The organism is Photorhabdus khanii NC19 (genome assembly GCF_000517265.1).
GTDB classification, from domain to species: domain Bacteria; phylum Pseudomonadota; class Gammaproteobacteria; order Enterobacterales; family Enterobacteriaceae; genus Photorhabdus; species Photorhabdus khanii.
In genome coordinates, this window is sequence record NZ_AYSJ01000002.1 from 919,459 (window position 1) to 967,504 (window position 48,046).

The 48,046-nt window shown below is 52.0% G+C and carries 13 protein-coding genes and 1 pseudogene; 11 read left to right on the forward strand and 3 right to left on the reverse strand.

Translation table 11 applies throughout. The annotated features are described in order from the left end of the window. From PTE_RS03970 to PTE_RS26805, 4 genes and pseudogenes are all read left to right on the forward strand, one after another. A partial coding sequence (locus PTE_RS03970) for a non-ribosomal peptide synthetase (RefSeq protein ID WP_131601411.1) occupies positions 1-9,239 on the forward strand: 9,239 nt, incomplete at its 5' end. After that, entirely contained in the window at positions 9,163-9,699 is a 537-nt protein-coding gene (locus tag PTE_RS26800; protein WP_425339422.1) for an AMP-binding protein, read from the forward strand. The genes PTE_RS03970 and PTE_RS26800, both read left to right, overlap by 77 nt. 22 nt (positions 9,700-9,721) lie before the next feature. After that, positions 9,722-13,681: pseudogene (locus PTE_RS27145) on the forward strand (amino acid adenylation domain-containing protein); the annotation flags it as partial. A 111-nt stretch (positions 13,682-13,792) separates the two neighbouring features. Further along, positions 13,793-40,222, forward strand: coding sequence for a non-ribosomal peptide synthase/polyketide synthase (locus tag PTE_RS26805; protein ID WP_425339424.1), 26,430 nt, complete (start codon positions 13,793-13,795; stop codon positions 40,220-40,222). Between the two features lie 72 nt (positions 40,223-40,294). Here the strand turns inward: PTE_RS26805 and PTE_RS25575 are convergent, their stop codons facing one another. Beyond that, positions 40,295-40,831: a hypothetical protein gene (locus PTE_RS25575; RefSeq protein WP_036843316.1), complete on the reverse strand. Its 537-nt coding sequence runs from the start codon at positions 40,829-40,831 to the stop codon at positions 40,295-40,297. A gap of 1,177 nt (positions 40,832-42,008) precedes the next feature. On the opposite strand from PTE_RS25575, the gene PTE_RS03995 reads away from it, so the two are divergent. The 3 genes from PTE_RS03995 (at position 42,009) to PTE_RS04005 (ending at position 43,123) form a co-directional block, all read left to right on the forward strand. Beyond that, positions 42,009-42,392 carry a hypothetical protein gene (locus PTE_RS03995; protein WP_036843317.1) on the forward strand — a complete coding sequence of 128 codons (384 nt, stop codon included), beginning with the start codon at positions 42,009-42,011 and terminating at the stop codon, positions 42,390-42,392. A 132-nt stretch (positions 42,393-42,524) separates the two neighbouring features. Further along, entirely contained in the window at positions 42,525-42,746 is a 222-nt protein-coding gene (locus PTE_RS04000; RefSeq protein ID WP_036843319.1) for a hypothetical protein, read from the forward strand. Continuing rightward, a complete protein-coding gene (locus PTE_RS04005; protein ID WP_036843320.1) occupies positions 42,743-43,123 on the forward strand; it encodes a hypothetical protein in 381 nt (126 codons plus the stop codon). Before PTE_RS04000 ends, PTE_RS04005 begins: the two co-directional genes overlap by 4 nt. 82 nt (positions 43,124-43,205) lie before the next feature. Here PTE_RS04005 and ybfF read toward each other — a convergent pair whose 3' ends face one another. Further along, positions 43,206-43,991: an esterase gene (ybfF, locus tag PTE_RS04010; protein ID WP_036843322.1), complete on the reverse strand. Its 786-nt coding sequence runs from the start codon at positions 43,989-43,991 to the stop codon at positions 43,206-43,208. 471 nt (positions 43,992-44,462) lie between these two features. Between ybfF and PTE_RS04015 the strand changes: the two genes are divergently transcribed. The 3 genes from PTE_RS04015 (at position 44,463) to PTE_RS26930 (ending at position 46,932) form a co-directional block, all read left to right on the forward strand. Next, positions 44,463-45,716, forward strand: coding sequence for a dicarboxylate/amino acid:cation symporter (locus PTE_RS04015; RefSeq protein ID WP_036843324.1), 1,254 nt, complete (start codon positions 44,463-44,465; stop codon positions 45,714-45,716). 562 nt (positions 45,717-46,278) lie between these two features. Further along, a complete protein-coding gene (locus PTE_RS04020) occupies positions 46,279-46,704 on the forward strand; it encodes a DcrB-related protein (RefSeq protein WP_036843326.1) in 426 nt (141 codons plus the stop codon). 12 nt (positions 46,705-46,716) lie between these two features. Next, positions 46,717-46,932, forward strand: coding sequence for a hypothetical protein (locus PTE_RS26930; protein WP_036843328.1), 216 nt, complete (start codon positions 46,717-46,719; stop codon positions 46,930-46,932). Positions 46,933-47,006: 74 nt separating this feature from the next. Here the strand turns inward: PTE_RS26930 and PTE_RS27150 are convergent, their stop codons facing one another. Continuing rightward, entirely contained in the window at positions 47,007-47,234 is a 228-nt protein-coding gene (locus tag PTE_RS27150) for a hypothetical protein (RefSeq protein WP_036843331.1), read from the reverse strand. Positions 47,235-47,427: 193 nt separating this feature from the next. Here PTE_RS27150 and PTE_RS26940 point away from each other — a divergent pair, with 193 nt between their 5' ends. After that, positions 47,428-48,024 (forward strand): RHS repeat domain-containing protein, encoded by a 597-nt coding sequence (locus PTE_RS26940; protein ID WP_339366706.1) that lies wholly within the window; start codon positions 47,428-47,430, stop codon positions 48,022-48,024. The last annotated feature ends 22 nt before the right edge of the window (positions 48,025-48,046 follow it).

Genomic DNA, 48,046 nt, shown 5'->3' on the forward strand with positions numbered 1-48,046 from the left:
AAGGGACCGATTTACCGGAAATAGCGATAAGACCGACGTTGATACTTGGTGGTGAAGCCCCCAGTGCAACATTGCTTCAAGCCCTGTGTCGTCGGACAACGGTATTTAATGCCTATGGCCCGACGGAAATCACGGTGTGTGCGGCCACCTGGCGTTGTCCATCAGACTACACTGAGGGCATCATTGCGATTGGGCGTCCGACAGCGAATACCCAGGTTTATTTATTGAATACTGACGGCCAGCCGGTGCCGTTAGGCGCAGCCGGTGAGCTGTATATTGGCGGTATGGGGGTGGCGCGAGGCTATCTCAACCGCTCTGATTTGACGGCGGAACGTTTTCTGGCCGATCCATTTAGTGATAAGCCAGATGCTCGGATGTATCGCACCGGGGATTTAGTCCGCTACCTGCCGGATGGCAATCTGGCGTTCCTGGGCCGTAATGACCAGCAGGTGAAAATCAGGGGTTTCCGCATTGAACCGGGGGAAATCAAAGCCCAATTGCTGGAACACCCGGCGGTGAGTGAAGCGCTGGTGCTGGCTTTGGGCGATGGTCAGGATAAACGGTTAGTGGCTTATGTGGTGGCAAAGGCGGATGACCGGTTGGTTAACAGCCTGCGTAGCCACCTGAGCGCCATTTTGCCGGATTATATGGTACCGGCGGCCTTTGTACGTCTGGAGACCTTCCCGTTGACGCCAAACGGTAAACTGGATCGCCGGGCGCTGCCCGCGCCGGGGGCGGAGGACTTTGCCCGGCAGGTTTATGCCGCGCCGCAAGGGGAGATAGAAACCCTGCTGGCCGCTGTCTGGGGTGAGTTGTTGGGTATTGAGCAAGTGAGTCGGCACGACAGCTTTTTTGCCTTGGGAGGACATTCGTTACTGGCGGTACGCATGATTGAACGTCTGCGTCATGCGGGGTTAACTCTGGCGGTGCGTGATTTATTCCAATCCCCGGTGTTGTCCGCATTAGCCCAAACAGTAGGGCAGTCACAAGCGGTGGTGGTGCCGGAGAATGTCATTTCCCCGGCAACCACGGCACTCACACCTGAGATGTTGCCGTTGATTGATCTGTCCCAGTCTGAGATTGACCGTATCATTGAACAAGTACCGGGTGGGATTACCAATATTCAGGATATTTATGGTTTGTCACCGTTGCAGGATGGCATCCTGTTCCACCATTTGCTGGCGAATAAAGGTGACCCGTATCTCTTGGTTAGCCAGATGGCTTTTGCTGATCGTGCTCTGTTGGATAGTTATCTGGCGGCGGTGCAACAGGTAGTTAATCGCCACGATATTCTGCGTACCGCCTTTGTTTGGCAAGGATTATCAGCACCGGTACAAGTGGTTTGGCGTCAGGCGCAATTATCAATCACAGAACTGACATTAGATCCGGTTGATGGGCCGGTCCGTGACCAGTTAGCTCAACATTTTGCCCCACATCACTATCGCCTCGACTTGAACCAAGCCCCCTTATTGCACTTTGCGGTAGCGCAGGAGGAGGATGGCCGTTGGGTTGTATTGCAATTGCTGCATCATCTGATTGGCGACCATACGACGCTGGAAGTGATGAACCGTGAAGTTCAGGCTTATCTTGCCGGACAGGAAGAGAACTTGCCTGTGCCGGTCCCTTTCCGCAATCTGGTGGCGCAGGCCCGGTTGGGGGTGAATCAGGCCGAGCATACCCGCTTTTTTACCGACATGTTGGCGGAAGTGGATGAACCGACACTGCCATTCGGGTTGACAGAGGTCCATCGGGATGGTTCGCAGGTGACGGAATCGTACAGGATGTTACCTGCTACGCTGAATGATCGTCTGCGCAGTCAGGCCCGGCGTTTGGGTGTCAGTTTGGCTGCGTTATGCCATTTGGCCTGGGCACAGGTGTTGTCACGTACCAATGGGCGGGCAAAAGTAGTGTTCGGCACCGTCTTGTTTGGGCGGATGCAGGCCGGGCAAGGCGCTGACAGCGGTATGGGGCTGTTTATCAATACCTTACCGTTACGGCTGGATATGGATGAGACCCCGGTGCAGGATAGTGTGAGGTTAGCCCATACCCGGTTAGCCGAATTGCTGGCCCATGAACATGCGTCACTGGCATTGGCCCAGCGTTGCAGTGGGGTGCCGGGGGAAACGCCGCTCTTCAGTGCTTTGATGAATTATCGACATAATGAGCAACCGACGATCTCAAATCAGATGGTGCCGGGTATTGAATTCCTTGGTGCACAGGAGCGAACTAACTATCCGTTTGTTTTGTCGGTAGAGGATTTTGGTCACGCTTTGGGATTGACGGCGCAAATTGTGCAACCGATTGATCCGGTGCGGATATGTGATTATCTGCAACAGGCGCTGGAAAGCCTGACAGAAGCGCTTGAACAGCGGCCAGAGACACCGGTACGGTTGTTGAATATTTTGCCGGCAGCGGAGAAGAGGCTGTTGCTGGAGACCTGGAACGCGACCCGGGCACCGTATCCCGACCAATATTGTATTCACCGGCTGTTTGAACAACAGGCTGAAAAAAAACCTGACGCGACAGCGCTGATATATGGAGAACATATTCTCAGCTATGCGGAATTAAATGCCCGTGCCAATCGACTGGCTCACCGGTTAATTGGGCAGGGGATTCAGCCGGACGATCGGATTGCGGTTTTATTAGAACGTTCTGTTGAGCTGGTAGTAGCTCAGTTGGCTATCCTCAAGGCCGGGGCGGTTTATGTGCCGATCGATCCCCGAGTGCCGGATGAGCGGAAACACTGGTTGATAAACGACTGTTCAGCCAAATTATTGCTTACTGATATCGATATCCCGGTTGACCTAGTGATCCCTCTGTTATGCCTTGCTAATGAGATGGACGCTATCAGGCAGGAAGATTACCGCAATCCTGACTTACCTCGCGCCAGTCCTGAACTGGCCTATATCATGTATACCTCCGGTTCGACTGGCACACCCAAAGGGGTGATGGTGCCACATCGTGCGGTGGTTCGGTTGGTCATCAATAATGGGTATGCCGAAATCGGGCCAGATGATCGGGTGGCGTTTGAGGCTAACCCGGCTTTTGATGCCAGTACCTTTGAAGTCTGGGCACCGTTGCTTAATGGTGGCACGTTGGTAGTGATTGATCACGCCACGTTGCTGACACCTAAAGAATTTGTTCAGGCGTTACAGATTTATCGCATTACCGTGCTGTGGCTCAGTGTCGGGCTATTTAACCGGTTAGCGACAGAGTTGTCTCCGGTGCTGCCACAAATCAAGATCTTGATTGTCGGCGGCGATGTGCTGGATCCGCATGTGATTAGGCAAGTTTTGCGTGATAACCCGCCGCAACAGTTATTAAATGCCTATGGGCCGAGTGAGAGCACCACCTTTACTACCACCTACCCTATCACGGCGTTACCATCGGGAGTGGCGAGGATCCCCATTGGTCGACCGATAGCCAATACGCGGGTTTATCTGTTGGATGCCAATGGTCAACCGGTGCCGTTGGGTGCAGAAGGCGAGATTTATATTGGCGGAGATGGCGTTGCCTGTGGTTATCTTAGTCGTCCTGAACTGACCGCGGAACGTTTTCTGCTGGATCCGTTTAGTGATACACCGGATGCTCGGATGTATCGAACAGGAGACTTCGGCCGCTACCTGCCGGACGGTAATCTGGAATTCCTGGGTCGCAATGACCAGCAGGTGAAAATCCGTGGTTTCCGGATTGAACCGGGGGAAATTGAGGCTCGATTGATGGAACACCCGGCAGTGCATGAAGCGGTGGTGTTGGCGCTGGACGACGGGCAGAACAAACGGTTGGTGGCTTATGTGGTGGCAGAAGCGAATGAGGCGTTGGTTAACCGTCTGCGTACTCACTTGAGTTCGGTTTTACCGGATTATATGGTGCCGGCGGCTTTTGTGCGTCTGGATGTCTTCCCGCTGACCCCGAACGGCAAACTGGATCGGCGGGCATTACCGGTACCGGGGGAAGAAGACTTTGCCCGGCAAATTTACGCTGCACCGTCAGGGGAGATGGAAACCACATTGGCGGCTATCTGGCGTGAATTACTCGGTGTTGACTGGATTAGTCGGTACGACAACTTTTTCGCTTTGGGCGGCCATTCGCTGTTGGCTGTGCGGATGATGAACCGAATAGCGGCGTTGGGGATTGAATTACCGCTGTCCACGCTGTTTACATTCCCGTCTTTGATGGCCTTTGCTGAAGCGATGTGTGCCCGGTCTGATGGGGCGGGTGAGGTATTGCCTGCTATCGTTCCGCTATCCCGTGAGGGCCAATTGCCGTTGTCATTTGCGCAACAACGCCTGTGGTTCCTGGCTCAGTTTGACGGGGTGAGTGAGACCTATCATATTCCGCTGGCTCTGCGTTTACAGGGTCAGCTGGATATCGCTGCCTGGCAGCAGGCGCTGGATACGCTGTTTGCTCGCCATGAAGCATTGCGCTCTGTTTTTGTCGCTGTTGACGGTCAGCCGCAGGTGGAGTTATTGCCGGCGGCATCAGGCTTGTTGATGAAAAAAGATGATCTGCGTAACACACCTGATGTGGAGGCGCAGCTTGCCTCTCTTTCTATTCAGGAAGCCGATACGCCGTTTGATCTTGCCCGTGGTCCATTAATTCGTTCCACTTTGGTACAACTGGCTAATGATGAACACGTTTTCCTGCTGACCCTGCATCATATTATTTTCGATGGCTGGTCTGTCAGCCTGTTGATGCGTGAATTGAACACCCTTTACACCGCGTTTCTGGCGGGGCAACCGGATCCGTTGTCTCCATTGACGATTCAGTATCCTGATTACGCCGCCTGGCAGCGTCAATGGCTGTCGGCTGAACGCATACAGTCCCAATCTGATTATTGGTGCGCGAGACTGGCTGACGCGCCAGTTCTACTGGATTTGCCGACTGACCGGCCACGTCCGCCTCAGCAGTCGTTTGCCGGGGCCCTATTGCCCGTCAGTCTGGATGCGGAGTTAACCCAATCCCTTAAACGTCTGAGTGAACAGCAAGGCGTCACGTTATTTATGACCCTGTTGGCGGCTTGGACGATGGTTCTGTCGCGTCTATCAAGTCAGGAAGATCTGGTTATCGGTACACCGAGTGCCGGCCGCAGTCGGCAGGAGGTGGAATCCCTGATGGGTTTCTTTGTTAATACGCTGGCGTTGCGGATGGACTTATCCGATGCGCCGAATGTGGCGGAGTTGCTAGCGCGTGTGCGACAAACTGCGCTGGCGGCGCAGGAACATCAGGACCTACCCTTTGAACAGGTGGTAGAAATCGTGCAACCGCTACGCCGATTGGATCATACTCCGTTGTTCCAGGTGATGTTTGCCTGGCAGAACAATGAGAATACGGAATGGCGGTTGCCGGGACTGACGGTTTCACCTGCCGATCAACTCATCGATATCGCTAAATTTGATCTTGAATTGAGCTTGTCTGAGGTGGACGGACGAATTGTTGGTTATCTGAATTATGCCACTGCGCTATTTGATCAAGCGACCATTGAGCGGCAGGTGGGTTATCTCCATACCGTACTGCGGGCGATGGCGGCTAACCCGCAACAGTCGATCGGGAAAATCGATATCCTGACTGTAGCTGAACGCAAGCTGTTATTGGAAACCTGGAACACGACCGAAACGTCGTATCCCGATCACGGTTGTATTCACCAACTGTTTGAGCAATGGGCAGAGAAAAACCCGGATGCCACGGCGCTGGTGTATGAAGAACACATTTTCAGCTATGCCGAACTCAATGCCCGTGCTAACCGTCTGGCGCATCAACTGATAGCATTGGGCGTTGCACCGGACCAACGAGTGGCGATTTGTGTGGCACGTTCACCCGCAATGATCGTCGGGTTGTTAGCGGTGCTGAAAGCCGGTGGCGCCTATGTGCCATTGGATCCGACTTATTCCGGCGAGCGTCTGGGGCATATTCTGGCTGATGCCGGGCCGGCTATTTTGTTGGCGGATAATACCGGGCGAGCTGCGTTGGGTGAGAAGGCACTTGTAGACTTGATTATGCTCGATCCGAATAGCCTGTTTGACCAGGCGGACAGTAACCCGCAGATACCTGCATTGATGGAACGACATTTGGCCTATGTGGTTTATACCTCTGGTTCGACTGGCACGCCGAAAGGGGTGATGGTTGAACATCGTGGGGTAGTTAACTTGGCTCTGGCTCAAATTACCCGGTTTAGCGTTGATGAAACCAGTCGGATATTGCAATTTGCCTCATCGGGTTTTGATGCCAGTGTCTCGGAAATCATGACCGCGTTAAGTGGCGGGGCCTGTTTGGTTATTCCTACCGATATCATCCGTCAGGACCCTCGTCGTCTTTGGTCTTATCTGGAAAAACAAGCAGTGACGCACGCTTTCCTGCCACCAGCTCTGTTCCGGGAAGAGAGCGATTTACCGGCAATAACGATAAAGCCTACATTAATATTTGCAGGAGAAGCGCCGGGTTCAACCCTGTTCCAGGCGTTGTGTGATCGGGTAAATCTGTTCAATGATTATGGCCCGACAGAAATCACGGTTTGCGCCACCTCTTGGTCTTGTCCCTCAGACTATACGGATGCATGGGTTCCCATTGGACGCCCAACGACCAACACACGGGTTTATCTGCTGGATGTTTATGGTCAGCCGGTACCATTGGGGACGGTGGGGGAATTGTATATCGGTGGCGTGGGTGTCGCGCGTGGTTATCTCAATCGTCCTGAGTTGACTGCTGAACGTTTCCTAACTGATCCGTTTAATAATGAACCTGATGCTCGCATGTATCGCACCGGGGATTTGGTCCGTTACCTGCCGGACGGCAATCTGGTATTCGTTGGCCGTAACGATCAGCAGGTTAAAATCAGGGGGTTCCGTATTGAGCCGGAAGAAATTGAAGCGCGGCTGACGGAACATCCTGCGGTAAATGGAGCATTGGTACTGGCGTTAAGTGGCGGGCAGGATAAACGGCTGGTGGCTTATGTGGTGGCAGAGCCAGATGACGGATTGACGGTGAGCTTGCGTGAATATCTGAGTGCCATTTTGCCTGATTATATGGTGCCGGCGGCTTTTGTACGTCTGGATACCTTCCCGTTGACCCCAAACGGCAAGCTGGATCGCCGAGCGCTGCCAGCACCGGGGACGGAAGCCTTTGCTCGTCAGGTTTATGCAGCGCCGCAGGGGGAAACAGAAATCCTATTGGCCGCTGTCTGGAGCGAGTTGTTGGGTATTGAACAGATCAGTCGGCACGACAGTTTCTTTGCCCTGGGCGGCCATTCTCTGCTGGCGGTGCGGATGATTGAACGTTTGCGTAACGTGGGATTAACGCTGGCAGTGCATGATCTATTCCAATCCCCGGTGTTGTCCGCATTAGCCCAAACAGTCGGGCAGTCACAAGCGGTGGTGGTGCCGGAGAACGTCATTTCCCCGGCAACCACGGCACTCACACCTGAGATGCTGCCGTTGATTGATCTCACTCAAGCTGAGATTGACCATATCATTGCACAAGTACCGGGTGGGGTGACTAATATTCAGGATATCTATGCCTTGTCACCGTTGCAGGATGGGATCCTGTTCCACCACTTATTAACCAATGAAGGCGACCCATATCTATTGGTTAGCCAGATGGCATTTGCTGATCGTTCGTTGCTGGATAGTTATCTGGCGGCGGTGCAACAGGTGGTTAATCGCCACGATACTCTGCGTACTGCTTTTATCTGGCAAGGATTATCCGCGTCGGTCCAGGTAGTCTGGCGTCAGGCACCGTTATCCGTTGTGGAACTGATGTTAGATCCTGCTGACGGGCCGGTTTATGAACAATTGGCTCAACGTTTTGATCCGCGTCAGCATCGTCTCGATCTGGGCCTGGCACCACTGTTGCGTTTTGTTATTGCACAGGAAACGGATAGTCGCTGGATTGCGCTGCAATTGCAGCATCATTTGATTGGTGACCATACGACGCTGGAAGTGATGAACCGTGAAGTTCAGGCGTACCTTGCCGGGCTGGGGGACAGTTTGCCTGTGCCGGTCCCTTTCCGCAATCTGGTGGCTCAGGTTCGTCTGGGGGAGAATCAGGCCGAGCATACCTGTTTCTTTACTGACATGTTGGCTGAGGTGGATCAACCGACGTTGCCGTTTGGATTGACGGAAGTCCATCGGGATGGTTCTCAGATGGCCCAATCATACCGAATATTGCCCGCTATATTGAACAACCGCTTGCGTAGTCAGGCTCGACGTCTGGGTGTCAGTCTGGCGGCGCTGTGCCATCTGGCTTGGGCACAGGTATTGTCGCGTACCAGCGGACAGGCGAAAGTGGTGTTTGGCACCGTCTTGTTTGGGCGGATGCAGACAGGGCAAGGGGCTGACAGCGGTATGGGGCTGTTTATCAATACCTTGCCGTTACGGCTGGATATGGATGATACCTCAGTACGGGAGAGTGTACAGGCAGCACATGCCCGGCTAGCCGAATTACTGAGGCATGAACACGCGTCACTGGCACTGGCTCAACGTTACAGTGGAGTGCAAGGTGAAGTTCCACTTTTTAGTGCTTTGTTGAACTATCGGCACAGTACGTTATCCGCGACTTCGAATGAAATCATGGATGGTGTTGAGTTTCTTGGCGCGCAGGAACGTACCAACTATCCGTTTACTCTATCGGTGGAGGATTTTGGTAGTGCGCTGGGGCTAACAGCGCAAATCGTCCAGCCATTTGATCCGGAACGGGTGTGCGGTTATATGCAGCAAGCGCTGGAAAGTCTGGCAGAAACACTCGAGCTGGCCCCGGAAACGTCAGTACGGACGTTAGAAATTTTGCCCGAGACTGAGCGCACATTGTTATTAAAAACCTGGAATGCGACGGAAACTGCCTACTCTGACCCGTTGTGTATCCATCAATTATTTGAACAACAAGTGGAGAAAAACCCGGATGCCACGGCACTGGTGTATCAAGGACAGACGTTCAGCTATGCGGAACTGAATACCCGTGCTAACCGATTGGCCCATCAATTGATTGCGCTGGGTGTTGTGCCAGACCAGCGAGTAGCGATTTGTGTTACACGTTCACCGACGATGATAGTGAGCTTGCTGGCCGCTCTGAAAGCGGGTGGAGCTTATGTTCCATTGGACCCGGCTTATCCGGGTGAACGTTTGGTACATATTTTGACCGATGCAGCTCCGGCTATTTTGCTGGCGGATAATGCCGTATGTATCGCATTGGGCGAAGAAGCCATTGCNGAAGACTCACTGTACTGGACCGAATACGCTGCTCGATAAGCCGGACAGTAATCCGCAAGTGCCTGCACTGACTGCCCAGCATCTGGCGTATGTGATTTACACCTCCGGTTCAACCGGCACACCAAAAGGCGTGATGGTTGAGCATTGTGGGCTAATCAATCTTATCCGGGATAAAATCGCCCAGTTTGACATTCACTCGGGTAGCCGGATGTTGCAGTTTGCCTCATTGAGTTTTGATGCCAGTGTTTGGGAAATCATGATGGCGTTGGGGAGTGGGGCCAGTCTGGTTATCGCTGTTGATATCGTCCGTCAGGACCCGCTTCGTCTCTGGCATTATCTGGAGCAGCAGGCAGTGACCCATGCCTGTCTGACCCCGGCTTTGCTTCGGGATGCGGGCGATTTACCGGCGCTAACGATAACACCGACAGTGATATTCGGTGGTGAAGCACCCCAGTGCCGCGCTATTTCAGGTACTTTGTCGTCNTGCGAAGCTGTTTAATGCCTATGGCCCGACAGAAATCACGGTGTGTGCGACCACCTGGCGTTGTCCGCCAGACTATACAGATACGTTAGTGCCTATCGGCCATCCGACAGCGAACACCCAGATTTATTTGTTGGATAGCGACGGCCAGCCAGTGCCGTTGGGAGCAATCGGTGAGTTGTATGTTGGCGGTATGGGGGTGGCGCGTGGCTACCTTAATCGTCCTGAACTGACGGCTGAACGCTTCTTAGCTGACCCGTTTAGTGAGATGCCGGATGCACGGATGTATCGGACCGGGGATTTGGTCCGTTATCTGCCCGATGGCAATTTAGTCTTTGTTGGCCGTAATGACCAGCAGATTAAAATTCGGGGTTTCCGGGTTGAACCGGGGGAAATTGAGACCCGGCTGATAGAGTACCCGGCGGTACGTGAAGCGGTGGTGTTAGCGCTGGGTGAAGAGCATGATAAGCGTCTGGTGGCCTGGGTGGTGGCGGAAGAAAACGATGAGTTGGTGAATAGCCTGCGTACTCATCTGAGCACAATTTTGCCAGATTATATGGTCCCGGCGGCTTTTGTCCGTTTGGATACCCTGCCGTTGACGCCGAATGGAAAACTGGACCGTCGAGCGTTGCCGGAACCGGACGAAGAAGCATTTTCCCGCCAGGTTTATGCAGCGCCACAAGGCGAAACAGAGATAGTGCTGGCGGCTATCTGGCGTGAGTTACTGGGGATTGAGCAGGTGGGGCGGTATGACAGTTTCTTTGCCCTGGGCGGCCATTCGTTATTGGCGGTGCGGATGATGAACCGAATAGCGTCGTTGGGGATTGAATTGCCGCTGTCCACGTTGTTTACATTCCCTGCTTTGGCCGATTTTGCGGAAGTGATGCATGCCCGGCTTGATGAGTCGGGTGAGGTATTGCCCGCTATCGTTCCGCTATCCCGTGAGGACCCATTGCCGTTATCATTTGCGCAACAGCGTCTGTGGTTCCTGACGCAGTTTGACGGGGTGAGTGAGATCTATCATATTCCGCTGGCTCTGCGTTTACGTGGTCAGCTGGATATCGCTGCCTGGCAGCAGGCGCTGGATACGCTGTTTGCCCGCCATGAAGCGTTGCGCTCTGTTTTTGTGGCTGTTGACGGCCAGCCGCAGATGGAGTTGTTGCCGGCGGCATTAGGCTTGCCGATAAAAAAATATGATCTGCGTGAAGTGCCTGATATAGATGACCAGCTTGAGTTTCTCTCTGCTCAGGAAGCCAGTGCGCCGTTTGATCTTGCCCGTGGCCCATTGATTCGTTCCAGTCTGGTGCAACTGGCTGACGATGAGCATGTTTTCTTGCTGACCCAGCATCATATTGTTTTCGATGGTTGGTCTGTCAGCATATTGATGCGTGAATTGAACACCCTTTACACCGCTTTTCTGACCGGGCAGTCAGATCCGTTACTACCGTTGACAATTCAGTACCCTGACTACGCTGCCTGGCAGCGTCAGTGGCTGTCGGCTGAACGCATACAGTCTCAATCTGACTATTGGCACACAAGGCTGGCTGACGCGCCAGTTCTATTGGATTTGCCCACTGACCGACCTCGTCCGCTTGAGCAGTCATTTGCCGGGGCCTTATTGCCTGTCAATCTGGATGCGGAGTTAACCCAATCTCTTAAACGTTTGAGTGAGCAACAGGGCGTCACGTTATTTATGACGTTGCTGGCGGCCTGGGCGACGGTTTTATCGCGCCTGTCAGGTCAGGAAGATCTGGTTATCGGTACGCCAAGTGCCGGCCGTAGTCGGCAGGAAGTGGAATCCCTGATCGGCTTTTTTGTCAATACGCTGGCGTTACGCATGGACTTATCCGGTGCCCCCAATGTGGCGGAATGGCTGGCGCGTGTGCGTCAAACTGCGCTGGTGGCACAGGAGCATCAGGATCTGCCGTTTGAACAGGTGGTGGAAATCGTGCAACCACCACGCCGGCTAGCATATACCCCATTGTTCCAGGTGATGTTTGCCTGGCAGAGCAATGAGAATATGGAATGGCGGTTACCGGGACTGACCATTTCACCTACCGATCAATCTATTGATATCGCTAAGTTTGATCTTGAATTGAGCCTGTCTGAGGTGGACGGCAGGATTGTCGGTTATCTGAATTATGCCACTGCCTTGTTTGATCAATCGACCATCAAGCGTTATGTAGAGTATCTCCATACCGTATTGCGGGCGATGGCGGCTAACCCGCAACAGCTGGTCGGGAAAATCGATATCCTGACGGTAGCTGAACGTAAGCTGTTACTGGAAATTTGGAATGCAACCCAGACGCCGTATCCTGACCAGACATGCATTCACTGGCTGTTTGAACAGCAGGTGGAGAAAACCCCTGACGCAGTAGCGCTGGTGTATGAAGAACACATTCTCAGCTATACCGAATTAAATGCTCGCGCCAACCGACTGGCCCGCCAGTTAATTAAGCGGGGGATACAGTCGGATGAGCGTATTGCGGTGCTGTTAGAACGATCTATTGAGTTGGTAGTGGCTGAATTGGCAATTCTCAAAGCTGGGGCCGTTTATGTACCAATCGATCCCCGTGTCCCGGACGAGCGGAAAAACTGGCTGATAAACGACTGTTCAGCCAAATTATTGCTTAGCGATGTCCCGGTTGATCTGGCGATCCGCCAGTTCTGCTTTGCTAATGAAATGGGCACTATCGGGGAAGAAGATCACCACAATCCTGACTTACCCCGCGCCAGTACCGAATTAGCCTATATTATGTATACCTCCGGCTCGACCGGCACACCCAAAGGGGTAATGGTGCCGCATCGTGCGGTGGTTCGGCTGGTCATTAATAACGGCTACGCTGAAATTGGGCCGGATGATCGGGTGGCGTTTGAGGCCAACCCGGCTTTCGATGCCAGTACCTTCGAAGTTTGGGCACCGTTGCTTAATGGCGGTACGCTGGTGGTGATCGATCATGCCACATTGCTGACGCCTAAAGAATTTGTTCAGGCATTACAGACTTATCGCATTACGGTGCTGTGGCTCAGTGTCGGGCTGTTTAATCGGCTGGCGGCAGCGTTATCCCCGGTGCTGCCACAAATCAAAATTTTGATTGTTGGTGGCGATATTCTTGATCCACATGTTATTGCTCAGGTTCTGCGTGATAGCCCTCCTCAACAGTTATTGAATGGTTATGGACCCAGTGAAGGGACAACCTTTACCGCTACCTACCGTATAGCAGAATTATCGCCGGAAGTGACCCGGATCCCGATTGGTCGGCCAATAGCCAATACGCGGGTTTATCTGTTGGATACCTATGGTCAGCCAGTGCCGCAAGGGGTAATCGGTGAGATTTATATTGGCGGGGATGGGGTGGCCTGTGGCTATCTCAATCGCCCCGAACTGACCGCAGAACGTTTTCTGTCGGATCCGTTTAGTGATAAGCCGGATGCCCGCCTGTACCGCACCGGCGATTTAGCCCGTTACCTGCCAGACGGCAATCTGGCGTTCCTGGGCCGTAATGACCAACAGGTGAAAATCCGTGGTTTCCGTATTGAGCCGGGGGAAATTGAAGCCCGATTGCTGGAACACCCGGCAGTGCATGAAGTGGTCGTGTTAGCGTTGGATGAGGGTCAGGACAAACGGTTGGTGGCTTATGTGGTGGCAGACGCGGATGATGAGTTAATTAACCATCTGCGTACTCACCTGAGTGCCATTTTGCCGGATTATATGGTGCCGGCGGCCTTTGTTCGTCTGGATACCTTCCCGTTGACGCCGAACGGCAAATTGGATCGTCGGGCATTACCGGCACCGGGGGAGGAAGCTTTTGCCCGTCAGGTTTATGAAGCGCCACAGGGGGAGATAGAAACCACACTGGCCGCTATTTGGAGCGAATTGTTGGGCGTTGAGCGGATTAGTCGGCACGACAGTTTCTTTGCCCTGGGCGGTCATTCGTTGCTGGCGGTGCGAATGATTGACCGTCTGCGCCGTGCTGGACTGACGTTGGCGGTACGTGACCTGTTCCACGCTCCGGTGTTATCGGCATTTGCCCAAACAGTCGGGCAATCACAAGCGGTGGTGGTGCCGACAAATGTCATTACCCCAGCGACTACGGTACTGACACCTGACATGTTGCCGTTGATTGATCTCACTCAAACTGAGATTGACCATATCATTGCACAAGTACCGGGTGGGGTGACTAATATTCAGGATATCTATGCCTTGTCGCCGTTGCAAGATGGCATTCTGTTCCACCATTTGCTGGCGAATAAAGGTGACCCGTATCTCTTGGTTAGCCAAATGGCTTTTGCTGACCGCGCCCTGTTGGATAGTTATCTGGCGGCGGTGCAACAGGTGGTTAATCGCCACGATATTCTGCGTACCGCCTTTGTTTGGCAAGGATTATCCGCGCCGGTACAAGTGGTTTGGCGTCAGGCGCAATTATCAGTCACTGAACTGACACTGGACCCGGTTGATGGGCCAATCCGTGACCAGTTAGCTCAACATTTTGATCCACGTCGCTATCGTATTGATCTGCAACTAGCCCCTTTGTTGCACTTTGTGGTAGCGCAGGAGGACGATGGCCGCTGGAGCGTTCTGCAATTGCTGCATCATCTGATTGGCGACCATACAACGATGGAAGTGATGAACGGTGAAGTTCAGGCTTATCTTGCCGGACAGGAAGAGAACTTGCCTGTGCCGGTCCCTTTCCGCAATCTGGTGGCTCAGGCTCGGTTGGGGGTGAGTCAGGCCGAACATACCCGCTTCTTTACTGATATGTTGGCGGAAGTGGATGAACCCACATTGCCGTTTGGGTTGATGGAGGTCCATCAGGATGGTTCACAGGTAACGGAATCGCACCGGATGTTACCCGTTACGTTAAATGATCGTCTGCGCAGTCAGGCCCGGCGTCTGGGTGTCAGTTTGGCTGCGTTATGCCATCTGGCCTGGGCACAGGTGTTGTCACGTATCAGTGGACAGCCGAAAGTGGTGTTCGGCACCGTGTTGTTTGGGCGAATGCAGGCAGGGCAAGGCGCTGACAGCGGTATGGGTCTGTTTATCAATACTTTGCCGTTGCGACTGGATATGGATGATACCCCGGTACAGGATAGTGTACGGGCAGCGCATAGCCGATTGGCTGGATTGCTGGAGCATGAGCACGCCTCACTGGCGCTGGCTCAACGTTGTAGTGGAGTGCCGGGAGAGGCTCCCCTGTTTAGTGCTTTGCTGAACTATCGGCATAGTGCACAGTGGGTTACCACGGATGCCATCATCAGCGGTATTGAATTTCTGGGCGGACAAGAACGCACTAACTATCCATTTGTGCTGTCGGTGGAGGATTTTGGTCACGCACTGGGGCTGACGGCGCAAATCGCTCAACCGATTGATCCGGAGCGGATATGCGGTTATATGCAACAGGCGCTGGAAAGCCTGGCAGAGGCGCTTGAACAGCGGCCAGAGACACCGGTACAAACATTGAATATCTTGCCGGCAGCGGAGAAAAAGCTGTTGCTGACAACCTGGAATGCAACCGAAACGTCGTATCCCGATCACGGTTGTATTCACCGACTGTTTGAGCAATGGGCAGAGAAAAGTCCAGATGCCACCGCACTGGTGTATGAAGAACAGACACTCAGCTATGCCGAGCTCAATGCCCGTGCTAACCGGCTGGCGCATCAACTGATAGCGTTGGGTGTCACCCCGGACCAACAGGTGGCAGTTTGCGTGTCACGCTCACCGGCAATGGTGGTGGGGGTATTAGCGGTGCTGAAAGCCGGGGGTGCCTACGTGCCGCTGGATCCGGTCTACACCGGTGAGCGTTTGGCACATATCCTGACCGATGCTGCTCCCACTATTTTGCTGGCGGATAATGTCGGGCGTGATGCGTTGGGAGAGGACGCGCTGGCTGGGCTGACGGTACTTGACCCGAATAGTCTGCCTGATCAGCCGAACAGTAACCCGCAGGTGCTAACATTGACGGCACAGCATCTGGCCTATGTGATTTACACTTCGGGTTCGACCGGCACGCCGAAAGGGGTGATGGTGGAACATCGTCATATCCTGCGTTTGTTTGACGCCACTGAATCCTGGTATCACTTTAACCGGCAAGATATTTGGTGCCTGTTTCATTCCATTGCGTTTGACTTCTCGGTGTGGGAATTATGGGGGGCGTTACGTTACGGCGCTAAACTGGTGTTGGTCCCGCACGCGATTGCCCGTTCACCTCAAGAGCTGCATCAATTCGTGTGTCAGCACGGTATCACGGTGTTGAATCAGACTCCCAGTGCCTTCAAAGCCTTTATTGCCAGTTATATCACCAATCCGTTACCGGACTGCTTGCGTTATATCATCTTTGGCGGGGAAGCACTCGATCCCGGTATTCTGAAACCGTGGTATGCCCTGCGTGAGGGGATGTTGCCTCAGTTGGTGAATATGTACGGTATCACCGAGACCACAGTTCACGTCACTTATCGGGCACTGGCTTGCCATGATGTAGAACAGACAACGAGCCCTATTGGCACGCGGCTTCCGGACTTAACCCTCTATCTGCTGGATAAGTATGGTCAGCCAGTCCCGTTGGGCGCGGTGGGTGAGCTGTATATTGGTGGGGCCGGTGTGGCACGGGGTTATCTCAATCGTCCTGAGCTGACGGCGGAACGTTTCCTGGCAGACCCGTTTAGTCATCTTCCCGATGCCCGGATGTACCGGACTGGGGATTTGGCCTGTTATCTGCCAGACGGCAATCTGGCGTTTCTGGGCCGTAATGACCAGCAGGTGAAAATCCGCGGTTTCCGTATTGAGCCGGGGGAAATCGAAGCTCGATTGCTGGAACACCCAGCAGTGCATGAAGCGGTTGTGCAGGTGATGGGCGGCGGTCAGGAAAAACGGTTGGTGGCTTATGTGGTGGCAGACGTGGATGAGGCGTTGATTAACCATCTGCATACTCACTTAAGTTCGGTTTTACCGGATTATATGGTGCCGGCGGCGTTTGTGTGTATGGATGCCTTCCCGTTGACCCCGAACGGCAAACTGGATCGCCGGGCGCTACCGGCACCGGGGGAAGATGCCTTTGCCCGGCAGGTTTATGCAGCACCACAGGGAGAAGCTGAAACCCTATTGGCCGCTATCTGGTGTGAATTACTCGGTATTGAGCGAATTAGCCGGTATGACAACTTTTTTGCCCTAGGTGGCCATTCGCTGCTGGCAGTGCGGATGATTGAACGCCTGCGTAACGCGGGATTAACGCTAACGGTGCGTGATTTATTCCAATCCCCGGTGTTGTCCACATTTGCCCAAACAGCAGGGCAGTTACAAGCGGTGGTGGTGCCGGAGAATGTCATTACCCCGGCGACCACGGCACTCACACCCGAGATGTTGCCGTTGACTGATCTGACTCAATCTGAGATTGACCATATCATTGCACAACTACCGGGTGGGGTTGCCAATATTCAGGATATCTATGCCCTGTCGCCGTTGCAGGATGGCATTCTGTTCCACCATTTGCTAGCGAATGAAGGAGACCCGTATCTGTTGGCCGGTCAGATGGTCTTTGCTGACCGCGCCCTGTTGGACAGCTATTTAGTCGCAGTGCAACAAGTGATTAATCGCCACGATATTCTGCGTACCGCCTTTATTTGGAGAGGATTGTCAGCGCCGGTTCAGGTGGTTTCGCGTCAGGTACAATTGTCAGTCACTGAACTGACACTGGACCCGGTTGATGGACCGGTCCGTGACCAGTTAGCTCAACATTTTGACCCACGTCGCTATCGTATTGATCTGCAACGAGCACCACTGTTGCACTTTGCGGTAGCGCAGGAAGACGATGGCGGTTGGAGCGTACTGCAATTGCAGCATCATCTGATGGGTGACCATACCACAATGGAAGTGATGAATGGTGAGATTCAGGCCTATCTTGCCGGACAGGAAGAGAGCTTGCCTGCGCCGGTCCCTTTCCGCAATCTGGTGGCGCAGGCTCGGTTGGGGGTGAGTCAGGCCGAACATACCCGTTTCTTTACTGATATGTTGGCGGAAGTGGATGAACCGACGCTGCCGTTCGGATTGACGGAGATCCATCGAGATGGTTCACAGGTGACGGAATCGCACCAGATGTTAACGCCTGAACTGAATGATCGTTTGCGCAGTCAGGCCCGGCGTCTGGGTGTCAGTTTAGCAACTTTATGCCATCTGGCTTGGGCACAGGTATTGTCACGTATCAGCGGACAGACGAAAGTGGTCTTCGGCACCGTGCTGTTTGGACGGATGCAAGCCGGAGAAGGGGCTGACAGAGGTATAGGGCTGTTTATTAATACCTTGCCGTTACGACTGGATATGGATGATACCCCGGTGCAAGACAGTGTACGATTAACCCATACCCGGTTAGCCGAATTGCTGGCGCATGAACATGCGTCATTGGCGCTGGCCCAACGTTGCAGTGAGGTGCCGGGGGAAACACCCCTCTTTAGTGCTTTGCTGAACTACCGGCATAGCGCGCAGCCGGCCACTACGGATGCAGCCATCAGCGGTATTGAATTCCTTAGCGGACAAGAACGCACTAATTATCCGTTTGTCTTGTCGGTGGAGGATCTTGGTCACGCACTGGGGCTGACAGCGCAAATTATTCAACCGATTGATCCGAAACGCGTGTGCGGTTATATGCAGCAGGCGCTGGAAAGTCTGGCAGAAGCGCTTGAGCAACGGCCAGAGACACCGGTACGGGTATTGAATATCTTGCCGGTAGCGGAAAAAAGGCTGTTGCTGGAAACCTGGAACGCGACTCAGGTGCCGTATCCTGACCAATATTGTATTCACCGGCTGTTTGAACAACAGGCAGAAAACACCCCTGATGCGATAGCGCTAGTGTATGGAGAGCACATTCTCAACTATGCCGAATTAAATGCTCGCGCCAATCGACTGGCCTGCCGGTTAATTGGGCAAGGGATCCAGCCGGATAACCGGGTCGCGGTGTTGTTAGAGCGTTCTATTGAGCTAGTGGTGGCTCAATTGGCTATCCTCAAGGCCGGGGCCGTTTATGTGCCGATTGATCCCCGGGTGCCGGACGAGCGGAAGCATTGGCTGATAAACGACTGTTCAGCCAAGTTATTACTTACCGATATCCCGATTGACCTAGCGATCCCCCGGTTTTGCCTGTCCGATGAGATGGGCGCTATCAGTGAAGAAGATAACCACAATCCTGACTTACCCCGCGCCAGTACTGAACTGGCCTATATCATGTATACCTCTGGCTCAACTGGCACGCCCAAAGGGGTGATGGTGCCACATCGTGCGGTGGTTCGGTTGGTCATCAATAACGGGTACGCCGAAATCGGGCCGGATGATCGGGTGGCGTTTGGGGCTAACCCGGCTTTCGATGCCAGCACCTTTGAAGTCTGGGCACCGTTGCTCAATGGCAGCACGCTGGTGGTGATTGATCATGCCACGTTGCTGACGCCTAAAGAATTTGCTCAGGCATTACAGGCTTATCGCATTACCGTGCTGTGGCTCAGTGTCGGGCTATTTAACCGGTTAGCAACAGAGTTGTCTCCGGTGCTGCCACAAATCAAGATCTTGATTGTCGGCGGCGATGTGCTGGATCCGCACGTGATTAGGCAAGTTTTGCGTGATAACCCGCCGCAACAGTTATTGAATGGCTATGGACCGAGTGAAGGAATCACCTTTACCACCATCTACCGTATCACGGCGTTATCGTCAGGCGTGGCGAGGATCCCGATTGGTCGACCGATAGCCAATACGCGGGTTTATCTGTTGGATGCTTATGGTCAGCCGGTGCCGCAGGGGGCAACCGGTGAGATTTATATCGGTGGAGATGGCGTTGCTTGTGGCTATCTTAATCGTTCTGAACTGACGACTGAACGTTTCCTGCCGGATCTGTTTAGTGATGAACCCGATGCCCGCCTATACCGCACCGGGGATTTAGCCCGCTACCTGCCGGATGGCAATCTGGAATTCCTGGGCCGTAATGACCAGCAGGTGAAAATCCGCGGTTTCCGCATTGAACCGGGGGAAATCGAAGCCCGATTGCTGGAACACCCGGCAGTGCAGGAAGCGGTGGTGCTGGCGCAGGATGAGGGGCAGGGTAAACGGTTGGTGGCTTATGTGGCAGCAGAAGCGGATGAGGGATTGGTCAATCGTCTGCGTACTTACTTAAGTGCGATTTTACCGGATTATATGGTGCCAGCCGCTTTTGTGCGTCTGGATACCTTTCCGTTGACGCCAAACGGCAAATTGGACCGTCGGGCATTACCGGTACCGGGGGAAGAAGATTTTGCCCGGCAGATTTACGCCGCGCCGTCAGGGGAGATGGAAACCACATTGGCCGCTATCTGGCGTGAATTACTCGGTATTGAGCGGATTAGCCGGTATGACAACTTTTTCGCTTTAGGCGGCCATTCATTGTTAGCAGTGCGAATGATGAACCGGATAGCCACGTTGGGGATTGAATTACCGCTGTCCACGCTGTTTACATTCCCTGCTTTGGCCGATTTTGCAGAAGCGATAAGCGCCCAGTTTGATGAATCGGACAGGATATTACCCGCTATCGTTCCGCTATCCCGTGAAGGCCAATTACCGTTGTCATTTGCGCAACAGCGTCTGTGGTTCCTGGCCCAGTTTGAGGGGGTGAGTGCGACCTATCATATTCCGCTGGCCCTGCGTTTACGTGGTCAGCTGGATATCGCCGCCTGGCAACAGACGCTTGATACTCTATTTGCCCGCCATGAAGCGTTGCGCTCTGTCTTCGTTGCTGTCGATGGTCAACCGCAGGTGGAGTTGTTACCGGCGGCATCAGGCTTGCCGATAAAAAAATATGATCTGCGTGACATGCTTGATGTGGATGCGCAACTTGCGTCTCTCTCTGCTCAGGAAGCTGGTGCGCCGTTTGATCTTGCCGGTGGCCCATTAATTCGTTCTGCTCTGGTACAACTGGATAATGATGAACACGTTTTCTTGCTGACCCTGCATCATATTGTTTTCGATGGCTGGTCTGTCAGCGTGTTGATGCGTGAATTGAGTGCCCTTTATACCGCTTTTCTGACCGGGCAGTCAGATCCGTTGCCACCGTTGACGATTCAATATCCTGATTACGCCGCCTGGCAGCGTCAATGGTTGTCGGCTGAACGCATACAGTCCCAATCTGATTATTGGCGCACGAGACTGACTGACGCGCCAGTGTTGTTGGATTTACCTACTGACCGGCTACGTCCGCCTCAGCAGTCATTTGCCGGGAATATCTTACCCGTCAGTCTGGATGCAGAGTTAACCCAATCCCTTAAACACCTGAGTGAGCAACAGGGCGTCACGTTATTTATGACGTTGCTGGCAGCTTGGGCGACAGTCCTGTCGCGCCTGTCAGGTCAGGAAGATCTGGTTATCGGCACACCGAGTGCCGGTCGCGGGCGTCAGGAAGTGGAATCTTTAATCGGCTTCTTTGTGAATACACTGGCATTGCGTATGGATTTATCCGGTACGCCGAATGTGGCGGAATTGCTGGCGCGTGTACGGCAAACCGCGCTGATGGCACAGGAGCATCAGGACCTGCCACTTGAGCAGGTGGTGGAAATCGTACAACCGCCGCGCCGACTGGCGCATACCCCGCTGTTTCAGGTGATGTTTGCCTGGCAGAACAATGAGAACACGGAATGGAGGCTGCCGGGACTGGCAGTTTCACCGGTCGAGCGCGCTTTGGAGGTGGTTAAGTTCGATCTTGAGCTGAATTTGTTTGAGGTAGAAGGCCGGATTGCCGGTTATCTGAATTATGCCACCGCCCTGTTTGATCAAGCGACCATTGAGCGGCAGGTGGGCTATCTCCATACCGTACTGCGCGAGATGGCGGCGAATTCTCAACAGACAGTCGGGAAAATCGATATCTTGAGCGTAGTGGAGCGCAGGCTGTTATTGGAAACCTGGAATGCGACCGAAATGTCGTATCCCGATCACGGTTGTATTCACCGGTTGTTTGAACAACAGGCAGAGAAAAGCCCGGATGCCCCGGCGCTGGTGTATGAAGAGCAAGTCCTCAGTTATGCCGAATTGAATGCCCGTGCTAATCGGCTGGCGCATCAACTGATAGCGTTAGGCGTCGCACCGGATCAGCGGGTAGCCATTTGCGTCGCAAGTTCGCCGGCGCGGATAGTGGGGCTGCTGGCGGTATTGAAAGCGGGTGGCGCTTATGTACCGTTAGATCCGGCTTATCCGGGGGAACGTCTGGCCCATATTTTAATCGATGCTGCGCCGGCGATTGTACTGGCAGATAATCCGGGACGTACCGCGTTAGGCGAAGAAGTGCTGGCCGGGTTGACTGTACTGGATCCGAATGCATTGCCCAACCAACCCGATAGCAACCCGCAAGTTCCGGCATTAACCCCACGCCATCTGGCGTATGTGATTTACACCTCCGGTTCGACCGGCATACCAAAAGGCGTGATGGTCGAACATCGTGGGCTGGTTAACCTGATCCAGGAAAAAATCGTTCAGTTTGATATTCATTCGGGTAGCCGGATGTTGCAGTTTGCTTCATTTGGCTTTGATGCGGGCGTCTGGGAAACCATGATGGCATTGTGCAGTGGGGCCACGTTGGCGATCCCGGCCGATACGGTTCGTCAGGACTCGCGTCATCTCTGGTGTTATCTGGAAGAGCAGGCGATAACCCATGCCTGCCTGACCCCGGCCCTGCTCCGGGAGGGAACCGATTTACCGGAAATAGCGATAAGACCGACGTTGATACTCGGTGGGGAGGCCCCCAGTGCAACATTGCTTCAAGCCCTGTGTCGTCAGGCAACGGTATTAAATGCCTATGGCCCGACGGAAATCACAGTGTGTGCGGCCACCTGGCGTTGTCCGTCAGACTACACTGAGGGCATCATTGCGATTGGGCGTCCGACAGCGAACACCCAGGTTTATTTATTGAATACTGACGGCCAGCCGGTGCCGTTAGGCGCAACCGGTGAGTTGTATATTGGCGGTGTGGGGGTGGCGCGAGGCTATCTCAATCGCCCTGATTTGACGGCGGAACGTTTTCTGGCCGATCCATTTAGTGATAAGCCAGATGCTCGGATGTACCGGACTGGGGATTTAGTCCGCTACCTGCCGGACGGCAATCTGGAATTCCTGGGCCGCAATGACCAGCAAGTTAAAATCCGCGGTTTCCGTATCGAACCGGGAGAAATCGAAGCCCGATTGCTGGAACACCCGGCGGTGAGCGAAGCGCTGGTGCGGGCCCTGGGCGACGGTCAGGATAAACAGCTGGTGGCTTATGTAGTCGCACCAGCGGGTGACGGATTGGTTAACAGCCTGCGTAGCCACCTGAGCGCTATTTTGCCGGATTATATGGTACCGGCGGCCTTTGTACGTCTGGAGACCTTCCCGTTGACGCCAAACGGTAAACTGGATCGCCGGGCGCTGCCCGCGCCGGGGGCGGAGGCCTTTGCCCGGCAGGTTTATGCCGCGCCGCAAGGGGAGACAGAAACCCTGCTGGCCGCTGTCTGGGGTGAGTTGTTGGGCATTGAACAGGTCAGCCGGCACGACAGTTTCTTTGCCCTAGGGGGGCATTCGTTACTGGCGGTACGCATGATTGAACGTCTGCGTCATGCGGGGTTAACACTGGCGGTGCGTGATTTATTCCAATCCCCAGTATTATCTGAATTTGCCCAAACAGTAGGGCAGTCACCGGCACTGATGGTGCCGGCGAATGTCATCACCCCGGCGACCACAGCACTCACACCTGAGATGTTGCCGTTGATTGATCTGTCCCAGTCTGAGATTGACCGTATCATTGAACAAGTACCGGGTGGGATTACCAATATTCAGGATATTTATGGTTTGTCACCGTTGCAGGATGGCATCCTGTTCCACCATTTGTTGGCGAATAAAGGTGATCCGTATCTCTTGGTTAGCATGATGGCCTTTGCTGACCGCGTTCTGTTGGACAGCTATTTAGTGGCAGTGCAACAGGTGATTAACCGTCACGATATTCTGCGTACCGCCTTTGCTTGGCAAGGATTATCAGTACCGGTACAAGTGGTTTGGCGTCAGGCGCAATTATCAATCACAGAACTGACACTAGACCCGGTTGATGGACTGGTCCGTGACCAGTTAGCTCAACATTTTGATCCACGTCATCATCGCCTCGACTTGAATCAAGCCCCCTTATTGCATTTTGCGGTAGCGCAGGAGGAGGATGGCCGCTGGGTTGTATTGCAGTTGCTGCATCATCTGATTGGCGACCATACGACGTTGGAAGTGATGAATACCGAGGTTCAAGCTTATCTTGTCGGACAGGAAGAGAACTTGCCTGTGCCGATCCCTTTCCGCAATTTGGTGGCACAGGCCCGGTTGGGGGTGAGTCAGGCCGAGCACACCCGCTTCTTTACTGACATGCTGGCTGAAGTGGATGAGCCGACACTGCCGTTCGGGTTGACGGAGGTCCATCGGGATGGTTCACAGGTGACGGAATCGCACCAAATGTTACCCGTTACGTTAAATGATCGTCTGCGCCGTCAGGCCCGGCGTCTGGGCGTCAGTTTGGCTGCGTTATGCCATCTGGCTTGGGCACAGGTGTTGTCGCGTATCAGCGGACAGACGAAAGTGGTGTTCGGCACCGTGCTGTTTGGACGGATGCAGGCCGGGCAGGGGGGGGATAGTGGCATGGGGCTGTTTATCAATACCTTGCCATTGCGGCTGGATATGGATGAGGCCCCGGTGCAGGACAGTGTACGGGCAACACATGCTCGGTTAGCCGAATTGCTGGCCCATGAACATGCGTCACTGGCATTGGCCCAGCGTTGCAGTGGGGTGCCGGGGGAAACGCCGCTCTTCAGTGCCTTGCTGAACTACCGGCATAGTGCGCAGCTGGTCACCGAGGATGAGAGCATCCGTGGTATTGAATTCCTTAGCGGGCAAGAGCGCACGAACTATCCGTTTGTCTTGTCGGTGGAGGATTTTGGTCACGCATTGGGGCTGACGGCGCAAATCGTGCAACCGATTGATCCGGCGCGGATATGTGGTTACCTGCAACAGGCGCTGGAAAGCCTGGCAGAAGCGCTTGAACAGCGGCCGGAGACACCGGTACGGTTGTTGAATATTTTGCCGGCAGCGGAAAAAAGGCTGTTGCTGGAGACTTGGAACGCGACCCAGGCGCCGTATCCCGACCAGGATTGTATTCACCAGCTATTTGAACAACAGGCAGAAAAGACGCCTGATGCGATAGCGCTGGTGTATGGAGAACACATTCTCAGCTATGCGGAATTAAATACCCGCGCCAATCGACTGGCTCACCGGTTAATTGAGCAGGGGATCCAGCCAGATAACCGGGTCGCTGTGCGGTTAGAGCGTTCTGTTGAACTGGTGGTGGCTCAGTTGGCTATCCTCAAGGCCGGGGCGGTTTATGTGCCGATTGATCCCCGAGTGCCAGATGAGCGGCAGCATTGGTTGATAAACGACTGTTCAGCCAAGTTATTGCTTACTGATATCCCGGTTGACTTGGCCGATGAGATGGGTGCTATCAGGCAGGAAGATTACCGCAATCCTGACTTACCCCGTGCCAGTCCTGAACTGGCCTATATCATGTATACCTCCGGCTCAACTGGCATGCCCAAAGGGGTAATGGTGCCGCATCGTGCGGTGGTTCGGCTGGTCATTAATAACGGGTACGCTGAAATTGGGCCAGATGATCGGGTGGCGTTTGAGGCTAACCCGGCTTTCGATGCCAGCACCTTTGAAGTCTGGGCACCGTTGCTCAATGGCGGTACGCTGGTGGTGATTGATCACGTCACATTGCTGACACCTAAAGAATTTGTTCAGGCGTTACAGACTTATCGCATTACCGTGCTGTGGCTCAGTGTCGGGCTGTTTAATCGGCTGGCGGCAGCGTTATCCCCGGTTCTCCCGCAGCTCAAAATCCTGATTGTCGGCGGCGATGTGTTGGATCCGCATGTGATTAGGCAAGTTCTGCGTGATAACCCGCCGCAGCAGTTATTGAATGGCTATGGACCGAGTGAGGGCACCACCTTTACCACCACCTACCGTATCACGGCGTTATCGCCAGGAGTGGCGAGGATCCCCATTGGTCGACCGATAGCCAATACGCGGGTTTATCTGTTGGATGCCAATGGTCAGTCGGTGCCGTTGGGTGCGGAAGGAGAAATCTATATCGGCGGAGATGGCGTTGCCTGTGGCTATCTCAATCGCCCTGAGCTGACTGCGGAACGTTTTCTGCCGGATCCGTTTAGTGATACACCGGATGCTCGGATGTATCGAACAGGAGACTTCGGCCGTTACCTGCCAGATGGCAATCTGGAATTCCTGGGTCGCAATGACCAGCAGGTCAAAATCCGCGGTTTCCGCATTGAGCCGGGGGAAATCGAAGCCCGATTGCTGGAACACCCGGCGGTGCATGAAGCGGTGGTGCTGGTGCTGGGTGACGGTCAAGATAAACGACTGGTGGCTTATGTGGTGGCAGACGCGGATGAGGAATTGGTCAATCGACTGCGCGTTCACTTAAGTGCGATTTTACCGGATTATATGGTGCCAGCGGCTTTTGTGCGTCTGGATACCTTTCCGCTGACCCCGAACGGTAAACTGGATCGCCGGGCGTTGCCGGCACCGGGGGAAGAGGCTGTTGCCCGGCAGATTTACGCCGCACCATCAGGGGAGATGGAAACCACATTAGCGACTATCTGGCGTGAATTACTGGGTGTTGAGCGGATTAGCCGGTATGACAACTTTTTCGCTTTGGGCGGCCATTCGCTGTTGGCGGTGCGGATGATGAACCGAATAGCGGCGTTGGGGATTGAATTACCGCTGTCCACGCTGTTTACATTCCCGTCTTTGATGGCCTTTGCTGAAGCGATGTGTGCCCGGTCTGATGGGGCGGGCGGGGCATTGCCTGCTATCGTTCCGCTATCCCGTGAGGGCCAATTGCCGTTGTCATTTGCGCAACAACGCCTGTGGTTCCTGGCCCAGTTTGACGGGGTGAGTGAGACCTATCATATTCCGCTGGCCCTGCGTTTACGTGGTCGGCTGGATATCGCTGCTTGGCAGCAGGCGCTGGATACGCTGTTTGCCCGCCATGAAGCGTTGCGCTCTGTTTTTGTCGCTGTTGACGGCCAGCCGCAGGTGGAGTTGTTGCCGGCGGAATCGGGCCTGCCAATAAGAAAATATGATTTACATGATACACCTGACGTGGAGGCGCAGCTTGCGTCTCTCTCTGCTCAGGAAATTGAGACATCGTTTGATCTTGCTCGTGGCCCATTAATTCGTTCCGCTCTGGTACAACTGGCTGACGATGAGCATGTTTTCTTGCTGACCCAGCATCATATTGTTTCCGATGGTTGGTCTTTAGGGATACTAAAATCAGAGCTGGAAGTGCTTTATTCGGCTTACTTGAACCAACAGCCGGATCCGTTGCCACCGTTGACGATTCAGTATCCTGATTACGCCGCCTGGCAGTGTCAATGGCTGTCGGCAGAACAGATACAGTCTCAATCTGACTACTGGCGAACCAAGCTGGCTGATGCACCGGTTCTCTTGGATTTGCCTATTGATCGGCCACGTCCGCCTCAGCAGTCATTTGTCGGGGCCCTGTTGCCCGTCAGTCTGGATGCGGAGTTAACCCAATCCCTTAAACGTCTGAGTGAACAGCAAGGCGTCACGTTATTTATGACCCTGTTGGCGGCTTGGGCGACGGTTTTATCGCGCCTGTCAGGTCAGGAAGATCTGGTTATCGGTACACCGAGTGCGGGCCGCGGTCGGCAGGAAGTGGAATCCCTGATTGGCTTCTTTGTGAATACGCTGGCCTTACGTATTGATTTGTCAGATGCGCCGAATGTGATGGAGTTGCTAGCGCATGTGCGGCAAACCGCGCTGGCGGCACAGGAACATCAGGATTTGCCGTTTGAGCAGGTAGTGGAAATCGTGCAACCGCCACGCCGATTGGATCATACTCCGTTGTTCCAGGTGATGTTTGCCTGGCAGAACAATGAGAATACGGAATGGCGGTTACCGGGACTGGCGGTTTCACCGGTCGAGCAAGCTTTTGATGTAGTTAAGTTTGATCTTGAGCTGAATTTGTTTGAAGTGGAGGGGCGGATTGTCGGTTATCTGAATTATGCCACCGCCCTGTTTGATCAAGCGACCATTGAACGGCAAGTGGGCTATCTCCATACCGTACTGCGGGCGATGGCGGCTAACCCGCAACAGTCAGTCGGGAAAATCGATACCCTGACTGTAGCCGAACGCAAGCTGTTATTGGAAACCTGGAACACGACCGAAGCGTCGTATCCCGATCACGGTTGTATTCACCAACTGTTTGAGCAATGGGCAGAGAAAAGTCCAGATGCTATCGCACTGGTGTATGAAGAACAGGCCCTCAGCTATGCCGAGCTCAATGCTCGTGCCAACCGGCTGGCGCATCAACTGATAGCGTTGGGCGTCACCCCAGACCAACGGGTGGCGGTTTGCGTGTCACGTTCACTGGCAATGGTGGTGGGAGTATTAGCCGTGCTGAAAGCCGGGGGAGCCTATGTGCCGCTGGATCCGGTCTACACCGGTGAGCGTTTGGCACATATCCTGACCGATGCTGCTCCCACTATTTTGTTGGTGGATAACATCGGGCGTGATGGACTGGGAGAGGACGCGCTGGCCGGGCTGACGGTACTTGACCCGAATAGCCTACCTGATCAGCCGGACAGTAACCCACAGGTGCCGACATTGACGGCACAGCATCTGGCCTATGTGATTTACACCTCGGGCTCGACCGGCACGCCGAAAGGGGTGATGGTGGAACATCGTCATATCCTGCGTTTATTTGATGCGACCGAATCCTGGTATCACTTTAACCGGCAAGATATTTGGTGCCTGTTTCATTCCATTGCGTTTGACTTCTCGGTATGGGAATTATGGGGAGCCTTACGCTACGGCGCTAAACTGGTACTGGTTCCGCACGCGATTGCCCGTTCACCTCAAGAACTGCATCAATTCGTGTGTCAGCACGGCATCACGGTGTTGAATCAGACCCCCAGTGCCTTCAAAGCCTTTATTGCCAGTTATATTGCCAATCCATTACCGGACTGCTTGCGCTATATCATCTTTGGCGGGGAAGCACTCGATCCGGGTATTTTGAAGCCGTGGTATGCCCTGCGTGAAGAGACATTGCCTCAATTGGTGAATATGTACGGCATCACCGAGACCACAGTTCACGTCACTTACCGGGCACTGACTCGCCATGATGCAGAACAGACAACGAGCCCTATTGGCACGCGGCTCCCGGACTTAACCCTCTATCTGCTGGATAAGTATGGTCAGCCAGTCCCGTTAGGCGCGGTGGGTGAGTTACATATTGGTGGGGCCGGTGTGGCACGGGGTTATCTTAATCGTCCTGAACTGACGGCGGAACGTTTCCTGGCAAACCCGTTTAGTCATCTTCCCGATGCCCGGATGTACCGGACCGGAGATTTGGCCCGCTACCTGCCGGATGGTAATCTGGCGTTCCTGGGCCGTAATGACCAGCAGGTGAAAATCCGCGGTTTCCGCATTGAACCGGGGGAAATCGAAGCCCGATTGCTGGAACACCCAGCAGTGCATGAAGCGGTTGTGTTGGCGCTGGATGAGGGTCAGGGTAAACGGTTGGTGGCTTATGTGGTGGCGGAAGCGGATGAGGCGTTGGCTAACCCTCTGCGTACTCATCTGAGTGAGATTTTACCGGATTATATGGTGCCGGCGGCTTTTGTGCGTCTGGATACCTTCCCGTTGACTCCGAACGGCAAGCTGGACCGCCGGGCGTTACCGGTTCCGGGTGAGGAAGCATTTGCCCGTCAGGTTTATGCAGCACCGCAAGGGGAGACAGAAACCCTATTGGCCGCTATCTGGGGCGAGTTGTTAGGCATTGAACAGATCAGTCGCCACGACAGTTTCTTTGCCCTGGGCGGCCATTCTCTGCTGGCGGTGCGGATGATTGAACGTCTGCGTAATGTGGGGTTAACACTGGCGGTGCGTGACCTGTTCCAATCCCCGGTGTTGTCCGCATTTGCCGAAACAGCAGGGCAGTCACAAGCGGTGGTGGTGCCGGCGAATGTCATCACCCCGGTGACCACGGCGATCACACCTGAGATGTTGTCGTTGATTGATCTCACTCAGTCTGAGATTGATCATATCGTTGCACAAGTGCCGGGTGGAATAGCTAATATTCAGGATATTTATGCCCTGTCGCCATTACAGGACGGTATTCTGTTCCATCATCTGCTGGCGAATAAAGGTGATCCGTATCTATTGGTCAGTCAAATGGCCTTCTCTGACCGATCTCTGTTGCACAGTTATTTGACGGCAGTGCAACAGGTAATTAACCGTCATGACATTTTACGTACTGCTTTTATCTGGCAAGGATTATCAACATCAGTTCAGGTGGTCTGGCGTCAGGCACCGTTATCAGTGACTGAATTGACGTTGGATCCTGTTGATGGACCGGTTTATGAACAACTAATTCAACGCTTTGACCCGCGTCATTATCGCCTCGACTTGAGTCAAGCCCCCTTGCTGCGCTTTATGGTGGCGCAAGAAACGAATGGTCGCTGGATTGTACTGCAATTGCAGCATCATCTGATTGGCGATCATACGACACTGGACGTGATGAATCGCGAAGTTCATGCGTATCTTACCGAGCGGGAAGAGAACTTGCCTGCACCGGTCCCTTTCCGCAATCTGGTGGCGCAGGTTCGGTTGGGGGGGAGCCAGGCCGAACATATCCGCTTCTTTACTGACATGTTGGCGGAAGTGGATGAGCCGACGCTGCCATTCGGGTTGAAGGAGGTCCATCGGGATGGTTCGCAGGTGACAGAGTTGCACCGGATGTTGCCCACCATATTGAATAACCGTTTGCGTAGTCAAGCCCGGCGTTTGGGCGTCAGTTTGGCTGCGTTGTGTCATCTGGCCTGGGCACAGGTATTGTCGCGTATCAGCGGACAGGCGAAAGTGGTCTTCGGCACCGTGCTGTTTGGGCGGATGCAGGCCGGGGAAGGGGCGGACAGTGGCATGGGGTTGTTTGTCAACACCTTGCCGTTACGGCTGGATATGGATGATACCCCGGTACGGGGGAGTATACAGGCAGCACATGCCCGGCTAGCCGAATTACTGGCGCATGAACACGCTTCACTGGTACTGGCTCAACGTTGCAGTGGAGTGCCGGGGGAAACGCCGCTCTTTAGTGCTTTGCTGAACTACCGGCATAGTGCGCAGCCGGTCACTGTAGATGAAACCATCAGCGGTATAGAATCCTTTAGCGGGCAGGAGCGTACTAACTATCCGTTTGTGCTGTCGGTAGAGGATTTTGGTCACGCTTTGGGATTGACCGCCCAGGTGGTGCAGCCGTTTGATCCGGCACGGATATGTGGCTATATGCAACAGGCGCTGGAGAGTTTGATGGAGGCACTTGAACAGTCGCCGGAAACACCAGTACGGACATTGAATATTCTGCCAGAAGCAGAACGCAGGCTGTTACTGAAAACCTGGAATGCGACGGAAACTGTCTATCCTGAGCCGTTATGCATCCATCAATTATTTGAACAACAAGTGGAGAAAAACCCGGATGCCACGGCACTGGTGTATCAAGGACAGACATTCAGTTATACGGAACTGAATACCCGTGCTAACCGACTGGCCCATCAACTGATTGCGCGGGGTGTTGTGCCAGACCAGCGAGTAGCGATTTGTGTTACACGTTCACCGACGATGATAGTGAGCTTGCTGGCGGTATTGAAAGCGGGTGGTGCCTATGTTCCATTGGACCCGGCTTATCCGGGTGAACGTTTGGTACATATTTTGACCGATGCAGCTCCGGTTATTTTGCTGGCGGATAATGCCGGATGTATCGCACTGGGTGAGGAAGCATTGGCCGGACTCACTGTACTGGATCCGAATACGCTGCCTGATAATGATAAGCCGCGCNGGAGCACTGCAGTACCAGCATTAACCCCACGCCACCTGGCGTATGTAATTTATACTTCCGGTTCGACCGGCATACCAAAGGGGGTGATGGTCGAACATCGTGGGCTGGTTAACCTGATCCAAGAAAAAATCGTTCAGTTTGATATTCATTCGGGTAGCCGGATGTTGCAGTTTGCCTCGTTTGGTTTTGATGCCAGCGTCTGGGAAACCATGATGGCGTTATGCAGTGGGGCTACTTTGGCGATCCCGGCCGATACGGTTCGTCAGGAGCCCCGCTATCTCTGGCATTATCTGGAAGAGCAGGCGATAACCCATGCCTGCCTGACCCCGGCCCTGCTCCGGGAAGGGACCGATTTACCGGAAATAGCGATAAGACCGACGTTGATACTCGGTGGTGAAGCCCCCAGTGCAACATTGCTTCAAGCCCTGTGTCGTCGGGCAACGGTGTTTAATGCTTATGGCCCGACAGAAATCACGGTGTGTGCGACCACCTGGCGTTGTCCACCAGACTACACAGAGACATTAGTGCAAATCGGCCATCCGACAGCGAACACCCAGATTTATTTGTTGGATAGCGACGGCCAGCCAGTGCCGTTGGGGGCAATCGGTGAGTTGTATGTTGGTGGTGCGGGGGTAGCGCGTGGCTACCTTAATCGTCCTGAACTGACGGCTGAACGCTTCTTAGCTGACCCGTTTAGTGAGATGCCGGATGCGCGGATGTATCGGACCGGGGATTTGGTCCGTTATCTGTCCGATGGCAATTTAGTCTTTGTTGGCCGTAATGACCAGCAGGTTAAGATCCGAGGTTTCCGCATTGAACCGGGGGAAATCGAAGCCCGACTGATGGAACATCCAACTGTGCAAGAGGCTGTTGTGTTGGTGCTGGGTGATGAGCAGGACAAACGGTTGGTGGCTTATGTGGTGGCAGAAGAAGATGAAGAGTTGGTTAATTGTCTGCGTATTCACCTGAGCACCATTTTACCGGACTATATGGTACCGGCGGCGTTTGTTTGTATGGGATCATTCCCGCTGACCCCGAATGGTAAATTAGACCGTCGGGCGCTGCCGGCACCGGGGGAAGAGGCTTTTGCCCGGCAGATTTACGCCGCGCCGTCAGGAGAGATGGAAACCACATTAGCCGCTATCTGGCGAGAATTACTCGGTGTTGAGCGGATTAGCCGGTATGACAACTTTTTCGCTTTGGGGGGGCATTCGTTACTGGCGGTGCGGATGATGAACCGGATAGCCACGTTAGGGATTGAATTACCGCTGTCCACGCTGTTTACATTCCCTGCTTTGGCCGATTTTGCGGAAGTGATGAGTACGCGATTTGATGAGCAGAGTAGCAGATTACCGGTCATTATACCGCTATCCCGTGAGGATAAATTGCCGTTGTCATTCGCTCAACAGCGTCTGTGGTTCCTGGCGCAGTTTGACGGGGTAAGTGAGACCTATCATATTCCAGTAGCCCTGCGTTTGCGTGGTCGGCTGGATATTGCTGCCTGGCAGCAGGCGCTGGATACGCTGTTTGCCCGCCATGAAGCGTTGCGTTCGGTCTTTGTGGCTGTTGACGGCCAGCCGCAGGTGGAATTGTTATCGGCGGAATGGGGCCTGCCGATGAAAAAATATGATCTGCGTGAAGTGTCTGATGTGGATGCCCAGCTTGAGTCTTTGACTGTTCAGGAAGCTGAGACACCGTTTGATCTTGCCCGTGGCCCATTAATTCGTTCTAGTCTGGTACAGTTGGCTGACGATGAGCACGTTTTCTTGCTGACCCAGCATCATATTGTTTTCGATGGTTGGTCTGTCAGCATATTGATGCATGAATTGAGCACTCTTTACACCGCTTTTCTGACCGGGCAGCCGGATCCGTTGTCACCGTTGACGATTCAATATCCTGATTATGCCGCCTGGCAGCGTCAGTGGTTGTCGGCTGAACGCATACAGTCTCAATCTGATTATTGGCGTACGAGGCTGGCTGACGCGCCAGTACTGTTGGATTTGCCTACTGATCGGCCACGTCCGCTTGAGCAGTCGTTTGCCGGGGCCTTATTGCTTGTCAATCTGGATGCGGAGTTAACCCAATCCCTTAAACGTCTGAGTGAGCAGCAGGGAGTCACGTTATTTATGACGCTGTTGGCGGCTTGGGCGACGGTTTTATCGCGTCTGTCAGGTCAGGAAGATCTAATTATTGGTACACCGAGTGCGGGGCGTGGACGGCAGGAAGTGGAATCTCTGATCGGTTTCTTTGTCAATACATTAGCTTTGCGGATGGATTTATCCGGTGCCCCCAACGTGACGGAATGGCTTGCGCGTATACGGCAAACCGCGCTGGCAGCACAGGAACATCAGGACCTACCCTTTGAACAGGTAGTAGAAATCGTGCAACCGCTGCGTCGACTGGGACATACCCCGCTGTTTCAGGTGATGTTTGCCTGGCAGAGCAATGAAAATAAAGATTGGACATTACCGGGACTCGCTGTTTCACCTGTTGAGCAAGCGTTTGATGCGGTTAAGTTTGATCTTGAGCTGAATTTGTCTGAGGTGGATGGCCGAATTGTCGGTTATCTGAATTATGCCACCGCTCTGTTTGATCAAGCGACCATCGAGCGGCAGGTGGGCTATCTCCATACCGTATTGCGGGAAATGGCGGCTAACCCGCTACAGTCGGTCGGGAAAATTAATATCCTGACATTGGCGGAACGTCAGCTGTTGCTGGAAACCTGGAATGCAACCCAGACGCCGTATCCTGACCAGTCATGCATTCACCGGCTGTTTGAACAACAGGCAGAGAAAACCCCTGACGCAGTAGCGTTGGTGTATGAAGAATGCATTCTTAGCTATGCCGAATTAAATGGCCGTGCTAACCAGCTGGCTCGCCGGTTAATCGAACAGGGGATCCGGTCGGATGATCGGGTGGCGGTGCTGTTAGAACGATCTATTGAGTTGGTCGTGGCTCAGTTGGCTATCCTCAAGGCCGGGGCCGTTTATGTGCCGATTGATCCCCGCGTGCCGGATGAGCGGAAACATTGGCTGATCAACGATTGTTCAGCCAAATTGTTACTGACGGATATCCCGGTTGATCTGGTGATCCCCCAGTTTTACCTGACCAATGAGATGGGCACTCTCAGGGAGGAAGATCACTACAATCCTGACTTACCCCAGTCCAGTACCGCGCTGGCTTATATCATGTACACCTCCGGCTCGACCGGCATGCCAAAAGGGGTCATGGTGCCGCATCGTGCTGTGGTTCGGCTGGTGATGAATAATGGGTACACAGACATTGGGCCGGATGATCGGGTGGCGTTTGAAGCTAACCCGGCTTTCGATGCCAGTACCTTTGAAGTCTGGGCGCCGTTGCTCAATGGGGGCGCGCTGGTGGTGATTGATCATGCCACGTTGCTGACGCCTAAAGAATTTGCTCAGGCATTACAGGCTCATCGCATTACGGTGCTGTGGCTCAGTGTCGGGTTATTTAACCGGTTGGCGGCAGAATTAGCTCCGGCTCTCCCGCAGCTAAAAATTCTGATTGTCGGCGGCGATGTGCTGGATCCGCATGTTATTGCGCAGGTTCTGCGTGATAGCCCGCCGCAACAATTATTGAATGGTTATGGACCGAGCGAAGGTACCACCTTTACCACCACCTACCGTATCACGGAATTATCACCGGAAGTGAGCCGGATCCCCATTGGCCGGCCGATAGCCAATACGCAGGTTTATCTGCTGGATGTTTATGGTCAGCCGGTGCCTCTGGGGGTGACCGGTGAGATTTATATCGCTGGAGCTGGGGTTGCCTGTGGTTACCTTAATCGTCCTGAATTGACCGCTGAACGTTTTCTGGCTGACCCGTTTAGCGGTGAACCCGATGCCCGTATGTATCGAACCGGCGATTTGGCCCGCTACCTGCCGGACGGCAATCTGGAATTCCTGGGCCGTAATGACCAACAGGTTAAAATCCGCGGTTTCCGTATTGAGCCGGGGGAAATCGAAGCCCGGCTGATGGAACACTCTGAGGTGAGTGAAGCCGTTGTGCTGGTGCTGGGTGAGGGTCAGGACAAACGGTTGGTGGCTTATGTGGTAGCAGAAGCGGATGAAGCGTTGGTTAACCACCTGCGTACTCACCTGAGTGCCATTTTGCCGGATTATATGGTACCGGCGGCCTTTGTGCGTCTGGATACCTTCCCGTTGACGCCAAACGGTAAATTGGACCGTCTGGCGTTACCGGCACCGGGGGAGACGGCCTTTGACAAGCAGGTTTATGAAGCGCCGCAGGGGGAGACAGAAACTCTGCTGGCTGCTATCTGGGGCGAGTTGTTGGGGATTGAACAAGTCAGCCGGCACGATAGCTTCTTTGCCTTGGGTGGTCATTCATTGCTGGCGGTGCGGATGATTGACCGCCTGCGTAACGCGGGGTTAACACTGGCGGTACGTGACCTGTTCCAATCCCCAGTGTTGTCTGCATTTGCTCAAACAGTAGGGCAGTCACCGGCACTGGTGGTGCCGGCGAATGTCATCACCCCGGCGACCACGGCACTGACACCTGAGATGTTGCCGTTGATTGATCTGACTCAGACTGAGATTGACCATATTGTGGAGCACGTGCCGGGTGGGGTTGCCAATATTCAGGATATCTATGCTTTATCACCGTTGCAGGACGGCATCTTGTTCCACCATTTATTGGCGAACAAGGGCGATCCGTATCTGTTGGCTTATCCTATGGTCTTTGCTGATCGATCGTTGCTGGATTGTTATCTGGCAGCGGTGCAACAGGTAGTTGATCGCCACGATATTCTGCGGACCGCTTTTATCTGGCAAGGATTATCCGCGCCGGCCCAGGTAGTTTGGCGTCAGGCGCCGTTATCAGTGACTGAGCGGGTATTAGCTCCCGCTGACGGGCCGGTTTATGAGCAATTGGCTCAACGTTTTGATCCACGTCAGCATCGTCTCGATCTGGGTCAGGCTCCCCTGTTACGTTTTGTTATTGCACAGGAAACGGAGGGTCGCTGGATCGTACTGCAATTGCAGCACCATTTGATTGGCGACCATACTGCAATGGAGGTGATGAATCGCGAAGTTCAGGCATACTTTGCCGGGCTGGGGGCCAGTCTGCCCGCGCCGGTGCCTTTCCGTAATCTGGTGGCGCAGGCTCGGCTGGGAATAGGTCAGGCAGAGCATACTCGCTTCTTTACCGAGATGTTGTCTGAGCTGGATGAACCGACGCTGCCGTTCGGATTGACGGAGGTCCATCGAGATGGCTCGCAGGTGATCCAATCGCACCGGATGTTGCCCGCCAGGCTGAATGACCGTCTGCGTAGTCAGGCCCGGCGTCTGGGTGTCAGTCTGGCCGCGTTGTGCCATCTGGCCTGGGCACAGGTTTTGTCGCGTACCAGTGGACAGGAGAAAGTGGTCTTCGGTACCGTCTTGTTTGGGCGTATGCAGGCCGGGCAAGGCGCTGACAGTGGCATGGGGCTGTTTATCAATACCTTGCCGTTGCGGCTGGATATGGATGATACCCCAGTGCAGGACAGTGTACGGTTAGCCCATACCCGGTTAGCCGGGTTGTTGGATCATGAACACGCCTCATTAGCGCTGGCTCAACGTTGTAGTGGGGTGCAAAATGAAATTCCACTCTTTAGTGCCTTGTTGAATTACCGGCATAATGCGCCGGCGGTAATTTCGGATAGTGTCATCGGCGGCATTGAATTTCTGGGCGGGCAAGAGCGCACCAACTATCCGTTTGTCTTGTCGGTGGAGGATTTTGGTGAGGCGTTAGGGCTGACCGCTCAAATCGTTCAACCGATTGATCCGGAGCGGATATGTGGTTATATGCAACAGACCTTAGAAAGTCTGGTGGACGCACTTGAGCAGACTCCGGCAAAACCAGTCCGGGCGCTGGAAATCCTGCCTGAAACGGAACGCGCGCTGCTACTGACAACCTGGAACGCCACTGAAACAGTCTATCCTGATCTGCATTGTATCCATCAGTTGTTTGAACAACAGGTGAAGAAAGCTCCAGAGTCTACAGCGGTGATACAGGGTGATCAGATCCTTAGTTATGCGGAGCTGAATGCCTGCGCTAACCGGCTGGCTTATCAACTGATTGAACGAGGGATTAGCCCGAATGACCACGTGGCTACCTTGTTAGAACGGTCCATTGAGTTGGTGGTGGCTCAGTTGGCTATCCTTAAAGCGGGTGCGGTTTATGTGCCGATAGATCCGAATATGCCGGATGAGCGGAAAAACTGGCTGATAGACGATTGTTCAGCCAAATTGCTGCTCATCAATGTGCAGACTGCTATCCCAGTTGGTCTGACTGCACCGTTATTCCATCTTGCCGCTGAAACAGACACGAGCAGGGAAGAAAAGAGCATTAATCCTGACTTAACCCGTTCCAGTACTGAATCGGCGTATATCATGTATACCTCCGGCTCGACCGGCGTACCAAAAGGGGTGATGGTGCCGCATCGGGCTGTGGTTCGGTTGGTGATTAATAATGGGTACGCTGAAATCGGGCCGGATGATCGGGTGGCTTTTGAGGCTAACCCGGCGTTTGATGCCGGTACCTTTGAAGTTTGGGCACCGTTGCTGAATGGCGGTACGCTGGTGGTGATTGATCACGCGACTGTGTTGACACCGAAGGCGTTTGTGCAAGCATTACAGGCTTATCGAATCACGGTTATGTGGTTGAGTGTCGGGTTGTTTAACCGGCTGGTGGCAGAGTTATCCCCGGCGCTTTCACAGCTCAAAATCCTGATTGTTGGTGGCGATGTGCTGGATCCGCATGTTATTGAGCAGGTTCTGCGTGATAGCCCGCCTCAACAGTTCTTGAATGGCTATGGTCCGAGCGAAGGTACCACCTTTACCACCACCTACCGTATCACGTCATTATCACCGGAGATGAACCAGATCCCCATTGGTCGACCGATAGCTAACACGCGGGTTTATCTGCTGGATGTCTATGGTCAGCCGGTACCTCTGGGGGTGGTCGGGGAGTTGTATATTGGAGGGGCGGGTGTCGCGTGTGGTTATCTCAATCGTCCTGAGCTGACGGCTGAACGCTTCCTCGTTGATCCGTTTAGTGATTCACCTGATGCCCGCCTGTATCGAACCGGGGATTTGGCCCGTTACCTGCCGGACGGTAATTTGGAATTTATTGGCCGTAACGATCAGCAAGTTAAAATCCGTGGTTTCCGGATTGAGCCGGGTGAAATTGAGGCCCGGTTGGTGGAATACCCAACGGTGCAAGAGGCGGTTGTGTTGGTGTTGGGTGACGGTCAGGATAAACGCTTGGTCGCTTATGTCCTGGCACCAGAGGATGAGAGACTGGCTAATAGCTTGCGTGCTCATCTGAGTGCCATTTTACCGGATTATATGGTGCCGGCGGCGTTTGTGCGTCTGGATGTCTTCCCGCTGACCCCGAACGGTAAGTTGGATCGTCGTGCGCTACCGGCCCCGGATAATGAAGCTTTTGCCCGGCAGGTTTACGAAGCGCCGCGAGGGGAAACGGAAATTGCACTGGCGGCTATTTGGCGCAAATTGCTGGGGATTGAGCAGGTCAGTCGGTATGATAATTTCTTCGCCTTGGGGGGTCACTCACTGTTGGCTATGCGGATGATAAATCTTGCAGCTAATTATGGTCTTGTTTGCACATTGAATGATCTGTTTCAATTCCCGGTGCTGGCTGAACTGGCAGCGAAAATAACATCAGATAGGCTGTCTCAACCGCGAAACAGCGCAATATTGGTGCGATCTGGCGGAACAGGTCTGCCGTTATTCTTTGTGCCCAGTGGGCTGGGTGATTATTCCTATGTTTTCGGGTTGTCTCAACAGATTCAGCCAGGCTACCCGATTTATGCATTGTCTTGGCCATCCATCAGTGAAGAGCCGATGTTGACGATGGAAGAACAGGCGGCAAGAATGATCCGCTTTATGAAAGCGGTGCAACCGGAAGGCCCATATCGGATATGCGGTTACTCTTCGGGTGGCATATTGGCTTATGCCATTGCCCAGCAACTGTTGGATTCCGGTGAGATGGTCAGCTTCCTCGGTCTGATAGACACGCCTGTTCCTCATTATTACAGGCAGCAGATAACGCCACCGAAACTGCAATTCTTTATTGAGTTGGCGAGGCAAACAGAGGACGGACATATTGAAGAAATTACGGCACTGTACCGGCGAATTGATGCGTTGAATCTGGTGCAGTTTATCGAAGCGGCGCAGAAATTGGCGTTATATCCGGCAAATCTGCGTGCTGATTTAATCGCAAAACGTTGGGAGCAGATAGCAAATTATGCGCAAATAGTCAGAGATTATGAGCCGCAAATATTGGCGATAACGCTGCATCAGTTCTATGCAACGCAACCTTCTCCACCTGTTCCCGTTGTTATGAATACTGGGGTTATGGATGCCGAAGTTGTGAATGTCGAACCACAGCCTTTAAATAGGGATCCGTCGTTAGGTTGGTCGCAGGTATTGCCTGATTCTTCGCTGCAGTTAATTCCAATTTCGGGTAACCATTTTAGTCTGTTAGAGAATAATGCGGATAAAGTCGTTTTAGGTCGGGTTTTAAATATGGCGTTGGCAGAGGGGGGTGACGAGGAAGTTCAGTAATGGTTTAAAAGAGCTTAAACATCCTGAATGGCTGTGATCTCTCACAGCCATTAGCTGTTGGCCGCTAAGCGGTCAGTTTGCCGCGCTGCCTGCAAGTTTCTTTAGCTCTGCAAGGATCGCGTTATACAACTGCTCGACGGTAACAATATTAATCAGTGCAGCGTCGACAGGGGAAGCGATCTCCCTGTCTTCCGGCTCACCTTTTCTCTGTCCATAAGAGATTGTCGCCACAGTTGTACTGTCCGGTGCAAGGCGGTTGCATTTGCGAAACGTATATTTATCACCTCGTGCAGCCTCATTATTGAACAGGTACCGTTCAGCGGTGGGTGGCGCTTTCGTCACGAGGAGCACTGTACCCGAGGCGCTCAATCCGACGATCACTCCACATGAGTTCCACAGTCGGTTGTGCCAACGGGGCTCAAAAGCGGGCTGGTCAGGATTTCTGAGCCACTCAAAGAGTGTCTGTGTTGACGGGATCAGCGCACCTCCATTTTGGCCTTCCCCTTGAATGTCCATGAAGGCGTAGGCAGCTCCCCCAGTTGTAGTACCGTAGCGGCACCCGAGATTATTATTAGATATGTATTGAGCTTCTGCGCGTGTTAGTGACATAACTGTTTCCTGATTGTGTCTGTTTTGCCCATAAAATGGACCTCTGCTGTGTTAGTGGTTTGAATATTAATTATTATTAATGCTGTGTGTCGTCGACATCTCTTTTTCGGCTTGTTCCCCTCCCCGTTTGCTGTTGGTGTTAGGCTGATGAATGCCCATAAAGAAAGGTTTGGTCACTCAGAAAGGGAATGGCAGCGCCCTATTTCAGGTCTCGTATAACATTACAAAAGGTATAGGCTTAAAGATAAAATACGTCAATATTTATAATGTATTTATTTGACGAAAGCATACCGGCCGCGCCGTATTGGTGATGATTAAGCGGTGAGAGCCATGTCCTGTGGCAGACGTTATGGCCGGGTGACCAGAGCCTGTAGAATGTTGACAGCAGAACTGGCACTGGGAGCTTCACCCTGATCAGCGCTGAATCAGGCACTTAGTTCCTTTCTTAAGTAAATCTCAGGTTAAAAATATGAAATCTTGCCCTGATTCATTAGATGCGTTTTTAATTAAAAAATAAGAAAAACCTTTGGAACTAAAATCGCTTTTCAGGCTTATCATCTTTTTAACATGATTCACTTTTTACTTGTTTTCTCTTTTTTTAGCGATCGCAAGCTGATTTTTTTCAGTGATTAATCAGCTGAGGGTAAAAAAACAGGTACTCCGTTAATACCTAAGTGCTTTCTCACCTTGATTTTACGAAGTAAGCGATAAAACTAATACCATAAAAAATGGTTAATTTGGCAGGATTTAAGCCCTGAAAAAAGGGTTTTATCGAGAGTTTTGGCAGTAAGGCGAAAATCGCTATTACGGCGGAGTGGCATATTTTGCAAATACTTCTTGGTTTTATTTATTAATATCAACTGTGCCTTCAGTGTGGGGGTCTAGGAAGTCTGTGGGGGAGTAAACAGACTTTTTTGTATGAATATTGCTTTTGAATTTTTGCAATATATGATTCGACGCTATTATCCAAATTATTCATTAAAAAATATTATAATTAAATTCAGTGTTTCTCTGAGTTTAATTTTTTTACTGTTGTGTTTTTATTATTAATAAATTTTTTTTTAGGTAAAAACATGTTTGGAAAATCTGAACAAGCTATCTCTAATATCAATTAAAACTAAAGAATTTTCTCTTTTTATTTCATTTGACTGGGAAAAATTAATCTAAAGGATTTCTTATGGGTAAATCATCAAGCCGTAGTGCGCAATACTTTTTTACCGGGAATTATATTGCTGATAACGATAATAATAATATCGACGCGATTGGGATTGGGGGTCGCATTTATGCCCGTGGCGGGGATGATCACATCACCCTTGGTTCGATTGCAGCGAAAGTCTATACCGGTGAAGGGGATGATACGGTGGTCGGTGGGGCTGCATATTTAGAGATAGAAGATACTCTTGGCGATCTGTCGATAAAAGGCGGTGCGGGTTACGCAGAGATTAATAAAAGTGAGAGTGGTCATGTTTCATTTTCTGGTGCTGCGGGAGGGATTTCCGTGGCGCATTCGGGTGACCGTGGTAACCTTGGTTTTACTGGAGTTGCGGCTTATAACAGTTGAATTCAAAGGTAAAATATGTGACATCAAGATACTCTTGGCGATCTGTCGATAAAAGGCGGTGCGGGTTACGCAGAGATTAATAAAAGTGAGAGTGGTCATGTTTCATTTTCTGGTGCTGCGGGAGGGATTTCCGTGGCGCATTCGGGTGACCGTGGTAACCTTGGTTTTACTGGAGTTGCGGCTTATAACAGTTTGAATTTCAAAGGTTTAAAAGGTGACATCAATTTCAAAGGCGCGGGTGGCTACAACAAATTATGGCATGAAACGGATCGGGGTAATTTGTATTTTACTGGGGCAGGTGCGAGTAACAAAATCGACCGCACCTGGTTAACGATATCAGTGCAGAAGATATGATCCTCTTTAACGGCATTGACTGGCAAAACTTATGGTTTCAGCGTAGCGGATATGATTTAGTGCTGTCGGTGAATCGCTCTATTCAGGACGACACCGCTCAGAGCATATTTGAATCGGTAGGCTCAGTCACCTTTAATGATTACTTTGATGGCAATCGTGCCAAATTGGTGACACAAATGGATAATAATAATGAATCAGGGGAGCGTGGATTGACTGCACTGTCAGACAATGTGGTTGATTTATTGATTCAGACAATGAGCAGTTTTGCTCCCAGCGCAGGCGATAATGGTTTTATCGAAAGTCTGGACAGTAAGGCAAAAATGGCTATTACAACGGCGTGGACAGATACAATGATTGGAAAAGGAAAATTTGCTTAATTAACGCTTTATAATAAAATTATAAAATAATATGGGCTCACAGAAAGGTGAGCCCATATTTATCGCGAGTTAACTGCCTGCATTATTCCGCATCAATATTGAGAAAACGATGAATTGCCCTTAAAACGGCATCTGGTTTTTCTGCGTGAACCCAGTGACCGCAATCGGCGACAACCCAGGCTTTAGCTTGTGGAAATTGTCTGGCGATATCATTTCGATACTCTTCCTGAATATAAGAAGAAAGACCGCCGCGAATAAACAGAGCGGGATGAGGCCATGCAGGTATTTCCTCCCAGCCGATAATCTTTTCATATTGATTGATTAACACCGGCAAATTGAATTTCCATTCGCTCTGACGGAATGATTTTAATAAAAATTGAATAACACCCTCTTCCTGAATATCTTCCCGCATAATTTCGGTGGCTTCCTGACGGGTATTAACGCCGGCTTTCGTCACTTTATTCAATGCGGTAAAAATCTGGTCATGACGGCGAACCTGATAGGCGATTGGCGCTACATCAATAAGAACAATTTTTTCTATCCGCTCTGGTGTCAGGGCGGTCATTGTCATCGCGATCTTGCCGCCCATTGAATGACCAATAATAATAGCGGACTGAATTTGCAGATGATCCAGCAGAGAAATAACATCCTGTGCCATATCGTGGTAATCCATGTTATCTGCCCGTGGAGATAAACCATGATTACGTACATCAACCTGAATAACGGGATAATATTGCTGTAAATCACGGGCCAAGACCCCAAGATTATTCAGATCACCAAATAACCCGTGGATCAATACTACTGGAGTGGAAGCGATAGGATTTTCTGGTGTCTGTATATGATGATTTAACTGGCTGTTTAATTTCATGATGATAATAGTTTTCCTTCGGGTATTGAGATCATGCCGTGTATGTTGTGGGATATTGTTGATTAAATTGTAACAAAGCAACCGGGCTATGCAATTATAGTTAATAATTTCTTGTGGTTTAATCGTTCTTAAAACGTTCGGTGTGTCAAAAACCTGTTAATTTTCATATTAATACTTAATGGGTTGAAAAATAGAGACGCTTAAAATTACGGGTATTTTTAAATAGGAGGTTTTAAATAACTTGTGAGATAATCATTGGTTCAGCCATCTTAAAGTGGTTATTTATTGTATGTTTATGTGATCTATATCTTAAAAAATTGTGTGTTAACTTTAAAATTTTGTGAAAAAATAATGAAAATTTACTTTATATTTTATGTAAATAAAGATATAGGGAAAATTTAACAACAATCACACCGTTCTAATAAGAATAAATAGAATTTGATTTTATACTATGGATTAGGGAATTAAGAAGTGAAAAAAAATTTACTAAAAAGTCTTTATTTTCAAGTTTTACTTGCAATAACTATCGGCATACTGCTGGGGCATTTCTACCCTCAACTTGGCGCAGAAATGAAACCATTGGGTGATGGATTTGTAAAATTAATCAAGATGGTTATTGCGCCAGTTATTTTCTGTACGGTTGTGACCGGTATCGCCGGTATGGAAAGTATGAAAGCTGTGGGTAAAACAGGCGCTATTGCTCTGGTCTATTTTGAAATAGTCAGCACAATTGCTTTAATTATTGGGTTAATAGTTGTCAATGTTGTCCAGCCTGGTGCAGGAATGAATATTGATCCCACTACGTTAGATGTTAAAGCTGTCTCTATATATGCGGAGAAAGCGGCTGAACAGGGAATAATCGCATTTTTACTTGACGTTATTCCAGGCAGTGTCATCGGCGCATTCGCCAGTGGTAATATTTTGCAGGTTTTATTATTTGCGGTGTTATTTGGCTTTGCACTTCATCATTTGGGAGAAAAAGGGAAACCAATCTTTAATATTATTGATGGTTTCTCCCAGGTGATTTTCGGTATTATCAATATGATAATGCGATTAGCACCTTTGGGGGCTTTTGGTGCAATGGCATTTACCATCGGTAAATATGGTATTGGTTCATTGATACAATTAGGACAGTTAATAGTTTGCTTTTATATCACTTGTATTCTTTTTGTCATATTTGTTTTAGGAACAATAGCGAAAGTGACTGGATTTAGTATATTCCGGTTTATCAATTACATTAAAGAAGAATTATTAATCGTATTGGGAACATCCTCTTCTGAATCTGCATTACCGCGTATGTTAGACAAAATGGAGAAGGTGGGATGTCAGAAATCGATTGTTGGTTTGGTGATACCAACCGGATATTCATTTAATCTCGATGGTACTTCTATTTATCTAACAATGGCTGCGGTATTTATTGCGCAGGCAACCAATACACATATGGATATTGTGCATCAAATAACGCTATTAGTGGTGTTGCTTTTATCTTCTAAAGGAGCTGCTGGCGTGACAGGCAGCGGGTTTATTGTATTAGCGGCAACAATTTCTGCTGTTGGGCATTTACCCCTGGCGGGCTTGGCATTAATCCTGGGAATAGATCGTTTCATGTCAGAAGCCAGAGCGTTAACCAACCTGATTGGCAATGGGGTTGCAACGATTGTAGTAGCAAAACGTTGTCGTCAGCTTGATGAAGCTAAATTAAACGAAGTGTTAAATGCTAAATAAGCAAATCTTTAGATTTTTGCCTGCTCAAATGATCAATCAATAAGATGACTCCGGCCATTGGGCCGGAATATTGATATATGATCAAAATAGTAAAGAAATAAATTTATTCCTCCTACCTTGCAAGACAATTAATCTATATTGCTCGGATCGGCGCGCAACACACTTAAACATGCCAGCTTCCTCGGTACACTGATAAGTGCTGCGGTAAAATGCAAAGTTAAATTTCTCTGGTGATTAATGCAAGATCTATAAACCGGGCAAGGTAAATTGATTGAATAAAATTGTAGTGATTTAGTTCATTAAGACGGATTTTCAGCGCGATTATCGGTATTGTTTTGTGACTTAAATCACATTTTATTAAATTCACTGAGTATTAATTCACCTAATAATCAAGACATAGCTGATTTTTTGTTATATCTTTTTGTCTGAATATTAAACGGACAGCATTATTGATTGTATAAGTTTATTGATGACTGAGAAGGGGGTACCCCCTGAATCTGTTTAATCAGGATTATCAATGTTGTTGCTATGTTTGGCATTCCTATATTAAGACAAAAGAAAGATGGACAATCAAGCACGTTGTCAGTTCACTGAAGGCAGCATTCTGTTACCGGCAGGCTATCAGGAACAGACGGTAAACATCCTCATCGCGCCCGATGCCCCGGCGCTGAATATCGCGCGTGATCAGTTAATCGAAGGCGAAGATCTTCCCGGTTACCTCACCCGCCAAAAAGATCTGCTGAAAAACGGTCTGCGCGACTGGCAATTATTGGCAGAACAGCCCATAACGCTGGGCGATAGCCTGCGGCAAGGCACCGCGCTGCTTTCCCGTTATCGGCCCAAAAAGGGGCAGCAGGTCTATCAATATCAGGCGGTATTTCTGCTGGATGAGAAAAAAGCGCTGATTTTCACCCTGTCATCCCAGCAGGCGTTCACCGAGGCGCAACGGCAGTGGTTGGATGACTGCCTGAAAAGTTTCCAGTTCTAGGGAGGGGACGCTATGCCAGAAGCTGCACGGCTCGGAGACACGATAGGCCATTCCAGTGCTATGGCGGGATTGATTGCGGGCACCGTCATCGGTTCATTAATTTCAGCTGCCGGGGGCCCTCTTTGTCGCCGGATTAGCTACATCCTGTCTCGGGATGGGCGTTTTGCTGATGGGTGCCGCCGTTGCGGTGAGCATGGCGGCGGGATATTTAGGCGACATGGCGCGTGACGCCTGCGTCTCTAAGGGGGCCTCGTCGCGCAGTCCCTGCGGGGAAATCAAGAGTGGTTCCCCCAATGTTTTTATCAACAACCAACCTGCCGCCATCGCGACACGCAGTCAAGTGGCGTGCAGTAAAGAAAATGGCCTGCGCCAGAATCCTGTGGGATGAATTTGGCCTGCCGAACGGCTACAAAGATGCGGACGGCCACACCCGTCTGAGTGAATGGGACCAGCATGGCCGCCAACTGAGTTTCACCGATGCCAACGGCAACCAGATCGGCTGGCAGTACAGATGATACTGACCGGCTCATGTTATNTTCTGGNCGGNTGGGNACCNANNCGGCNNTGGNTTACGATNNATTTGGGNGGNTGATCAGTGAAACCTCGCCACTGAAGCAGACTACCCGTTATCACTACGGCTTTGATAATNCGGTGCGTCCCGACAAAGTGACTGATGCCAAAGGCGGGGAAAGNCATTTTACGTGGAATGGTCAGGGGCAGTTGATGCGCCACACCGACTGTTCCGGGCAAAGCAGCACCTGGCGCTACGACGATGAGAACCGACTGAGCCGCTTTACCAACGCGCTGATGGAAACGACCCGTTATGACTATAACGATAGCGGCCAGTTAATCCTCATCACCTATCCTGACGATTCCACAGAACACCTGGCATGGGACAGCGCGGGTCAACTGACCCATCACCAGCGCAATGAGAATGCGTCCCGCGCCTGGGAATACAATGCATCAGGTCAGGTGGTCTGTGCGACGGACCGTTTACAACGTCAAATTCGCTATCAGTACAGTCCCGAAGGGCATCTGATACAGCTCGACAACGCCAACGATGACCGTTACCGGCTGAACCGTGATGCCGAAGGGCGTTTAATCGAAGAAATCCGTCCTGACGACACCTTAATCCGGTACGAATACAACGCGGCGGGCTTATTAAGCACTGAACGGCGCATGGGTGACCGCGTGTTCCAGTACCCGGAACGGCAGGTACACCAGCATTATGATGCGGCCGGTCAGCTGATCCAGCGGGAAAACCCACACGGACACTTACCAGTACCGGTGGGACAACATGGGCAGGTTGCTGGAGGCTAGTCGTGAACCGAACGACAACGGT

Bases quoted from the DNA above. Each gene is read 5' to 3' on its own strand.
- PTE_RS25575 (WP_036843316.1), bottom strand. From the start codon at position 40,831: ATGTCACTAACACGCGCAGAAGCTCAATACATATCTAATAATAATCTC.
- PTE_RS03995 (WP_036843317.1), top strand. From the start codon at position 42,009: ATGGGTAAATCATCAAGCCGTAGTGCGCAATACTTTTTTACCGGGAAT.
- PTE_RS04005 (WP_036843320.1), top strand. From the start codon at position 42,743: ATGATCCTCTTTAACGGCATTGACTGGCAAAACTTATGGTTTCAGCGT.
- ybfF (WP_036843322.1), bottom strand. From the start codon at position 43,991: ATGAAATTAAACAGCCAGTTAAATCATCATATACAGACACCAGAAAAT.
- PTE_RS04020 (WP_036843326.1), top strand. From the start codon at position 46,279: ATGGACAATCAAGCACGTTGTCAGTTCACTGAAGGCAGCATTCTGTTA.
- PTE_RS26930 (WP_036843328.1), top strand. From the start codon at position 46,717: ATGCCAGAAGCTGCACGGCTCGGAGACACGATAGGCCATTCCAGTGCT.
- PTE_RS27150 (WP_036843331.1), bottom strand. From the start codon at position 47,234: ATGAGCCGGTCAGTATCATCTGTACTGCCAGCCGATCTGGTTGCCGTT.
- PTE_RS26940 (WP_339366706.1), top strand. From the start codon at position 47,428: ATGCGCCACACCGACTGTTCCGGGCAAAGCAGCACCTGGCGCTACGAC.